The sequence below is a fragment of the Microbacterium sp. ET2 genome (assembly GCF_030347395.1).
Classification (GTDB): domain Bacteria; phylum Actinomycetota; class Actinomycetes; order Actinomycetales; family Microbacteriaceae; genus Microbacterium; species Microbacterium albipurpureum.
Genome location: NZ_CP128170.1, coordinates 2602692 through 2659625 on the forward strand (window position 1 = coordinate 2602692; position 56934 = coordinate 2659625).

Here is a 56934-nt window from a genome sequence, read left to right on the forward strand (position 1 = left end):
GTCGGCTTCAGCATGCTGGCCGCCGGTGTCGTCAGCGTCGCGGGCCTGTCGCTCGCCTTCGCCGGCGACTACCTCTCGGCGTTCGTGCCGATCGCGCCGCCCGTCGCCGCGATCGGGCTCATCGCCGTGCTGGCGCTGGTGAACATGTGGGGCATCCGCGAATCGATGGCGGGCAACATCGTCATGACGATCATCGAGGTGTCGGGTCTCGTGCTCATCGTCGTCGCCGTCGGCCTCATGCTCGGCGGCGGGGGAGGCGACCTCTCGCGCATCGGAGAGTTCCCGGCCGGGGTGAACCCGGCGCTCGCGACCCTCGCCGCGGCGATCATCGCGTATTACTCCTTTGTGGGGTTCGAGACCTCCGCGAACGTGGCCGAAGAGCTGAAGAACCCGTCGCGGTCGTATCCGATCGCTCTCCTCGGCTCGCTCGCGGTCGCCGGCGTCGTCTACGTGCTCGTGGCGATGGCGAGTGCCGCCGCGCTTCCCGCCGACGAGCTCGCCGCGTCATCCGGTCCTCTGCTGGCGGTGTTCGAGGCGACGGGCGTGCCGCTGCCGACGGTGATCTTCAGCATCATCGCGCTCATCGCGATCGCCAACGGCGCGCTCCTGACCTCGATCATGTCGAGCCGTCTCGCGTACGGGATGGCCGACCGCGGCCTGCTTCCCCACGCGCTCGCGCGCGTGCTGCCCGGACGGAAGACCCCGTGGGTCGCCATCGTCGTGACGGCGGCGATCGCCGCGGTGCTCACCCTGCTCGGCGACCTCGCCACCCTCGCCGAGACGGTGGTGCTGCTCCTTCTCGTCGTCTTCATCTCGACCAACGTCGCGGTGCTGGTGCTGCGCCGAGACCGGGTCGAGCACCGGCACTTCCGCGTGTGGACGTGGGTCCCCGTCGCCGGGGTGCTCTCGTGCATCCTGCTGCTCACCCAGCAGAGTGCGCAGGTGTGGCTCTTCGGCGCCATCGCGCTGGCGGTCGGGCTCGTGCTCTACGCGGTGATGCGGGCGATCGGGGCGCGCGCTACGGTCGAGGAGTGACCCGACACACACCGCTCCGGCGCGGTGCGGCCGCCTCCGCCCTCGCCGCCCTCGCCGCCCTCACTCTCGCTCTCGGCGGCTGCGCCGCCGAAGCCACCACCACCTCGGCCGCGGTCGATGCGCCGAGCATGTCGGTGCAGGCATCGCCCGAGGCATCCGTCGTCCCCTCCGTGTCGGCGGTCGATGTCGCGGCGGGTGAGCTCGACGAACCTGTGGACGTCTCCGTCGACCCGGGCGTCGAGGGGGTGGGCGTGACATTCCGCGAGATCACGCTGCAGCCCGGCGCCGGCACGGGCGAGCACTGCCACGCCGGCCAGCTGATCGCGGTGGTGAAGGAGGGCGCGCTCACCCACTACGCCCCCACCCACCCCGACGGGGTGCGCGTCTACGAGACCGGCGAGGCGATCATCGAGGGCGCCGAGTACGTGCACCAGGGCGTCAACGAGGGCGACATCCCCGTCGTGCTGTGGGTGACGTACGTGATCCCCGAGGGGGAGCCGCTGGCCGAGACCGACCTGGCGAACTGCGGCTGAGCGTCAGACGTCGGCGTCCGCCGGGGCCGTGCTCCAGGACAGCGACTCGATGTAGCGCAGCAGCACGCCCTCCCGGAGGGCCCACGGCGAGATCTCGAGCTCGTCGATCTTCAGCATCGACATCGCGGTGTCGAGCACCACGGCGGCCGCGACGATCTGGAACGTGCGGTCGGCGGTGATGCCCGGCAGCTCCTGACGCGCGCTCGCGGGGATGCGGGCGAGCCGCGGGATCCACGACGCCAGTGCGGCGCGGGGGAGCAGCATCCGTTCGCTCCCGGTCCAGCCGGGGACGGGGTACCCGGCGAGCTTCGCCAGCGAGCGGATCGCCTTCGACGACCCCACGACGTGATCGGGCTTGTCGAGCGCGCGGAAGCGGCCGATGACCGGCTCGAGGGTGGCCTTCGCATGCGCGCGCACGCGCTCGACGGCGTCCTCGCCGGGCGGGTCGTCGGGCATGAACTGCACCGTCATGCGTCCCGCTCCCAGAGGGACGGATGCTGCCGCTTCCGGCAGTTCGTCAGACCCGGCCGCGATCTCGAGCGAACCGCCGCCGATGTCGAACAGGAGGATCTGCCCGGCCGACCAGCCGAACCACCGCCGGACGGCGAGGAAGGTGTACCGCGCCTCAGCCTCACCGCCGAGCACCTGAAGGGGCGCGCCGAGCGCGGCCTCGAGGCGTGCGATGACCTCGGGCCCGTTCGTCGCCTCGCGGACGGCGGAGGTGGCGGTCGCCAGCAGCTCCTCGACCTTCTCGTCGGCGGCGACCCGGCGCGCCTCGGCGACGGCGTCGACGAGTGCCGTCACGCCCTCCTCGGTGATCGAGCCGTCGGGGGCGAGGTAGCGCATGAGGCGCAGCACCGTCCGCCGACTGGTCGTACCCAGCGGGCGCCCGCCGGGCTTCACATCGGCGACGAGCAGGTGGACGGTGTTCGAGCCGATGTCGAGGACTCCGAGGCGCACGGCTTCAGGCTAGCGGGCGGTGGTTGGGGGTGCGGCGCGGGCGCTGTGCCGAACTCCTGCAATTCGGGGCGCGGGGCGCCGAAACGGGCCGTTTTCGGCGGTGCGGGGCCGGTTCTGCAGGAGTTACGGACGGGCGGCGCGGCGCACCTCCTCACATTCGCGGCCTTCGGGCCGGATTCGGCCGGGTTCGGCGCGTCGGCGGCCGAATCTGGGGAGTTGTGACGCCGCCGACCCCGCGGCGGCCCGGCAACGGGGCGGCCGGTGGTTACGATGAGCGCCATGTCTGTCGACGAAGCGACCACCGACCTGGCCCTCTCGCTGTACCGGGAGATCGCCCGCGAAGACTGGGCGCGGATGGCTGCGGGCATCCCGCAGCCCCTCAGCGAGACGGAGGTCGTGCAGCTGCGCGGGCTCGGCGACCGGCTCGACATCGCCGAGGTCGCCGAGGTGTACCTGCCGCTGTCGCGCCTGCTCTCGCTGTACGCCCAGGCCACCAAGCGCCTCGGCGCCGAGACGAGCGCGTTCCTCGGCGAGGCCGACACCACCACACCCTTCGTCATCGGCGTCGCCGGGTCGGTCGCGGTGGGCAAGTCGACCATCGCCCGCCTGCTGCGCGAGCTCGTCAGTCGCTGGCCCGGCACGCCGCGCGTCGAGCTCGTCACCACCGACGGCTTCCTCTACCCCAACGCCGAGCTCGAGCGACGCGGGCTCATGGCACGCAAGGGCTTCCCGGAGTCGTACGACCGGCGCGCCCTCGTGGAGTTCCTCACCGACGTCAAGAGCGGGGCGGTCGAGGCGCGCGCGCCGTTCTACTCCCACGTCAAGTACGACATCGTCCCCGACGCGCACGTGACGGTGCGCCGCCCCGACGTCGTGATCGTCGAGGGGTTGAACGTCCTGCAGCCGCCGCCGGCGCCGAATGACGTCGCCGTCAGCGACCTGTTCGACTTCTCCATCTACGTCGATGCCGACGCCTCCGACATCGAGTCGTGGTTCGTGGCGCGCTTCCTCGCCCTGCGGCACGCGGCGTTCAGCGACCCGAACTCGTTCTTCCGCGTCTTCGCCGAGCTGAGTGACGACGAAGCGGTGACCACCGCGCTCGGCTACTGGAACGACATCAACCTTCCGAACCTCGAGGCGAACGTGCTGCCCACACGGCATCGCGCGACGCTCGTGCTGCGCAAGGCCGCCTCGCACGCCGTCGAGAGTGTGCTGCTGCGGAAGCTCTGAGTCAGCGCTTCCGCCCGCTGAGGCGCGGGTTCGCGCCGAAGACGCGCGCGAGCAGCAAGCCCATGCCCACCGCGCCGACCGCGAACGCGATCCGCTCCGACCTCCAGCGCGTGCCGCGATGCAGCCACGTGCCGAGCGCGAGGTTGGACATGCCCCAGGCGACGTTGACGACCGGGGACGACAATCCCTGCCCCGGTGGGTCGGCGAACGGGGTCGGGAACGGCTGACCGCGAAGGCCGCTCACCGTGTGCGGGACGCCGTTCACCAGCGCGGCGCCGCTGAGGGCCAGTCGCATCATTCCACCCAGACTCATCGCTGCTCCCCACGTCGCACTCGGTTGCCTCGAGCCTAGGAAGGGGCGCGCGTGTCGCGGAAGGGGTTGCGCCCGGGAGGGAATCGGCGCACGGGAGGACCCGCCGCGCCGCGGCATCCGCTCCTGTGTCTATCTCCTCCCGTGTGCGGGCGGGGTTGAGACGGCGAGGCGGCGACGGACAGGGTGATTGATGGATGGCGGCGGGCACCCGCGGCTCGCGCGCCACGCCACGCCCGACGATCGGCGCGGGGCGGGCGCTCAGCCTCGCCCACTTACGATGGAGCCCATGTGTGGAATCGTCGGATACGTCGGCCCTCGCCAGAGCCAGGCCATCCTCCTCTCCGGGCTCTCGCGACTGGAATACCGCGGATACGACTCCGCCGGCATCGCCGTCATCGACGGCGGCGGAGATCTGGGCATGCGCAAGCGTGCCGGCAAGCTCGGCATCCTCCGCGACGACCTGGAGTCCCACCCGCTCGCCGACGGCACCACCGGCATCGGGCACACCCGGTGGGCGACCCACGGCGGACCCACCGACGACAACGCCCACCCGCACCTGGCCGATGACGACAGGCTCGCCGTCATCCACAACGGCATCATCGAGAACTACGCCGCCCTGAAGTCCGAGCTCCTCGCCGAGGACTACACCTTCAAGAGCGAGACCGACACCGAGGTCGCCGCCGTGCTCCTCGGTCGCGCGTACCGCGCCCGGGGCGGTGACCTCGTCGCCGCGTTCCGCGATGTCGCCGCGCGCCTGGAGGGTGCGTTCACCCTCCTCGCCATGCACCGCGACCAGCCGGGCCTCGTCGTCGGCGCCCGCCGCAACTCGCCGCTCGTCATCGGGCTCGGCGAGGGGGAGAACTTCCTCGCCTCCGACGTCGCCGCCTTCGTCGAGCACACGCGCGACGCCCTCGCGATCGGACAGGACGAGATCGTCGCCATCACGCCCGAGGGCGTGGAGGTCACCGACTTCGACGGCAACGCGGTCGAGGTCGAGCGGTTCGAAGTGACCTGGGACGCCTCGGCCGCCGACAAGGGCGGCTGGTCGTCGTTCATGGCCAAGGAGGTCTCGGAGGAGCCCGAGGCCGTGGCGAACACGCTGCGCGGTCGCATCCGTGACGGTGTCGTCACCATCCCCGAACTGGACGGGCTCGACGACCTGTTCAGCGGCATCTCGCGCATCATCATCATCGCCTGCGGCACCGCCGCCTATGCCGGGATGACCGGGAAGTACGCCCTCGAGCAGTGGGCGCGGGTGCCGGTCGACGTCGAGCTCGCGCACGAGTTCCGCTACCGCGACCCGGTCCTGACCCCCGACACGCTCGTAGTGTCGATCAGCCAGTCGGGCGAGACCATGGACACCCTCATGGCCGTGAAGTACGCCCGCGAACAGGGCGCGAAGACCGTGTCGATCTGCAACACACAGGGCGCGACGATCCCGCGCGAATCGGACGCGATCGTCTACACCCACGCCGGCCCCGAGGTCGCCGTCGCCTCGACGAAGGCGTTCGTCGCGCAGATCACCGCGCTGTACCTGCTGGCCCTGCACATCGCGGGGCTGCGCGGTACGCTCGGCGCCGCCGAGATCGCCGAGCAGGCGCGCGAGCTCGAAGCGGTGCCCGAGAAGATCGCGCACATCCTCGCCACCGAGCAGGAGCGCATCGAGCAGCTCGCGCACTGGATGGGTGACACCCGCTCGGTGCTCTTCCTCGGCCGGCACGTGGGCTATCCCATCGCCCTTGAGGGTGCGCTGAAGCTCAAGGAGATCTCGTACATCCACGCCGAGGGCTTCGCCGCCGGTGAGCTCAAGCACGGACCCATCGCGCTCATCGAGCCCGGACAGCCCGTCTTCGTCATCGTCCCCTCGCCGCGCGGATCGGCGGTGCTGCACCCGAAGGTCGTCTCGAACATCGAGGAGATCAAGGCCCGCGGCGCGCGAGTGATCGCGATCGCCGAGGAGGGCGATGTCGCGGTGCTGCCCTCCGCCGACGAGGTGCTGCGCATCCCGCTCGCGGGACCGCTCTTCGAGCCGCTTCTGGCCGTCGTGCCGTTGCACATCTTCGCGATGGGCCTCGCCACCGCCAAGGGTCTCGACGTCGACCAGCCGCGCAACCTCGCCAAGTCGGTCACGGTCGAGTAAGGCGCATCGCCTTCTGCCGTCCGCAACTCCTGCAGAATCGGCCGTGCGGGTCTGATCTCAGGGCCTGAGGCGGCCCAGGCCGGCGTTCTGCAGGAGTTCGGGACACGTGCCGGCCGGCAGTGCCCCCGCGCTCGACGCCGCGCCGCCGTTGATAGGGTGACAGCCGCGGGAGAGGAGAGCGGATGATCGCCGGCATCGGCGTCGACCTGGTCGACATCTCCCGCTTCGAAGCCACCCTCGACCGCACGCCGCGCCTTCTCGAGCGTCTCTTCTCCCCGGCCGAGCGGGCGCTGAAGCCCCGGTCGCTCGCCGCCCGCTACGCCGCCAAGGAAGCACTGATCAAGGCGCTCGGCGGCTCGGACGGCGTCTACTGGACCGACATCGAGGTGTGGAACGAGTCGTCGGGCCGCCCCCAGTTCACCCTGTCGGGAAGCACGGCCGATGTGATCGTCGACCGCGGGATCTCGTCGGTGCACCTGTCGATGTCGCACGACGCCGGCTTCGCCGTGGCGTACGTGATCGTCGAGACGAACGAAGGAGTGATCGGATGACGCGACTCCCCGCCGGCAGCATGCGCGAGGCCGTCATCGACGTCGGCGCGATCGCCGACAACGTCCGCCACTTCCGCCGCCTCACCGGCTCGGAGGTCATCGCCGTCGTCAAGGCCGACGGCTACGGTCACGGCGCGGCCCGCGCGGCGACCGCCGCGCTCGACGGTGGCGCGACCCGGCTCGGCGTCGCCGACATCACCGAGGCCCTGGCCCTTCGTCGCGCCGGCATCCGCGCCCCGATCATGGCGTGGCTGCACGCGCCCGGCGCGTCGTTCGCCGAGGCGGCGGCGCACGGCATCGAACTCGGCATCTCGACCCTCGACCAGCTGCAGGCAGCGGCGGCCGCCGCCTCCGGAGAGCGCTCGGTCGCGGTGCACCTCAAGGTCGAGACCGGGCTCTCGCGCAACGGCCTCACCCCGACCGACGCGCGCATCGCCTTCGCCGAGGCCGCGCGCCTCGAGCGGATCGGCAAGCTCCGGGTCATCGGCATCTTCAGCCACCTCTCCAACGCCTCCGCCGACGACGACCGGGCCGCGCTCGGTCGGTTCGAGCAGGCGCTCGGCGCCGCGGCCTCCCTGGGCCTTGCCCCGCCCCTTCGCCATCTCGCGGCCACGCATGCGGCCCTCGCTCTGCCGGAAACCCGTCTCGGCTGCGTGCGCATCGGCATCGGCATCTACGGACTGTCGCCCTTCGCCGACCGCGGGTCGGCCGAGCTCGGCCTCCGCCCCGCCATGACCCTGCGCGCGGCGGTCGCGAACGTGCGGCGCGTGCCCGCCGGCACGGGGGTGTCGTACGGCTACGACTACCGCACGCCCCGCGAGACCACGCTCGCGCTCGTGCCTCTCGGCTACGCCGACGGCGTGCCGCGGCAGGCGTCCGGGAGGGGGCCCGTCTCCATCGGGGGTCGCCGCTACGCCGTCGCCGGGCGCATCGCGATGGACCAGTTCGTCGTCGACGTCGGCGACGCCCCGGTCGCGATCGGCGACGAGGTCGTGCTCTTCGGCGATCCGACGCTCGGCGCTCCCGCCGCCGACGAGTGGGCCGCCGCCGCCGACACCATCAACTACGAGATCGTCACGCGCATCGGCGCGCGCGTCCCCCGCCGGCAGGTGGACGGATGACCGGACTCGACCCCCTCGTCGGAGAACGCGAGGTCTCCTCGTCAGCGGAGATGGAGGCGCTCGGCGAGGAGATGGGACGGATGCTGCGCGCCGGCGACCTGGTCGTCCTCACCGGTGCACTGGGGGCGGGGAAGACCACGCTGACCCGCGGGATCGGCCGCGGGCTCGGGGTGCGGGGGCCCGTGCAGAGTCCCACGTTCGTCCTGGCGCGGACGCACCCGTCGCTCGTGGGCGGAGCGCCGCTCGTGCACGTCGACGCCTACCGCCTCGGCTCGCCGCTCGAACTCGACGACCTCGACCTCGATGTCGAACGGTCGGTGGTGGTCGTGGAGTGGGGGCGCGGGATGGTGGAGGGTCTGCGGGACACCTGGTGGGAGGTAGAGCTCGACCGCGAGCTCGGCGGGCGCGGCGCCGACACGATGTGCGGCGGACCCTCGCGCGCCGTGGAAGAGCTCGACGCCGAGGCCCCGCGCGTCGTGACGGTCACCCGGCGGCCCTGAGGCACCCGGCGTCCCTGAGGCACCCGGCGGCCCTGAGGGCGCGCGGATCGACGGCCTCCGTCACCCGTGCCGCGGAGATACGCGCAGATTCGGTCGGATGCCGCTGAGGCGCCCGTGGGACGGAGGATCGCCGCGGGTGGGGCGAACCGGACCGGACCGGCGCGCCGCGGTGCGGCGCGGCGCGGCGCGGCGCGGTGCGGCGCCATTCAGCGCGCGCCCTGGCCCCCGCGCCGCGGACGGCTCAGCCGCCGAAGAACGCGTTCGCGCGGCGGGTGTAGAGCAGGATGAGGCCGATGATCGCCGGGAGGGCGGAGAAGAAGCCCGTCCAGAACGTCTCGGCGCCACCGATGATGAGCAGCACGGCGCTGACGATGTTCAACACGAACACGATCGTGACGACGAGGCGCGCTCCGGGACTGCCGCGCAGCAGCCCGATGCTCACCGCGATGACGATGACCCCGAGGATGATCGTCAGGATGGCGATCAGCACGAGGTTCAGCAGCGGTCCCTGTCCGAACGCCCCGCCGATGAGGATCAGCGCGCCGCCGAGGATGTTGAAGAAACCCGAGATCCACGCGAGAACGGCGACGATCGTGACGCCGACGGGACGAGACGCGGCCATGGCACTCTCCTTCTGGTTGTGTTCCACACCGGTGCTGCCCACACCGTAGCGCTCCTGCCCCCGCGGGCGCGACGGCTCGCCCGACTACCCTGGAGGGGTGATCCTCGGCATCGACACGTCCCTCGGAACCGCCGTCGCGGTGATCGAACCCGACGGCGTCGTGGTCGCCGTCGCCGACAGTTCGAACCCGCTCGGGCACGCCGAGGCGATCGGCGGTCTCCTGGAGCAGGTGCTCGCCCCGGCGGACGCGATCACGCACGTCGCTGTCGGCATGGGCCCGGGGCCCTTCACCGGGCTACGCGTGGGCATCGCCGCCGCCCGGGCCTTCGCCCTGGGACAACGTGAAGGTCGCGGCATCCCGCTCGTCCCGGTGCCGAGTCACGACGCCGCCGCCCTCAGTTTGCTGCTCGGGGACGCCGTCGCCGGCGCCGACGACACCGCACCCTTCGCCGTGGTCACCGACGCACGCCGGCGCGAGTTCGCGTACTCGGTCTTCGAGGGGACGGATGACGACGGCGTGGCCGTCCGCACCGCCGGACCCCTGCTCGCTCCCCGCGACGAGCTCGACGAGCGGCTGGCCGCGCTCGGCGCGGCGCGGCGGGATGTCACAGCGGTTCCTGCCGCGATGGTCGCGCTCGCGGCATCCCGGGCCCTGGCGGCAGGGCGCGAGCTCGCGACATCCGAACCTCTCTATCTGCGCTCGCCGGACGTGACCCTCCCCGGAGCCCCGAAGAAGGTGACCGCGTGAGCCTTCGCGCCGCGAGCGCCGACGATCTCGGCGCGATCATGGTGCTCGAGCGCGCCGCCTTCGGCGGCGACGCCTGGTCGGACGACGTCATGCGCGCAGAGCTCGCCTCCCCGCACACCTGGTACGTCGTCGCCGAGGAGGACGGGCGCCTGGTCGGGTACGCCGGGCTGCGCGCTCCGGCGGGCTCGAGGGATGCCGACGTGCAGACCATCGCACTCGACGAGACGGTGCGCGGGCGCGGGCTCGGGCGCGAGATCTTCCGGGCGCTGCTCGACGAGGCGGGTCGCCGCGGCGTCAGTGACGTGTTCCTCGACGTGCGGGACGACAACACCCCCGCGCAGAGCCTGTACACCTCCGAAGGGTTCGAGGCGATCGGGCGGCGCCCGAACTACTACCCGGGCGAGGGGGTCGACGCGATCGTGATGCGGCTGCGGCTCGCCGCGCGGGAAGGGGGCGCCGCATGAACCGGCGCGAGCCCCTCGTCCTCGGTATCGAGACGAGCTGCGACGAGACCGGGATCGGGATCGTCCGCGGCCGCACCCTGCTGTCGAACACGATCGCCAGCAGCATGGACGAGCACGCCCGCTACGGCGGGGTCGTGCCCGAGGTCGCCGCCCGTGCGCACCTCGAGGCGCTGCAGCCCGCGATCGAGGCGGCGCTCGCCGAGGCGAACGTGGGCCTCGACGACCTCGACGCCGTCGCCGTGACATCCGGCCCGGGGCTCGCCGGCGCGCTCATGGTCGGGATCGGTGCCGCGAAGGGCCTCGCCGTCTCCCTCGGTAAGCCGCTGTACGCGGTCAATCACCTCGTGGGACACATCGCCGCCGACATCCTCGATCAGGATGCCGGTCCCCTCGAATACCCCACCGTCGCCCTGCTCGTGAGCGGGGGGCACACCTCACTCCTGCTGGTGCGCGACCTCACCGGCGATGTCGAACTGCTCGGCGAGACCGTCGACGACGCTGCCGGCGAGGCGTTCGACAAGGTGGCGCGGGTGCTCGGGCTCCCGTACCCCGGGGGTCCCGAGATCGATCGCGCCGCGGCATCCGGAGACCCCACGGCCATCCCTTTCCCGCGGGGGCTGTCCCGGGCATCCGACATGGCCGCGCACCGCTACGACTTCTCCTTCTCAGGGTTGAAGACCGCGGTCGCCCGGTTCGCCGAGGCGAACCCGGAGATGCTGGCGGATGACGCCGGGCGCGCCGACATCGCCGCATCGTTCCGTGAGGCGGTGGTCGACGTGCTGGTGACGAAGGCGCTCAACGCCTGCCGCGATCACGGTGTGCCGCGCCTGCTCCTGGGCGGCGGGGTGATCGCCAACCGGCGCCTGCGCGAGGTCGCGCTCGCGCGCGCGGCGGCGGCCGGGGTGGCCGTGCGCATCCCGCCGTTCTCGCTGTGCACCGACAACGGCGCGATGATCGCCGCGCTCGCCGCCGAGCTGATCGCCTCCGGGGCCGAGCCCTCGGCCCTGGGGTTCGGGGCGGACTCGACGCTGCCGGTCACCGAGATCCAGGTGGCGGTACTTGAAGCAAGCCCCGGAGGGGCGCGGCCCGAAGCGGGCCCCGGAGGGGCGCGGCCCGAGGGAGCGCGGTCATGAGCACCCCGGAGCCCCCCGCGCCGGGCGCCCCCCGCATCGAGCCCCCGACTGAGGACGTCGCCCCCGTCGGCGAGGAGTCGGTGCTCCCCGGCCACCACCGGGGCGGCTTCCACCGAGCGCCCACGGCGCCCACGGACATCGCCGTCACGGCGACGGGCCCGAGCCCCGACCCCGAACCGCTCGTGCTGTGGGCGCCCCGGGAAGACCCTCCGCCGCGCGCGGCGCTCGCCGCCTGGGCGCTCTTCTTCTCCGTCGTCGGACTGGTGGTCTCGCTCTTCGTGGGGTGGGGGTTCCTTCTCGGCCTCGTCGGTGTGGTGACGGGGATCGTGGCGCTCTTCCGTCCCCTCGAGAGCCGCCGCATGGCCGGATGGGCGATCGCCCTCGGCATCCTCTCCCTCGTCTACAGCGCCGGCTGGCTGTGGTTCGCCGCGACGCAGGCCGAGCTCTTCGCCTGATCCGCGCGCCCCGCCCCGCCCCGCCCGCCTCCACCGCCACCCCTCCGTTTGGGGCGCGTTTCTCCGGTTGGGGCGCGACGATTCCGCCCCGAACGGAATGGGCCGCCCCAAACGCGGCCATGGGCGGGGCGGGCCGGGGTCGGCTCAGGCTGCCGGCACGCGATCGGCGAGGATCGCCACGCGGGCGCCCGCGACGCGCGTGAGGATGAGAGTCGCCTCGCCGTCGCCCCGGAGCTTGAGCTTTGTGCGCAGCGTCGCGGGGTCGACATCCACTCCGCGTTTCTTGATCTCCAGCCGCCCGATGCCGCGCTCGCGGAGGGCGGCGCCGAGCTTGCGGATGTCGGTGGGCAGCGTCTCACGCACCCGGAACGTCGACACGAATGGACTCGTCAGCTCGGTGTCGGAGGTGAGGTAGGCGACGCGGTCGCTCAGCATGCCCGCGCCGAGAGCGCGGGCGATCTCGCCGATGAGGCGGGCGCGGATGACGGCGCCGTCGGGTTCGTGGATGAACGCGCCGAGCGCCCGCACCGGCTCGTCGGGGGAGTCAGCGGGGGCGGTGAGCTCGACCGCGGAGGTGCCGCGGAGCACCAGCGCCGCCCGGCGCACCCCCTCCCGCGCAAGCGCGCCCGACCAGAGCACCAGCTCGATCGTCGACCCGTCGGCGCTCACCCACTGCGCCTCGACATCGTCGGGGATGAGGTCGCGGTCCATGCCCGGCCCGAGCTTGACGCCGGTGGGGTGGCGGGAGGCGAGTCCGAACACCCAGTCGAGCGGCGGCGACCATTCGGAGGACGCGGTGCGGGTCGTGTCGCCGTGGCCGGCGGTACGGCGGGCGGGGTCGAGCCAGAAGGCATCCGGGTTTCCGAGGGCCGTGAGATCGGATGCCGCGGCCTCGGCCGTCGCATGACGCACCGTGACGAGGTCGCCGAACGGGGCGAGGTTATAGGCGGCGATCGCGGCGGTGATCTCGTCGGCGTCGACGGCGGTGACGCGGAGGCCGAGGGCGGCGAAGCCCATCGCGTCGCCGCCGATGCCGCAGCCGAGGTCGGCGACCGAGGTCATCCCCGCAGCGCGGAATCGGTGCGCGTGGTGCGCGGCGACCGACAGGCGGGTCGCCTGCTCCAGGCCCGCGCGGGTGAAGAGCATCCCCGCGGCGAAGGCGTCGAACTTCGCCGTGGCCCGCTCGCGAAGCCGGGCCTGCCCGACGACTGCCGAGACCAGGTCGGGGGAGTGGCCGGCCTTTCGGAGGCGCGAGACCGTGGCGGCGACATCCGCTGCCGTCTTCACAGGCGGCAGATCGTCGAGGAGCCGCAGTCCTTCGGGGGTCAGGAGGGCGGCGAGTTCGGCCTTGTCCACCCGGCAAGCCTAGGTGCGGCGGAGCATCAGATCCCGAAACCCCACCCGACCCCGAACCCCGAAACCCCGCACCGCACCCCTAGGGGAACCCCGAAAGGCTCCGGGGTCATCCCGGATGTCGGGGATGGCACCTGAGGCTGACACTGATGGAGCAAGGCCAAAGGCTTCCAGCGAAAGGGATGGGCGAATGCCTGACATCGAGGACAACTTCAACGACAACTTCTCCGACAACAACGTCGGCGTGGTCGGCAACGACGACAACAACATCGGCAACGTCGCCTCCGGCAACGAGAACTCGGGCAACACCGCCGTCGGCAACGTCGTCGGCAACGAGGACAACTCGGACAACTCCGACAACTCCGACAACTCGGTCAACGACTCGGGCAACATCGCCGTCGACGACTCGGTCAACGACTCGGGCAACATCGACGTCGAGGACTCGGGCAACAGCGCCGAGGACTCCTTCAACGACACCGACGTGGACGTGGACGTGGACGTGGACGCGTCCGACAACTCGGACAACTCGGACAACTCCGACAACTCCGACAACTCGGACAACTCGGTCAACGACTCGTACAACGACGCTTACGAGAACTCGTTCAACGACTACGAGCTGAACGACGACTCGGTCACGGTGGGTGTGCGCCAGTACAACACCAACGTCAACAACGACTACCTCTTCCACGGCGCCGGCGCCGGTGGCGCTGCCGCTGCTGCGGCCGCGGGTGGCTCGTTCATGATCGACAACCGTGCGACGATCGTCGACCAGTCCGCCAACCAGGCGATCAACGCCGACGGCAACGTCACGCAGTTCTTCGGTCAGTCGGCCGTCGTCGCCTCGGGTGACATGTCCACCGCCGCCGGTGACGACGCCACCGTCGACAACTCGGTGACCGAGGTCTCCATCGGCGACATCTCCATCGGCAACGAGTGGAACGAGCTCTCGATCAGCGACTCGTTCAACGACGAGTCGACCACCGAGGTCAACCAGTGGGAGCTCGACATCGACGACTCCTTCAACGACGACTCCACCAACACCATCGTGGACGTCGACGTCGAGGACGCCTTCAACGAGTACGAGTACACCGAGGTCGACACCGACGTGGACTGGGAGAACAGCGGCAACTTCTTCAGCCCCGACGCCGGCACCATCAACGACAACGAGGTTGACCTCTGAGTCTGACTCCGGTTCAGTAACGAACACACCTTGCCCGGCCACCCCTTGGGGAGTGGCCGGGCAAGGCGCGTTTACCGCCGAGGAGGGCGGCAGTACTCGCGCGCCGGAGATTGGCGTAGCGTGTGAGTGGGGATGCACGACCAAGGGGGATGCGTGACGAGTAACACGAACGGCGGCAGCGTCGCGGCGAGCCGAGGGCAGCAGAGTCAGGATGTCGCACTGCCGCCGATGGCGCAGAGCGAGACCGGGAAGAACCTGGTCAGCCTGGTCGACAACATCGGGATCCTGGCGCAATCAGCCGGCCGCAGCGATCTCGCCGACCGGCTGCATCACACCCGTGATCGCCTCGAGGACCCGAACGTCCGCGTCATCGTCGTGGGGGAGTTCAAGAAGGGCAAGAGCAAGCTCATCAACGCCCTCGTGAATGCCCCGGTCTGCCCCGTCGACGACGATGTCGCCACCAGCGTGCCGACCGCCGTGGGGTACTCCGAGACTCCCGGCGCCTGGGTCGTCACGCAAAAGGAGGGCGAGCCCGGTGTCGTCGAGCGGCTGGCGGTTCCCCTCGAGAATCTCGCCGACTACGTGTCCGAGAAGGGCAACCCGCAGAACGAGCAGCAGATCGTCGGCGCCGAGGTGGCGCTGCCCCGTGAGCTCCTGAAGGGCGGCCTGCGCCTCGTCGACTCTCCCGGCGTCGGCGGGCTCGACTCCTCCAACGCGCTGACGACGCTTGCGGCGCTCTCGAGTGCGCACGCGGTGCTCCTGGTGTCCGACGCCTCGCAGGAGTACACCGAGCCCGAGGTGCAGTTCCTCCGCCACGCGATGCGCGTGTCGCCGAACGTGGCCGCCGTCATCGCGAAGACCGACCTCTACCCTCACTGGCGCGAGATCGAGCAGATCGATCGTGGGCATCTCGGCGACGTCGGCGACGTGCCGGTGTTCTCCGTCTCCAGCGACCTGCGTCTCATGGCGGCGCAGATGCAGGACCGGGAGCTCAACGACGAGTCAGGGTTCCCCGCGCTCGTCTCCCACCTGCGCCGCGATGTCCTCGGCCGTGCCGAGGACATCCAGGCCCGGTCAGCCGTCCACGACCTCGTCTCCGTCGTCGACCAGCTCAAGATGTCGCTCAATACGGAACTGAGCGCCATCCTGCACCCTGAAGACACCCCGCGGATGATCGCCCAGCTCGAAGACGCAAAGGCGCGGGCCGAGGAGTTCCGCGGGCGCTCCTCGAAGTGGCAGACCGCGCTGAACGACGGCGTCGCCGACCTCATCTCCGATATGGAGCACGACCTGCGCGACCGGCTCCGCCGGGTGCAGCGCGAGGCCGAGAACGCCATCGACGAGGGCGACCCCGGCCCCATCTGGGATCAGATGACCGAGTGGCTCGATCAGCGCATCTCCGCCGCCGTGTCCGAGACATTCGTCTGGACCGATGAGCGGTCGCGCTGGCTCTGCGAGGAGGTCGCCGATCTCTTCCAGGAGGGCGAGACCGAGATCCCGCTCGTGTACGTCGCCGACACGGCGGGCGTGCTCGACCCGGTCGATCAGATCTCCCATCTCGACCCGGGCACCCTCGGCGCCGCCGAGAAGATCTTCATCGGGGTGCGCGGTTCCTACGGCGGCGTGCTGATGGTCGGACTCGCCACCGGACTCATCGGGCTGTCGCTGATCAACCCGCTCTCCCTCCTCGCCGGCGTCCTCGTGGGGCGTCGCGCATACCGGGAGGACATGGGCAACCGTCTTTCGCGGCGCCGGTTCGAGGCGAAGAACATCGTCCGCAGGCACATCGACGAGGTGATCTTCCAGGTCTCCAAGCAGTTGAAGGACCGCCTTCGGATGGTCCAGCGTGGGGCGCGCGACCACTTCGGCAGCATCGCCGACGAGCTGCACCGCTCGCTGTCGGAGGCGGTCCTCGCCGCCAAGCAGGCCGCCGGCTCGTTCTCGGCGAACCAGGATCAGCGGGTCAAGCAGCTGCAGGCGCAGATCGCCCAGATCGAGACGGTGCGCTCGAAGATCCCCAGCGTGCCCCCCATCAAGCAGCTGGAGACTGTGCGACGGTGACGAGCACGGTTCGCGACGACGCAGCGAAGCTGCTCGCGTCGGCCCTGGAGATCTACGACGAGTCGTCCGCCACCCGGACGGCCCTCGAGGACCTGCACCGGCGGCTGCATGAGCCCTTGCGGCTCGCCCTGGCCGGCATGGTGAAGGCCGGCAAATCCACGCTGCTGAACGCCATCCTCGGCGAGAAGCTGGCGCCGACGGACGCCGGCGAGTGCACGCGGGTGGTGACCTGGTACCGGTACTCCACGACCCCGAGCATCACGCTGCACCCTCACGAGGGGGAGCCGCGTCGGATGCCGATCAAGCGTGAGGCCGGGCGTCTGGTTCTCGAGCTCGACGGCATCGCGGCCGAGGAAGTGGCCTGGATCGATGTCGGCTGGCCGTCGACGGGCCTCCGCTCAATGATCCTCATCGATACCCCCGGGATCGCCTCGCTGTCGACGGACGTCTCGGCACGGTCGACCGCGTTCCTCGTTCCGGAAGCGCGCCCCTCTTCGGCGGACGCGATCATCTACCTGATGAGGCACCTCCACGCGTCGGACCTGAAGTTCCTCGAGTCCTTCCGCGACACGGCGGCGGGGTCATCCGAGACGGTCAACGCGGTGGCTGTGCTCTCGCGTGCCGACGAGATCGGCTCCGGACGCATCGACTCGATGCTCTCGGCGCAGAAGGTGGCGCGGCGGTACGAGAAGGACGGCGATCTGGCCTCCCTGTCTCTGGGCGTGGTGCCCGTCGCGGGCCTCCTCGCCGAGAGTGCCAAGACGCTCCGGGAGAGCGAGTACTCCGCCTTCAAGGAACTGGCAGCCCTGCCCCGCGACGACCGCGAGCGGCTCATGGTCTCCGCCGATCGGTTCGCTCGCCCGTCGGACCTGACGTCCCTCAGTGAGAAGGTGCGCAAAGACCTGTTGGCGCGTTTCGGCATCTTCGGCGTGCGCCTCGCCGTCGCCCTGATCCGTGGTGGAGCGTCGACGTCGACGGATGTCGCTGCCGAGCTGGTCCAGCACAGCGGACTGAACGAGCTCCAGGGATTCGTGCGGGAGCAGTTCCGCACGCGCGGCGCAGACCTGAAAGTCCGTGGAGTCCTCGATGGGCTGGAGCAGACGATCCGTGAGGACCCGCGGGAGGGGACGCAGTCCATCCTCGCCGGTATCGAGCGCATCCGCGCCACTGCTCACACCCTTCGCGAGCTTTCGCTGCTGTCCCAAGCGCGGGCGTCCGGCCTCCCGCTGCGCGCGTCTGATTCGGCGAAAGCCGAGCGGATCATCGGCGGGCAGGGCGTGACCCCGACCGCGCGGCTGGGGCTCGACGACGAGGCGCCCGACGAGACCGTGCGCGAAGAGGCCGACACGCAACTCGCCTACTGGCGCTCCCTCAGCCAATCGCCGTTGACCGAGCGGGCTGCCGTCGAAGTCTGCCGTGTCGTCATCCGCAGCCTCGAGGAGATCGCGTCAGAAGTCCTCGGCCCCGCCCGCGGGGCGGACGTCGACTCGACGGGCCGTCCAGCGCAGCGCGTTGGGGAAGGTGCTGAAGAGCAGAGCGAGGACGGCGAGCCCCGCCTGGGCGATGAAGAGCTGCTCGAGCATGGCTCCGTACTCTCCGGTCCCGACAAACTCTAGGGCGATCAGGTAGACGACTCCCATGACGAGGGTCGTGCCCAACTGCCACCATCGGATGTTGGGCTTGCGTCCGGAGAAGGACACCAGCTGCGCGACCTGGAAGAGCAGGATCGTCACCATAATGCCGAAGACCGACCAGAAGAGGATGTCGGCCGCCGCTTCGTAGGTTGCGTCATCTCGTCCTTCGCTGACGCCGCGGATGACGTCCTGGATGAGCGGCAACTGATCCTCGCGGATGACGAAGTAGAACACAATGGCGACCAGGCCGACGGCGAAGCTCAGGACCCACAGGAACTGCGCCATGCGTACGGTGAAGGGCGGCGGTGCCTTCGCCATCACGGGCGCCGCGGAGGGGTTGACCAGCGCCGGGCGCTCCGGGGCATCGCGCTTCGGCTGGAAGCCGCGTCGCGGGGTGGAGACGACCGGGCCCTGCTGCTGCGGGTCGGGATCGGTGTAGAGCGGAACCGGCTGCTGTTGCTGTGAGCCCGGGGCGAACTTCGCCTGGCTCACGGGAACCTGCACCGGTTGGATGCGGCCGAGAGTCGCGCCGGAGCGCGCCGGCGGTTGCCCGGGGTAGGGCTTGGCACCCTGCGGAGGTCGCTGAGGAGGCTGTTGCCCCTGCGGGCGTTGCTGTCCGAGCGGGCGCTGCTGCCCTTGACCGGGCGCCTGCTGCCCCTGCGGGCGCTGCTGCCCCTGACCGGGCGCCTGCTGACCCTGAGCGCGCTGTTGACCCTGCGGGCGCTGCTGTCCCTGGGGCGCTGACGAAGGCACCTGACCTGCTGGTCGTGGATCGCCGCCGCTCTGCGGAGGAATCTGTCCCTGCATTTGAGCCTCCGGCGTCGGTGCCTGGTTGGGCACCGTATTCGCCGGACGCTGACGGGCCCGGCGCTTCTTCTCCGTCGCCGCGTGCTGGGCGAGGACATCGTCCACGAAAGAATCCTCAGCCGCGCGCCGGCTTGGGGCATCGGCGCGCGGCTGAGGGGGCTTCTGATCGTCGGTCACAGAAGAACCTTACGGGGAGACCGTTACGGCTGGTCGGTCTCCTCGGTGTAGACGACGGCGTCGTCGGAGGCGATGTTGCCGCTGTTGTCGTAGTCGTACGACTCCTCGACCACGACCTCGGTGGTGTCGTTGAACGAGTTGTCGGCCGAGACGTCGGCGTCGACGTTGGTGGACTCGTCGTTGAACGACTCGTCGGCCACGACAGTGACGTCGTTCTCGGTGTTCGTCGACTCGTCGTCGAACGAATCCGTGATGTCGACGTTCGTCTCCTCGTTGCCGATGGCGACATCGCCGACCTCGACGTCGGTCTCGGAGTTGTCGACCGAGGCGTCCTCGCCGGCAGCCGTGGCCTGGTCGCCACTGGCGATGACGGCTTCCTGGTCGAAGATCTGATTGACGTCGCCGTTCGCCCAGATGTTCTGGTTCACCGACTGGTCGACCACTGTCGCCCGGTTGTCGATGTGGAAGTTGTTGGCGATGTTCCAGATCTCCTTCTCGACCGGCGGCTTGGGGCCGGGGCCGGGAGGGTTCGGGTGGGGCGTCGGGTGCACGTCGGGGCGGTCGACGATGATCGGGGCGACAGCCCGAACGTCTTCCGCGGTGCACTCGGCGAGGCCGGCGCTGGCGAGAGCGGCCTCGGGGTTGGCGTCATATTCGGCTGCTGCGTCAGGATCGTTCAGCAAGCTCAAAATGAACTCGATCAGTGCATCGGCGATGGTCGCCAGCGGGGTAGTCATAAGTCGGCTCCTGTCTCTGTGAGACTCTTTACAGAGGCTATGCGGTGGTCTTCGGTCTGAAATCGGGGGTTAGCCCGAAAAGTCTTGGGGGTTCTACGGGGTTGCCCCGATATGCATTCGCTCACCCGGTCGCCCCCAGGGTGACGCGCAGTTTTGCGATGAGGTCCGACCGCGACGAGGCACCCAGGCGTCGCTTGATCTGCGCCATGTGATGCTCGGCCGTTCGCGGTGAGATGAAGATCTCCTTGCCGATCTCTGCATAGGTCTTGCCCTGGAGGACGAGCTCGGCGACCTCGCGTTCGCGTTCGCTCAGAGGGCTCGAGGTCGTCGTCCGGGCGGCTGCCGTGTGCGACTCCGCATCTGCTGAGCGCGGAGCCTCGCGCGGGTGCAGCTCACGGGCGCAGGCGAGAAGGCGCGAACTGACCTTGCGATCCTCCGACCGGCGGGAGCCGTGCCCCGCGAGCCGAGCGCCGTCCCAGGCGAGACCCACCGAGGCGAGCCCTCGCGCAGCCTCTTCGACCGCGTCGGCGTCGACCTGCCCCGCGAGGACGGAAGTCCACACCCGGCCGGCGTGCGACATCTTGGCGGCCAACGGGTTCCGCGACGAGGCGGCCACCAGGGCTCGGGCGTGCGGTGCGAGATCGTCCGGCCGGCTCAGCATGATCCCCCGCTGTATACCCGCCCAGTGCAGGGGGCCGACCACAGCGACGGCTCACCGAGGTCAGCGACGAGAGCCAGACCGCGATCGAAAGCCGCTTGCGTCCAGTGCGTGTCGCCCAGACGTGCTGCCACGATCACCAGCTCACCGAGGGGCAACAGCAGGTACAGGTCGATCTCAGGCCGGGTCGCGCGCGATTTCACCGATTCCCACGTCGCTTCGAGCGTCGGAGTGTCGTCGTAACGGCGGGCAAGGCCCACCGAGATCGCTGCGGCGATGAGGTCGTCGCGCGCTGACAGGCGGGTGCCGGCGGTCGCCGCGGCGAGCAGAGCGCGTGCGTCGGCCGGCTGTTCCCGCTGAAGCGCGACCCACGCATTCCACAGCTGAAGGTGCGGAAGCCAGCGGGCACCTCCCTGTCGCGCGCGCAACGCGTCATCGAGGACGGCGTGCGCCGCGGTGACATCCCCGAGACCGATGGCGACGATGGCGGCCACGACCGCGGGCAGCTCGGTGGTCGGCGACGTATCGTGACCGGCGTTCGCCAGCTCCGATGCCCTCCGAAGATCGTCGAGGGCACTGCGCGAGTGCGAGGCCTGCAGGGAGGCGCGCAGGCCCCGTGCCCACAGCTGCATCGCGACGCCGTTGGCCGATGGCGCCGAGCCGGCCGCGCCCGGGGCATCCGGCGCCGGATCCCCGTTCTGGACGGCCGACCCAGCGCCCGCCGCCGTGACCAGAGCTCTCGTCTTTGCCGCAGGGGAGAGCGGGGGGACGGCGAGGTAACTCTGGTGCGCGAGCGACATCAGTCCGCGGTCGGCCCAGGTGGCCGCAACCGCGTCGGCGAGAAGATCATGGTCAGTCGGTGAGAGGTCCGAACCGCCGCCGCCGTCGCCGGCGACCTCATCGAGAAGGGCCCCCGCGGCATCGACGTCCCCCGCGGCCCACAGCGCATGCGCGTGGGACGCGGCGAAGACGTGTGGGTCGGAGCCGCAGCGGATCGCGTACTCGAAGAGGGTGACGGCCAGCCGCGGATCCCGAACCACCTCGCGGCGAGCGCGGGCGGCGAGGCGGTCGCCTAGGAGCGGGTCGACGATCCCGTCGAGGCTCGTGGCGATGTCGGAACCGGGAATGAGGTCGAGGGTCCCGGCTTCGACGAGATCGACCAGCCGATCGACCGGCACGCTGGCGCGCGCAGTCATCGCAACGACCGGAGCGGGGCGCCCGTTGTGCAGGAGCAGGCCCTCGGCCTGGCCCTCGGCAGAGAGCTCGGCCTGCGCCTCGCGATCGTCGCCCTCGTTGTCACTCAGGCCCAGACTCAGCGACTCGATCCGGCGCCGCAGGCGCGGCGACACCGTGTCGAGACGGTGGCTGATCCGGCGCATCAGGGCGCGCGTCACGTCGGCGTGGGCGTCGTCGTCACCGCAGTCGCGCCCGTCGTAGGCCAGGGCGGCGTGCGCCTGCGCACACTCGAAGACCAGCCAGGCGATACCGCCGGTCATGCCGAGGATGCGCTCCTCGCACTCTCCTGTGGCATCGGGGAGGAGCTCGCGAAGCTCGGCGAGGGTCACTTCGCCGAGGAGGATCGCCGGCGCACTGCGTTCTACCGCGCGGGTCAGCTCGACCAGTTCCGATGGAGCCGGCCAGGAGCGGTACGCGATCACCACGGCCGCATCGGGGCGGTGGGCGCGATCGATCAGCTGCGACAGACGTGCCGGGTCGAGGGTGTGGGCGTCATCGACCAGGAGGGCAACGTCGTCGGGGATGGTGGAGATGCGATCGCGTGCGGACAGCAGCCTGACCGGCCGGTCATCGGCTTCGAGCTGAGAGTGGAGGAAGCGAAGGGCGTCGGTCTTTCCCGAGCCGGAGCCTCCCACGATGGCGGCGCGGACGGGCCGATCCGTCGCGACGACGGCGTGCAACGCGGTCAGTGCGTGAAGGGCGCGGGGCATCATCGAGGCGGTCCGGGTGTCCGACGAGCTGTTCAGCAGAGTCGTCATCGGAGTGCTCACCGATTACTCGGCGATCGGCGGGTCAGCCGTTGCCGATGCTGACGGCGACGACGAAGGCGTCACCGTCCCGCCGGTGTCGCCACCGGTTCCACCGGTGTCCCCTCCGGTTCCACCGGTGTCGCCTCCGGTCCCGCCGGTGTCGCCTCCGGTCCCGCCGGTGTCGCCTCCGGTCCCGCCGGTGTCGCCTCCGGTTCCGCCGGTGTCGCCTCCGGTTCCGCCGGTGTCGCCTCCGGTTCCGCCGGTGTCGCCTCCGGTTCCGCCGGTGTCGCCACCAGTTCCGCCGGTGTCGCCACCGGTCCCGCCGGTGTCCCCACCGGTCCCGCCGGTGTCCCCACCAGTCCCACCGGTGTCGCCACCAGTCCCACCGGTCCCGCCGGTGTCGCCACCAGTCCCACCGGTGTCGCCACCGGTTCCGCCGGTTCCGCCGGTGCCGCCAGTGCTGCCGCCGGTGCCGCCCGTTGGGGTGCTGCTACCACCCCCGCTCGACTGCGAGGGCTTCGGCGATGACGGCTTCCCCGAGGTGGGTGATTGGCTCGCGGCCGGCTTCGCAGCCGGCGGGCGCGTCGCGGCGTTGCGCTCAGCGGCCTGCTTGCGCTGGTTGGTCGCCTTCGGCTTCGACTGGCTCGAGCCACGGTCCTGCTTGGCCTGTGGCTGAGCAGCGGCCATCGGCTCAGACGTCGGAAGTTCGGCGACGGCGGCCGGCGACGGCGTGAGCGGCACGTCGACCCACTCGCGCAGATTCTCGGTGGAAGCGGCGGCGTCGAACGTGCCGGCGCCGAGCCCCCCGGCGCTGGCGAAGACCAGGCCCGTGGCGATGACGAGGGCGCCCGCTCCGGCCGCGGCGACGGCCGGCACGCGCTGGTACCAGCGGCGCGCTGCCTTCTGCTCCGCAGGGGTCTTGGGGTCGAATACCGCGAGGTCGGTCGTGGCGGCAGCCGCCGCATCCGTCGTCGCCAGTGCGCCCGCCGCGCCGGCCGCAGCGCCCACGGGAACGAGCGCGAGCGTCGTGGCCGACTCCTCCGCCGTGGCCGGCACGAGGGCGCGGGCCGCACCCAGGGCGATGGATGACTTGGGGTCGGCGTCGATCGCGATCGGTCGGTCGAGCCGCTCGGACAGGCGCTCGGCCACGAGCGGGATCCGAGAGGAACCGCCGATGAGCAGGATGCTCTCGAGTGCCTCGGGCTCGAGACCGGCCGAGTCCAGACCGTCCTCGAGAGTGTCGATCGTGCGCTCGATCGAGCCGTCGATCATCTCCTCGAACTCCTGGCGCGTGAGGCGCACGCTCGTCGCCCCGGAGGGGAGCAGCACCGGCACGGTGACGTCGGAGTCGAACGACAGGGCTTCCTTGGCCTCGACGCATTCGCGGCGCAGCTGCGCCAGCGCGAGCCGGATGTCGGGGTCGGCGTCATTGAGATCGGCCTCGGCGACACCCGAGGAGCGGAGCACGTGCCGGAAGACGGCGTCGTCGAAGTCGGCGCCGCCGAGGTTGTCGATGCCGACCGGGATGCCCACGGGGGCGAAAGAGCCGTCGGCGCTCTTGCGCAGGATGACGGAGTCGAAGGTGCCGCCGCCGAGGTCGTAGACGGCGAGGGCCTGCCCGGCCTCCATGACCCGGCCCGACTCGTAGTGCCGGGCCGCTGCTTCGGGCTCGGTGATCAGGTGGACGTCCTTGACGCCCAGCTTGTCGAGCGCCGACAGGATGAGGCCGATGCGGTGCGGGCCCCACGCGGTGGGGTGGGTGAGCATCACCGCGGCGGGGCGGGAGCCCTCGCGTTCGACGACGGCGTCGACCACGGCGGACACAGTGTGCGCCCACAGCTTCTCGGCCGGGATCGAGCGTCCGCCGGCAACCACCGGCACATCGTCCCCGATGCTGCGCTTGAATTCGCGCACGAGTCGCTCGGGCTGCGTGATGCCGCGACGTTCGGCGGCGTCGCCGATCAGCAGCTCGCCGTCATCGGCGACGAACACCACCGTGGCGGCGCTGTCGTTGCGGCGACCCAACGGGAACGGTGCCGCGACGATGCTGCCGTCAGGCGCCGTGCGCGCCGTTGCCGCAGCGATCCGCGTCGTTCCGACGTCGATCCCCAGAAAATACGTAGCCCCAGTAGCCAAGTTCTCATCTCCCCCAAGAGAGTCGTTTCCGGAACCTCCCCAGGTTCCAGCCCCAAATCCGACTCTGTCTGCCGCATTGCTCACCATCGAGAGGTCTCGACGTTGAGAGCGGCGTCCCACTTCGGATGATACACACCACTGTGGACCATCTCTAGGGCCGTCGGGCGACCGTTTCCCCGATGGCCACGACCTGCTACTGTGCGCCCTTCGAATCTGGCACTCACGTTGCGGGAGTGCCAACGGTTTGCCTACACTGGATTAGCACTCTCAAGGTGTGGGTGCTAACCAGTCTTCATCTCAAGAAAGAAGAGGTAGACCGTGACGGTTTCCACTCAGGTTTCCATCAAGCCGCTCGAGGACCGCATCGTCATCAAGCAGGTCGAGGCCGAGCAGACCACTTCGAGCGGTCTGGTCATTCCCGACACCGCAAAGGAGAAGCCCCAGGAGGGCGAGGTCGTCGCCGTCGGACCGGGCCGGATCGACGACAACGGCAACCGGATCCCGCTCGATGTCGCCGTCGGCGACCGCGTGATCTACTCCAAGTACGGCGGCACCGAGGTCAAGTTCGGCGCGGACGATTTCCTCGTCCTCTCCGCCCGCGACGTGCTGGCGGTCGTCGTCCGCTGAGTTCGTCCCAGCGACACACTCCACGGGGGTCGGATGCTTCGGCATCCGGCCCCCGTTTCGCGTCTCTCGCGGCGGAGCAGGCCACGGATGAGCGAGCGGCCCGACATCCGTCGCGCCGCGCGCGCGTAGGCTGAGCCGGTGACGCGCGAGACGGCCGAATCAACGGGAAGAATCACCCCAGCCGCGGATCCGACGCGCGAACGCACCCTCGGCGCCGTGTATGCGCTGGCCGCCTACCTGATCTGGGGTTTCCTGCCGCTCTACTTCCTCCTCCTGGAGCCGACGGGCGCGTTCGAGGTCGTCGCGTGGCGCATCCTGCTGTCACTGCTGTTCTGCGCGGTGCTCCTCGCGGTCACGCGCGGCTGGGGGAAGTTCCTCGTCATCCTGCGCACCCGCCGGCTGCTGCTGTGGACGGCGGTCGCCGGCATCCTGATCTACATCAACTGGCAGGTCTTCCTCATCGCCGCCCTCACGGGGCACGTGATCGAGACGAGCCTGGGGTACTTCATCAACCCCATCGTCACTGTGCTGCTGGGCGTCGTGGTGCTGCGGGAGCGCCTGCGGATCACGCAGTGGATCGCGCTCGCGATCGCCGCGATCGCCTGCATCGTCATCGCCGTCGGCTACGGCGCCTTCCCGTGGATCGCGTTGTCGCTGGCGTTCTCCTTTGGCCTCTACGGGCTGGTGAAGAAGCAGATCGGGCCGTCGGTGGACGCGGTGAGCGGTCTGACGCTCGAGACCCTGTGGCTCACCCCCGTCGCGATCGTCGTCCTCGTGAGCGTCGGACTCACCTCGGGCATCACGATGGGGACGGCGGGCATCTGGCACGCCGTGCTGCTGTCGCTGGCGGGCGTCGTGACCGCCACGCCCCTTCTCTTCTTCGCCTCCGGCGCACGGCGCGTTCCGCTCAGCCTCATCGGTCTGCTGCAGTTCGTCGCGCCCATCCTGCAGTTCCTCACCGGGGCGTTCCTCCTGGGCGAGCCGATGCCGCTCGAGCGGTGGATCGGCTTCAGCCTCGTCTGGATCGCCCTGGTCGTGCTGACCGTCGACTCGATCCGTCACGCGCGGCGCGGGGTGTCGGATGTCGGCGCGGTGACCTGAGAGTCACTCCAGCCAGTCGCCCAGCCGGGTGGGCGAGATCCAGGCGTCCTCGCCGGGGAGCAGTTCGTCCCGGTCGATGACGGCGCCGAAGTAGAGCGCACGCGGGTCGGCGACGACGGTCCGGTCGTCGCCGGTCGCGGACAGGCAGCGTGAGACGAAAACGGCGAGTGGCATCACCTCGGGCCCCGCGATCTCGGCGGCGCCGCCGGACGGAGGCTCGTCCACGAGACCGGCGAGCACCGCGGCGACGTCGTCGCCCGCGATCGGCTGCACCTCCGCGTCGGCCACGCGCGCGGCATCCGTCCCGCCGGTGCTCGCCTGCGCGCCGATCTGCGCACCGAACTCGAAGAACTGCGTCGCACGCACGATCGAGAACGGCACCCCCGAGTCGCGCAGAATCGTCTCGCCGTGCGCCTTGGCACGGTAGAAGGGGATCGGCTGAGGATCGCGCTCGGTTCCCACCGCCGACAGGGCGACATGATGGATGACGCCTGCCCGCGCCTCTGCGTCGGCGAGGGTGCGCGTGGCGAGGTCGAAGTGGCGCCACACCGCGTCGGGGTCGTAGGTGCGGGGCTTGGACACATCGATGACGACGGATGACCCGGCGAGGGCGTCGTCCAGACCCGCGCCCGTGACGAGGTCGACCCCGGTGGAGGGGGAGGCCGCACGTGCGTCGTGCCCGGCGGCCCGCAGCCGCGCCATCACCTTGCGTCCGATGAGACCGGTGCCACCGACGACCGTGATGCGTGCCATGGGTGTCATCCTGCACCCTGATGCGCGATTCGCGCCTTCATGTTGCACAGTGCCGCTGGGCCCCCGCGCAAGCGTTACAGATCGTTAACGAACGGCAACATTGACGAGACCGGTTCGCGATTAGGTTTGTCCCACTGGAAGCGGCTTTCCCGAGCCGTTTCGCACCCTTACACAGCAAGGAGCAACATGAGCGTCTTCACTCGCTCGCGCAAGCGCACCGTCCTCGGTGCCGTCGCGCTCGCAGGCGCCAGCGCCCTCGTCCTCGCCGGATGTTCCGGCGGAGGCGGCGACACCGGTGGCGACAGCGCCGAGCCGTCTGCCGCGGCACCCGGCGAAGAACTCGCCCTCACGATCGGAACGGCGCTGCCGCAGACCGGCAACCTCGCCTTCCTCGGCCCGCCGGAAGAAGCCGGTGTCGGCTACGCCGCCTCGCAGATCAACGAGGTGTCGGAGGAGACCGGTCTGACGATCGACGTCGTCTACGGCGACTCGGGTGACACCGACAACAAGGCCTATGAGACCGAGATCCCCCGCCTCCTCGGTGAGGACGTCTCGGCCATCATCGGCGCCGCCTCGTCGGGCACCTCGCTGCAGTTCATCGACCAGGTCGTGGGCGCCGGCGTCATCCAGTTCTCGCCGGCCAACACCTCCGACGCGTTCACCTCGTACGACGACAACGGGCTGTACTTCCGCACCGCCCCCTCCGACGTGCTGCAGGGCGAGGTTCTCGGCAACCTGATCGCCGAGGACGGCAACCAGACCCTCGGCATGATCGTCCTGAACGACTCGTACGGCACCGGTCTCGCCGGTTACGTCACGGAAGCCTTCGAGGCGGCCGGCGGCGAGGTCGTCGCGGCACCGACGTACAACACCGGTGACACGAACTTCGACGCGCAGATCTCCGAGGTGCTCGCCGCCGACCCCGACGCGATCGCCCTGATCACGTTCGAAGAGGTCACGACGATCCTCCCGGGTCTGCTCGGCTCGTTCCCCGCCGACAAGCTGTACTTCGTCGACGGCAACCTGTCCGACTTCAGCGAGGAGCTCGACCCGGGCGCCCTCGCCGGCGCGAAGGGCACCCTGCCCGGTCTGTCGATCGACGCGATCGGCGACTTCACCGGATCGCTCGACGAGTGGGTCGAGGCCGAGGGTCTGCCCGCCCTGACCGAGTACAGCTACGCCGCCGAGTCGTTCGACGCGGTCGTCCTGCTGGCGCTCGCGTCGCTCGCCGCGGGTTCGACCGACCCCGCCGACATCGCCGAGAACCTCATCACCGTGTCCGGTGGCGAGGGCGATGGTGAGACCTGCACCACCTACCAGGAGTGCGCGGAGATCATCCTCGGTGGCGGCACGGCCGACTATGACGGCATCTCGGGTCCGATCACCTTCGACGAGGTCGGCGACCCGACCGAGGCGTCGATCGGCATCTACCAGTACGGCGAGGACAACACCTACTCGGCGTACGAGGGCTGATTCAGCCTGATACGGCAACGGGCCCCGGAGTTCATCGACTCCGGGGCCCGTTCTCGTGCGGCGCGAAGGTGCACTCGTCACGCGCCGGGGTGCACGCGCCGCCCGCGGGGTCGAGCGTCGAGGTGGCGCACGTGGTCGCCGTCGGCGCCTCGGCACGACCAGATGCGTCACGTCGATCTGCGCGCCCGGATTGAGGTGGCGCACTTGGTCGGCTTGCGCGCCTCAACCGCACCATAAGCGCCACCTCGATTGAGGCGGCTGCGCGGCCGGGTTCAGCGCTCGCGCAAAGGTGGCGCGAATGGTCACCTTGCGCGACTCAGCCCGACCACATGCGCCACCTCGATGGGGGCGAGCTGCCTGAGGCGTCCCCCACCCCGCCCGCGTCAGGCGCCGAGCGTGCCGAGGTACAGCTCGGTGACCTTCGGGTCGTTCAGCAGCTCGCGTCCGGTGCCGGTGTAGGCGTCGCGTCCCTGGTCGAGGACGTAGCCGCGGTCGCAGATCTGCAGGCAGCGGCGGGCGTTCTGCTCCACCATGATGCAGGTGACTCCGGCCTTGTTGATCTCGGAGACCCGGATGAACGCCTCGTCCTGCCGCACGGGGGAGAGACCGGCAGACGGCTCGTCGAGCAGCAGCACTTTGGGGTTCATCATCAGCGCACGGCTCATCGCCACCATCTGGCGCTCACCGCCCGAGAGCGACCCGGCGCGCTGCTTCAGCCGCTTGCCGAGCTCGGAGAAGATGCCGGTGACGAACTCCAGGCGCTCCTTGTAGGCGCTGGGACGCTGGTAGAGCCCCATCTGGAGGTTCTCCTCGATGGTGAGGCTGGGGAAGACGTTGTTCGTCTGCGGGATGAACCCGACTCCGCGGGCGACGAGTTTGTTCGCCTTCAAACCCGTGATGTCATCGCCTTCGAGGGTCACGGTGCCCTGCCGGACGTTGACCTGTCCGAAGATGGCCTTCAGGAGCGTGGACTTTCCCGCACCGTTCGGTCCGATGATGCCGATCAGCTCGCCCTGGTGGGCGACGAGCGAGCATCCGTTCAGGATGTTCACGCCGGGAAGGTAGCCCGCGTGCACGTCGTCGACGAAGACGACCGGGGTGCCCGTCGCGGTGGCGCTGCTCATTTCGCGTCCTTCTTGTTCAGTGCTTCTTCCTCGGCCTCGGCCTCAGCTTCGATGTCCGCCGCGGTGATCGCCGGCTCGGTGCCGTCGACGACGGCGATGCGTCCGGTGACGACACCGAGATCGAGCTCCTGGTGCGCGCCGAGGTAGGCGTCGATGACCGCGGGGTTCTTCATGACGGATGCCGGGTCGCCTTCGGCGACGATGCGTCCCTCGGCCATGACGACCACCCAGTCGGCGATGTGCCGGACCATGTGCATGTCGTGCTCGACGAAGAGCACCGTCATCCCCTCGTCCTTGAGATCGAGGATGTGGTCGAGGAGCGACTGCGTCAGCGCGGGGTTCACCCCGGCCATCGGCTCGTCGAGCATCACCAGCGTCGGCTGCGTCATGAGCGCGCGCGCCATCTCGAGGAGCTTGCGCTGGCCGCCCGAGAGGCTCGCAGCGAAGTCCTTCGACTTCGCGTCGAGCTTGAACTTCTTCAGCAGCCCTTCGGCGCGCTTCTCGATCTCGGCATCCTGCTTCCGCCACAGCGGCGGGAAGAGCGAGGCCCAGAACTTCTCGCCGCGCTGCCCGGTGGCGCCGAGCTTCATGTTCTCCATGACGGTGAGGAGGCCGAGGGCCTTCGTCAGCTGGAAGGTGCGGACGAGCCCCATGCGTGAGACGCGGTAGGCGGGGATGCCGGAGAGGTTCTTCCCCTCGAAGCTCCACGTGCCGGTGTTGGGCTTGTCGAAGCCGGTCAGGAGGTTGAACAGCGTGGTCTTGCCGGCACCGTTGGGGCCGATGAGCGCGGTGATCGCGCCGCGCGGGATTTCGAGGTGGTCGACATCGACGGCGTTCACACCGCCGAACGAGCGCTGCACGCCGTCGGCGACGAGGATCGGGTCGACTTTGGCCACCCCCGGCTCGACCTCGCCGACGTGAAGGCCGGTGGACTTCGCGCGCGGCGTGGGGGTTGCCATGGGGTCGACGTCGGACGGCTCGTTGAGCGAGGGGTTATCGGACAAAGGTCAGCTCCTTCTTGTTGCCGAGGATGCCCTGCGGCATGAAGATCACGAGGAGCATGAGCGCGACGCCCACGATGATGAAGCGCAGCGTTCCCGCCTGGATCTGGGACATGAAGGGAAGGATGCCCGCCGACACCAGCGCCGGAAGGACGTTGGAGAGGAACGTCTGGAGCACCCAGAAGATCAGCGATCCGAGGAGCGGGCCGAACACGGTCGCCGCGCCGCCGAGGAGGAGCGCCGTCCACACGAAGAACGTCAGCGAGGTCACGTACACACCGGGGCTGACCGCTGAGGGGAGGGCGTACACGATGCCGCCTGCGGCGGCCAGGATCCCGCCGAGGACGAGGGACTGCATCTTGTAGGCGTAGACGTTCTTGCCGAGCGCGCGCACGGCGTCTTCGTCTTCGCGGATGCCCTTGATCGTGCGGCCCCAGGGGCTGCGGGTGAGCATCCACACCACGAGCACGGCGAACGCGAGCGTGAGAAGCCCCATGATGCGCACCCACCACTGGGTCTCGTTGTAGGTGAAGGGTCCGAAGCCGTACGTGCCGTCGGGGATCGGGTTCGCCCCGCGGAAGCTGGCGTGATACCCGCTGAGCCCGTCGGCGGAGCCCGTGTACTCGTCGAACGCGGTGGTGAGGAAGAGCAGTCGCACCACCTCGGCCGCCGCGATCGTCACGATCGCGAGGTAGTCACCGCGCAGCCGCAGGGTCGGGATACCGAGGATGACGGCGAAGACCGCCGAGGCGACGAGGCCGAGGAGCGCGGCGAGCCACCACTCCAGTCCGAAGGTGAGCACGCCGATCGCGTACCCGTATGCCCCGATCGCCATGAACCCGGCGATACCCATGTTGATGAGGCCGGTGTAGCCGAAGTGCACGGCGAGGCCGAGCGCCGCGAGGGCGTAGCCGATGGTCGCCGGACTCAGGATCGAGGAGGCGGTGTTGGAGAGGATCTGCAGCCAGTCCATTTGCCGGGCCCTAACCTATTCTCTCTCGCCGGCCCAGGATTCCCTGTGGTCGGAACAGCAGGATCACGATGAGGATGAACAGCGCGCTGGCGTACTTGAGGTCCGACGGGATCCACAGGCTCGAGACCTCGACGACGAGACCCACGATGATCGCACCGACGAGGGCGCCGTAGGCGGTGCCGAGGCCGCCGAGGATCACGGCGGCGAACATCAGCAGCAGGATCTGCGCTCCCATGTCCCAGCGGATGCCCGGACGGTAATACGCGTACAGGATGCCGGCGAGACCGGCGAGGGAGCCGGCGAGGATCCAGACCACGCGGACGACGAAGTCCACATCGATCCCGGATGCCGCTGCCAGCGACGGATTGTCCGAGATCGCCCGTGTCGCCTTGCCGATCCGGGAGCGGGTCAGCCACAGCGCGAAGGCGACGATGACGACGATGCAGATCGCGAGAGAGGCGAGGTCGATGACGCTGAGCTCCACGGTGCCGAACAGCGGGATGCGCGGGGCGTTGGATCCCGGGAGCTGGATGGTGCCGCCGCCGATGAAGAACTGGAAGGTGTAGCGCATCGCCAGTGACAGACCGATCGACACGATCATCAGCTGCACGATGCCCACGCGTCTGCGTCGCAGGGGTCGCCACAGCGCCATGTCCATCACGAGGCCGAGGACGGCGCTCAGCACCACCGCGACGGGGAAGCCGAGCCACCACGGCAGCGCCAGGCTCGCCGGCCCCACGAGGACCGCGGCCATCACCGCCCCGAAGGTCACCATCTCGCCGTGGGCGAAGTTGGAGATGCCGGTGGTGCCGTAGACGAGGGAGAGACCGATGGCCGCGAGGGCCAGCATGAGACCGAAGCTCAACCCCTGGATGATGCGCTGGACGAACTGGTCGAAGAAGCCGGTGACGTTTCGCTCACCCTCGCCGATGAAGAAGTTGACCGTCGCGCGGCCACCCTGCCCCATCTCCACTTCCTTGATGTTGGGGGAGTCGTCTTCGGGGTCGACCACCGCGATGCCCTCGGGAAGGGTGGACTCGTCGAGGGTGACGGTATAGGTCTCGCCCCGTTCGGGGACTCCCACGCGCCACTGGCCGTTCTCGTCGGTCTCGACCTCCTGCTCGCCGCCGGGCCCGTCGATCGTGAGGCTCACGCCCTCGAGGGGTTCGCCGTCGAGCTGGACGTTGCCGCTGATGCGGTACGGGTTCTCGGAATCCGTGGCGAAGGCGGGAACGGATGACACGAAGATGCCCATGAGCATCAGGAACAGGGCGATGACCGCGGGGATCGCCCTGCGTCTCTTTCGCTCGACCACAGCGATGGTGGGACTCACAGATCCTCCAGTCCGGCGCCCATGCCGACATCGGGGTGCATCGGCATTGATGAACGGTATGAGCGTAATGTGTCGGGCGTGTTTCACCTACGAACCGACTTGGCATTCGTAAGGCGTGATGATCGAGCATAAGTGACCGATCGGTCGGAATAGGTCGCAGCCTCGCGCGTTTAGAATCAGCACACCCCTTCTCGCGCGCAGGAGCCCCCCAATGGAACACGATCCCTTCGGCTTCGTCGGTCTCACGTATGACGACGTGCTGCTGCTTCCCGGCCACACCGATGTCATCCCGAGCGAGGCGGACACCTCCTCGCGCGTGACCCGACGCATCACGGTGGCCACCCCGCTCCTCTCGAGCGCGATGGACACCGTCACCGAAGCCCGCATGGCGATCGCCATCGCGCGTGAGGGCGGGATCGGCATCATCCATCGCAATCTCTCCATCGAGGAGCAGGCGGCGATGGTGGATCGGGTCAAGCGCAGCGAGTCGGGGATGATCTCCGACCCCATCACCACCACCCCCGACGCCACGATCGAAGAGGTCGACGCGCTGTGCGCGAAGTACCGCATCTCGGGACTGCCGGTCGTCGACGCCGACGGGCAGCTGGTCGGCATCGTCACCAACCGCGACATGCGCTTCGTCTCGGGCTTCGAGCGTCAGACGACGCTGGTGAAGGACGTGATGACGACCGAGGGGCTCATCACCGCGCAGGTCGGGATCGGCGCGAACGACGTCATCGCCCTCTTCGCGAAACACCGCGTGGAGAAGCTGCCGCTCATCGACGACGGCGGCAAGCTCGCCGGGCTCATCACCATCAAGGACTTCGACAAGAGCGAGAAGTACCCCCTCGCGACCAAGGACGAGCAGGGGCGCCTGCGGGTCGGCGCCGCGATCGGTTTCTTCGGCGACGCGTGGCAGCGCGCCGAGGCGCTGCGCGACAAGGGCGTGGACGTGCTCGTGGTCGACACCGCCAACGGCCAGTCGGCCGGGGTCATCGACATCGTGCGGCGCCTCAAGGCCGACCCGTCGTTCGCGGGCGTCGACGTCATCGGCGGCAACGTCGCGACGCGCGAGGGCGCTCAGGCGCTCATCGACGCCGGTGTGGATGCGGTGAAGGTCGGCGTCGGACCGGGGTCGATCTGCACGACCCGTGTGGTCGCGGGCGTCGGCGTGCCGCAGGTGACGGCGATCTACGAGGCATCCCTCGCCGCCCGCGCCGCGGGCGTGCCGATCATCGCCGACGGTGGACTGCAGTACTCGGGCGACATCGCCAAGGCGCTCGTCGCCGGAGCCGACACCGTCATGCTCGGGTCGCTCCTCGCCGGTACCGACGAGTCGCCGGGCGAGATCGTCTTCCAGAGCGGGAAGCAGTTCAAGCAGTACCGCGGCATGGGGTCGCTCGGGGCGCTGCAGACGCGGGGCAAGAAGACGTCCTACTCCAAGGACCGCTACTTCCAGGCCGATGTGCCGAACGACGACAAGCTCATCCCCGAGGGGATCGAGGGGCAGGTCCCGTACCGGGGTCCGGTGTCGGCGGTCGCGTACCAGCTCGTCGGGGGCCTGCGGCAGTCGATGTTCTACGTCGGCGCACGCACGATCGACGAGCTCAAGGCCAAGGGCAAGTTCGTGCGCATCACCTCGGCGGGGCTGAAGGAGTCGCACCCCCACGACGTGCAGATCGTCGTGGAAGCGCCCAACTACAAGCGCTGAGCCCGCGCGGGGCGCGCCCCGGGCCGCCTCGCGCGGCGCGCCGCTGCGCCCGGTCCGTCCGCCACAGAATCGCGTCTTCTCCGCAAAATCTCGCCGGGATTCTGTGGAGAAGACGTCATTCTGTGAGCAACGCGAGAGGATGCCACGACGCGCTTCCTGCACAGGCGCGCGTGGCGCGCATTTACTCACAGTTCTCCGCGAACGGGGCCGGGACCGCCGCTCCACTCGCCAGGCTCGCAGGCATGAATCTTGCTCACTGGCTCGGGGCGCGAGGCGGGATAGCCCATCGCATCGACGCCTTGCGTGCGGGCTTCACCGTCGCGGCGCTGCGGAACTTCGTACGCACGGGCGGCGCCGTCCTCATCCGCCGCGCGTGGCTCGCGCTTCCCTCCAGCGATCCGCTGCTCGTCGCGGCGGCCAGAGCCGGGAGCAGGCTGACCTGCGTCACACTCGCGCGTCGCCGGACATGGTGGATGCTCGACGAGCCGGATCGCCTACACCTCCATCGGCTGCCTGGGTCGGGGGCGGCGGTCGGTGGCTTCGATGCGGTGACCCACTGGACTCGACCGATGCTCCCCGCCAGCCACGCACTCATCGCCCACGTCGAGGATGCGCTGCTCCATATCGCCCAGTGCCTCCCGTCCGAGTCGGCGCTCGCCGTCTGGGAGTCGGCCGTGCGCGTGGAGAAGCTCGCGCCGGAGTACCTGCGCTCGCTCGCGTGGACCTCGACCGCGGCGCGCGAACTGGCCGAGGCCGTCACGGGCCTGTCGGACTCCGGTCTCGAGACGCTCATTGTCACCCCGCTCCGCCGCTGGGGTGTGCACATCCGTCAGCAGGTGTGGCTCGCGGGCCGACCCGTCGACATCCTCATGGGGGAGAGGCTCGTCATCCAGATCGACGGATGGCAGTTCCACTCCTCCGCCGCGCAGCGCGCGAAGGACATCGCCCACGACGCCGAACTGCGCCTGCGCGGGTACACCGTGCTCAGGTTCGGCTACGCGCAGGTCGTCCACGACCGTGAGGCGGTGCTCCGCGTCATCCGCCGGGCCATCGCCGCCCGCCTCCACCTCGCCGCCTGAGCGCCCGAGACTCTCCTGCGACGGGAGACGCGCCGAGATCCCCTCAGCGCGGAGCGCTCGCCCGCTCCCACCCCCACCGCTACCCTGGCGGGGTGATCAGGGGGAAGGTTCATCCCGAGGCGACGGTCGGCGCGACGCGCCTTGCCGCGTTCACCGATGGCGTGTTCGCCATCGCGGCGACCCTCCTCGTGCTCGACCTCACCACCCACGCGTTCGGCACGATTCAGAGCAACGACGAGATGTGGGGCGCGCTGGCGGCGATGGGTCCCCAGTTCTTCAACTTCGCCCTCAGCTTCCTGCTCCTGTGTCTGCTCTGGATGACCCACGTCGAGCAGTTCGAGTGGATCGTCCGGGTCGACGGCGTCATGATCTGGCTGAACAACATCCGGCTGCTCTTCATCGTCGTCGTGCCCTTCGCCACCGGCCTGACGACCGAGTACTCGACCTACACGGCCGGACGCGTCCTCATGCCGATCACCTTCTTCCTGGCGATCCTCACCAGCTGGCTGCAGTGGTCCTGGGCCGTGCGTCGCCGCGCCGACCTCATGCCCGACCTCCCCGAGGGCGACGCCCGCGCCTACGGCCGGGGCGCCCTCAGCGCGGTGATCATCTCGGTCGTCGTCGTGATCGTCTCGCCTTGGATCGGCTCGGCGGCGTTCCTGCTTTTCGTCTTCGACGGACTGCTCACCCGACTGCTGCGGGGACGCTGACCTCCCCGTCGACCGCGTCCACCGAGTCCACGCTCGCCGAGCTCTCGCTCCGCCCGGCGGGAAGGAGCAGCGCGGCGAGGGTCGCGACCCCCAGCACGGCTGCGCCGAGGAAGACGGCCGGTCGCGCGGCGGCCACGTACTCGCCCGGAACCAGCGCGCCGCCCGCCCCGACGAAGATCGCCGTCATCACCGCCGTGCCGAGCGCGACGCCGAGCTCGCGCACCGTGGAGTTGACCCCCGACGCCTTGGCGTGGTCGACGAGTCCGAGGGTGGCGAGCAGGGCCGTCGCCGACGGCGCGAAGACGAGCCCCATGCCGACCCCCGCCATGATGAAGGGCGCCACGAGCGCCGCGTAGGGAACATCGGATGACATCACCGCGGCGATCCACGCCAGCGCACCGCCCTGCAGGGCGAGCCCGACCACCAGCAGCGCCCGCGTGCCGACGCGCGGCGCGATGACGCCGGCGAGGGGAGCGATGAACATCGGGGCGAGGGTCCAGGGTGTCGTCTGCAGCGCCGCTTCGAGCGGCGTCGACCCCTGCTCGACCTGCAGGAACTGGATGAGGAGGAATACCGCGCCGAACGTGCCGAAGCTGAAGGCGAACCCGACGAGGTTGGTGATCGAGAACGAGCGGTCGCGGAAGAGTCGGAGCGGGACGAGCGGCGCCGCGGTGCGCGCCTGCCATAGGACGAAGGCCAGGAGCAGGATGCCGCCGAGGGCGAGTTCGCCGATGACGCCGACCGTGTCCCACCCGTCGTCGTTGGCGCGGACGATCGCGTGCACCAGGGCCAGCACGCCGCCGGCGGCCAGCAGCGCGCCGGGGATGTCGATGCGCGCGCGCACGCCGAAGTCGTTCGGGAGCACGAGGAGGGCGAGGGGGACGGCGATGAGGGCGACCGGGACGTTGATCCAGAAGATCGCCTGCCACGTCCAGCCCTCCATGGTCGCTCCGCCGACGAGCGGTCCGACCGCGACGCCGAGCCCCGACACCCCGCCCCAGATGCCGATCGCCAGCGGCCGGCGTGCGGGTGTGACCGCGCCGCTGAGGAGGGCGAGCGAGAGGGGCAGCACGCCCGCCCCGCCGAGGCCCTGCAGTGCGCGCGCGGCGATCAGCTGACCGGGGTCGGTGCTGAGGGCGGCGAGCACAGAGCCGAGACCGAAGACGCCGATGCCGATCGCGAACACGGTCCGGCGACCGAACCGATCCCCGAGGGCGGCCGCGACGAGGATCGCGCCGGCGAAGACCAGTGTGTACGCGTTGACGAACCACTGCAGCTCCTCGACGCTCGCCCCCATCTCGCGGCTCAGCACGGGGAGGGCATTGGTCATCACGAGGTTGTCGAGCGTCGCCATGAACATCGGCAGGGATGCCGCGGCGAGGACGAGGGCGAAGGGGCGGCGTGGCGGCGAGATGGGCATCGGGACTCCTTGGTTGTAATCGGATGATTACTTACTGGAGCACAATGTAGTAATCGACTGATAACATGTCAACATGGCCCCCTCACCGTCGACGTCGACCGCCTCTCCCGCCGACGCGGCGAGTGCCGCCCCCGCTCGGCGGATGAGCTCCGACGAGCGTCGCGAGCAGATCATCGCCGCGGCGATCGCGATGTTCGGCGCCCGCGGCTACGAGGGAACGACCACTGACGACGTCGCCCGGGCCGCCGGCGTCAGCCAGCCGTACGTGGTGCGCCTGTTCGGCTCGAAGGAGAGCCTGTTCCTCGCCGCTCTCTCGGCGTCATCCGATGCCCTGATGGCTGCCTTCCGTGAGGCGCTCGCCGACGACGCATCCGATCTCGAGCTCCCGCAGCGCATCGGCGACGCCTACGTGCAGCTGGTGAGCGTGCGGGGGCTGCACCAGACCCTGTCGCATGCCTGGCTGCTGGGCAGTCATCCGGTCATCGGACCCGCTGCCCGCGATATCTTCGCCGACGTGTGGCAGTTCTTCCGCGAGGAGGTCGGCTTCTCCGCCGAGGAGGCCAGCTCGTTCCTCGCGCAGGGGATGCTCATCAACGTCATGATCGGGATGCGACTGGTCGACGACTATGACACCGACCCGCGCATCACGGAGTTGATGCAGACGTGCTTCCCCTCCAAGCTCCCGCAGATCCTCGACATCGCTCCGCGCGCCGACGAACCCTGGTGACAGGCGCGGGCCGGGCGTATCGTCGCTCGCATGTGTCGGAACATCCACACCCTCCACAACTTCGAGCCCGCAGCCTCGTCGGACGAGGTGCACGCCGCAGCCCTCCAGTACGTGCGGAAGATCGCCGGGACGACCAAGCCCTCGAAGGCCAACCAGGAGGCCTTCGACCGCGCCGTCGCCGAGATCGCCCATGTCACGCAGCACCTGCTCGACGACCTCGTCACCACGGCACCGCCGAAGAACCGCGAGGAGGAGGCTGCTAAGGCCCGCGCCCGCGCCGTGGCGTCGGGGCGCTACCAGGTCGCCTGAGAACCCCCGCGGCCGCGTCAGACCCGGCGGGTAGGCTGGGACGGTGACCATGGAGATGGAGATCGGCCGCGCCAAGCGCGCTCGCCGCGCCTACACGTTCGACGACATCGCCGTCGTGCCCTCCCGGCGCACGAGGAACCCCGAGGATGTCTCCACGGCGTGGTCGATCGACGCATACCAGTTCGACATCCCGGTGCTCGGTGCCCCCATGGATTCCGTCGTCAGCCCGCGCACCGCCATCATGCTCGGCCAGCTCGGCGGACTCGGTGTGCTCGACCTCGAGGGTCTCTGGACCCGCTACGACGACCCCGAGCCGCTCCTCGCCGAGATCGCGAGCCTTCCTGATGCCGCAGCCACCCGCCGCATGCAGGAGCTCTACTCCGAGCCGATCAAGCCCGAGCTCGTCCGCGACCGGCTCGCCGAGATCCGCGCCGGCGGCGTGACCGTCGCAGGTTCTCTCACCCCACAGCGCACGGCCGAACTCTACGAGACCGTCGTCGCGGCGGGGGTCGACCTCTTCGTCATCCGCGGCACCACCGTGTCGGCCGAGCACGTCTCGAGCGTGGCCGAGCCGCTGAACCTGAAGAAGTTCATCTACGACCTCGACGTGCCTGTCATCGTCGGCGGCGCCGCGACCTACACCGCCGCACTCCACCTCATGCGCACCGGCGCCGCGGGGGTGCTCGTCGGCTTCGGCGGGGGAGCGGCTTCGACGACGCGCGCGACCCTCGGCATCCACGCGCCGATGGCGACGGCGGTCGCCGACGTCGCCGGCGCGCGACGCGACTACCTGGACGAGTCGGGCGGACGCTATGTGCACGTCATCGCCGACGGCGGTGTCGGCACCTCCGGCGACATCGTCAAGGCTCTCGCGATGGGCGCTGACGCGGTGATGCTCGGCGTCGCGCTCGCACGCGCGACCGATGCGCCCGGCGGCGGGTTCCACTGGGGCCCCGAGGCCCACCACGCCAAGCTGCCGCGCGGTCGCCGCGTGAAGGTCGACCAGGTCACCACGCTCGAGTCGATCCTCTACGGGCCGGCGCCGGTCGCCGACGGCACCGCGAATCTCATCGGGGCGCTGAAGAAGTCCATGGCGACGACCGGCTACTCCGACCTCAAGGAGTTCCAGCGCGTGGAGGTCGTCGTCGCGCCCTACCCGCAGTGATGACCCAGCCCGCCTCGCCGCCCCAGCCGGCTGCGCCGCAGGAGTTCCCGCCGACCCTCCGCGAGGTGATGATCCGCCCGCAGTGGATCGCGCTCCTGGCGCTCTCACTCGTGGTCGCGGGCCTGTTCGCGTGGCTCGGCCAGTGGCAGCTCGGGCGCGCGATCGACACGGCGCCGCTTCCGCCCGGGGCGACCGAGCAGGTGCGCCCGCTCGACGAGGTGAGCCAGCCCGGCGAGTACCTTCCCGAGCCCTTCGTCGGGCAGCGGGTGAGCGTGACCGGTTCGTGGGTGCCCGGAGACTTCATCGTCGTCTCGTCGCGGTTCAACGAGGGGGTCGAGGGGTTCTGGGTGACGGGCCAGTTGCGCGTCGCCGACACCGCCTCACCCACGTCGATCGCCGTCGCAGTGGGGTGGGCGCCGACACAGGATGCCGCGGACGCGGCCGCCGAGCGACTGAACACCGATGCCGGGGCTGCACCGATCGCGATCGAGGGGCGGCTCATCTCCGACGAGGGGGCGGTGCCGCCGCCGTCGGGCGCAGACCCGCAGACCCTGATACGGATGTCGCCGGCCGCCCTGCTCTCCCGATGGAGCGACACCGCGGGACTGGACGTGTATCGGTCGTACATCGTCGCCGAGGTGCCGCAGGGGGGTCTCGACGAGATCGTCTCGGCGCCGCCCGAGGCGGGGTCGGCGGTGAACTGGCTGAACATCTTCTACGCCGCCGAGTGGGTCATCTTCGCGGGGTTCGCGTTCTACCTCTGGTATCGCCTCGCCAAAGACGCGTGGGAGCGAGAGGTCGAAGACCTCGAAGACGCTGCCGGCGAGACATCCTGAATCGGCGCTCCGGCACGGCCGGTAGACTCGGAGGCATGCCGCGTGCCCCGAAACTCGCCTCATTTCCGGCGATCCGCGGAGCGCTGACCTTCTACCAGATCTGCTCGATCATCACCGGTGTCGGCCTGCTCCTGCTCGTCGCGGAGATGATCCTGAAGTACACCCCGCTGCACATCGAACTGTTCGCGGGAGGCTCTGGCGGGTTCCTCTGGTTCGCGCCCGTCATCGCCGGCGCCGACTGCCTGTGGTGGTCGCTGTTCCTCCCGGCGACCAACGGCTGCGAGATGATCTCCACCGGCGACGGGTTCAACATCTCGCTGTTCATCCTCGTCGCGCACGGCTGGTTCTACGTCGTCTACCTCTTCGCCTGCTTCCGCATCTGGAGCCTCATGCGGTGGCCGTTCCTGCGCTTCATCACCCTCGCCCTGGGCGGCGTCGTGCCGCTGCTGTCGTTCTTCATGGAGGCGCGGGTGGCCCGCGAGGTCCGCCGTTACCTCGCCGAGCGCGAGGCCGCTGCCGCGGCATCCGACTCTCCCACCGTCCCCGCTTCGGAAGGTACCCGGTGACCGAACAGACCGAGACGTCCCAGCGTCCCGTCCTCGTCGTCGACTTCGGCGCGCAGTACGCGCAGCTGATCGCCCGACGCGTGCGCGAGGCGGGGGTGTACAGCGAGATCGTGCCGCACACCGCCACGCCCGACGAGATCGCCGCGCGCGAGCCCGTCGGCATCATCCTCTCCGGCGGGCCCTCGTCGGTCTACGAGGACGGCGCTCCGGCCCTCGACCCGGGCGTCCTCGAGCTCGGGGTCCCGACCCTGGGCATCTGCTACGGCTTCCAGGCCATGGCGAAGGCCCTCGGCGGGGAGGTCGCGCACACCGGACTTCGCGAGTACGGTGCGACCGACGCCACGATCGTGACCGAGGGGACGCTGCTGGAGGGCCAGCCCCCCGAGCAGAACGTCTGGATGAGCCACGGCGACCAGGTCGCCAAGGCCCCCGACGGTTTCGACGTGCTCGCCCGCACCGCCGCAACCCCCGTCGCCGCGTTCGCGAACGATGCCCGTCGGCTGTACGGCGTGCAGTGGCATCCCGAGGTCAAGCACACCGACCACGGTCAGGCGGTGCTCGAGAACTTCCTGCACAAGGCTGCGGGGCTCCCCGCCGACTGGAACAGCGGAAACGTCATCGCCGAGCAGGTCGAGAAGATCCGCGCCCAGGTCGGCGGAGCCCGCGTCATCTCGGCCCTGTCAGGCGGGGTCGACTCGGCTGTGTCGACGGCGCTCGTCCACCGCGCGGTCGGCGATCAGCTCACCGCGATCTTCGTCGACCACGGGCTGCTGCGGAAGGGCGAGCGCGAGCAGGTCGAGAACGACTACGTCGCCTCTACGGGCGTGCGCCTGGTCACCGTCGACGCGCGCGAGCAGTTCCTCACCGCGCTCGAGGGGGTCTCCGACCCGGAGCAGAAGCGCAAGATCATCGGGCGCGAGTTCATCCGCGCGTTCGAGGGGGCGGAGCGAGACCTCGTCGCCGAGGCGGCGGCCGACGGCGAGCCGATCCGATTCCTCGTGCAGGGGACGCTCTACCCCGACGTCGTCGAGTCCGGCGGTGGCACGGGGGCGGCGAACATCAAGTCGCACCACAACGTCGGGGGTCTTCCCGAAGACCTGCAGTTCGAGCTCGTCGAGCCGCTGCGCACCCTCTTCAAGGACGAGGTCCGCGCGATCGGGCGCGAGCTCGGCCTCCCGGAGGCGATCGTGGCGCGCCAGCCCTTTCCGGGGCCCGGCCTCGGCATCCGGATCGTCGGTGAGGTCACCGCTGACCGTCTCGAGATTCTGCGTGATGCCGACGCCATCGCGCGGGCCGAGCTGACCAAGGCGGGCCTGGACGGCGAGATCTGGCAGTGCCCCGTGGTGCTCCTGGCCGACGTGCGCTCGGTCGGCGTGCAGGGGGATGGCCGCACCTACGGTCATCCGATCGTCCTGCGCCCCGTGTCGTCGGAAGATGCGATGACGGCCGACTGGACGCGCCTTCCCTACGACGTGCTGTCGAAGATCTCCAACCGCATCACCAACGAGGTCCGCGAGGTCAACCGGGTGGTGCTCGACGTCACGTCCAAGCCCCCCGGCACCATCGAGTGGGAGTGACCGCGAGGGGCGGTGGCGGCGTGAGGCGGGCTGGCGGCGCGCGGGAGGTCATCGACGCGCCGGAGGATGGATGTCGGCGGAGTAACCTCTGCTGAGCGGATCTCCTCCCGCGTGCCGCGACGTGAGGAGGGGAAGATAGAACCGTGACCGTCTTCCCCGACGCCGAGTACGTCATCCTCTCCAGCCGCCTGATCCCCGACCGGGACGGCGGATACACCCTCGCGACCCTGGCGCGGGCGCGCCAGATGGCCGCCGCCGGCGTGCACGGCGGCCGGGGGCCGCTCCTCCTCACGGTCGACCCCGGCACCCCCGAGGAGCATGCGCATCACCGCGCCGTCTTCGACGGACGCGATCTCATCGTCGGCGCCGACCGCATGCGGAACCTCTTCGACGAGGCGATCGGAGCGGATGGCGGCGCCGCCGCGTGGCTGCTCGATGCGGCGCATCCCGGCGATGCCGATCCGGCCCTGCAGTATCGGCCGGCGCCCGCCGAGCGCCCCGCCCTGTCGCTGCCGGTGATTCCCGATGACCCCGACTGGCACATCACGACAGCCCCGATCGCCGTGCACGGCCCCGATGGGCGGGTGCGCGGCATCGTCCCGGGGTTCGGCGCGCTCTACCGCGCGTGGCTCGACCACGTGGTGGCCGGGCTTCGGGCGGATGACCCGGCGCGGCCGGTCATCGTCGTGTGCGAGTCGCGACAGCTCGGCGAGTTGCTCGCGGGGTGGGACGACCCTGACGTGCGGCTGCTGCATCCGATCCACACCGTGCACATGGAGCCGCCTTACACGCCCGACGCCGAGACGAACGCCCTGTGGGAGCGGTGGTTCAGCGTCGCCGAGAGGTTCGACGCGGTGCTCTGGCCGACCGCCGCGCAGCGCGACGCGATCCAGAAGCGGTTCGGCGCCTCGAACGTGCACATCGTCGTGCCGAACGCGGTGCCCGCCGCGTCGGCGGTCGCGCCGCTCGCCGGCCGCGACCCGCACCAGGTCGTGATGCTCAACCGGCTGGCGTTCCAGAAGCGGGTCGATCACGCCGTGAGGGCATTCGCGGGTGTCATCCGGGTGCTTCCGGAGGCGCGGCTCGACATCTACGGTGACGGGCCGCTGCGCGGCGAGGTGCAGGCTCTCATCGACGAGCTCGGTGTCGGTTCGCACGTCGTGCTGCGAGGACCCACGGATGACCCGGGGCGGGTGCTCGACCACGCCGCCGTCTTCCTCTCCACCTCCCGGCATGAGGGGCAGGGGCTCTCGCTCGCGGAGGCGCTCGTGCGGGGGTGCCCGGTCGTCGCGTACGACGCGCCCTTCGGGCCGGCCGAGGCGCTCGCCGGGGGCGGCGGACTGCTCGTGCCGAACGGCGACGTCGAGGCGATGACGCAGGCGCTGGTGCGCGTGCTCACCGACCTCGACCTGCGGCACCGGCTGTCGGTGGAGGCGGTGGAGGCGGCGCGGCGAATCGAGCCCGAGCACGTGATGGCGGCGTTGGCCGGCGCGGTCCGCGACGTGCTGGCTCGTCCGTCCCGGCGCTCTGCCCTGAGCTGATCCGCCGAGGGCCGCGCAGGCGGCCGCGGCCGTGGCATCCGTCGCACGATGAGTCCATGTCAGATCAACCACGCCCTCCGGCGTTCGGGCCCGAGGCCCGACGCGAACTGTTCCATCACCGGGTGCTCGTGCTCGACGGCGCGCTCGACGACGACAACGGCACGCTGCTCACCACCCAGCTGCTGACCCTCGCGGCGGAGGACGAGACCGCCGACATCGCCCTGTGGATCCACTCGCCCGGCGGCTCGGTGCCGGCGATGCTCGCCATCCGCGACGTGATGAGGTTGATCCCCAACGACGTCGCGACCCTCGCCTTCGGCATGGCCGCCAGCGCCGGACAGTTCCTGCTGTCGGCCGGGACGAAGGGGAAGCGCCGCGCGCTCCCGCACGCGCGGGTGCTGATGCACCAGGGTTCGGCCGGCATCGGCGGGTCGGCTGTCGAGGTGGAGATGCAGGCCGACGACCTCCGCCACACCCGCGACACCGTCCTCGCACTCATCGCCGCCGACACCGGGCAGCCGGTGGACCGGATCTTCGACGACTCCCTCCACGACCGCTGGTACACCGCCACTGAGGCGCAGGTGTACGGCTTCATCGACGGCATCGTCGACGGGTTCGACCAGGTCGTGCCGCGCCCGCGGCGGCCGGCCGGTCTCAGCGTCGGCGCAACGGAGGCGGCGGCGTGAGCGGGTACACGATCCCGAACGTGGTCGCGCAGCATCCGCGGGGAGACCGCATCATGGATGTCTACTCCCATCTGCTTGCTGAGCGCGTGGTCTACCTCGGCACCGGGATCGACGCGGGCGTGGCGAATGCGCTCATCGCCCAGCTCCTGCACCTGGACGCTGACAGTCCCGAGCGCGACATCCAGCTCTACATCAACTGCGAGGGCGGCGATCCGGCGGCGATGCTGGCGATCTACGACACGATGCAGCACGTGCGGCCGGATGTCGCGACGACCGTGGTCGGGCAGGCGATCGGCGTCGGGGCGGTGCTGCTGGCGACCGGCGCCGCGGGCAAACGCGCCGTGCTCCCTCACGCGCGTGTGGTGCTGCACCAGCCGGCCGGGCAGGGGCGCGGCGCCATCCCCGACCTCATCCTCCAGGCCGACGAACTCGTGCGGGTGCGGGGAGAGGTGGAGGAGATCCTGGCGAGGCACTCCGGCGTCGACGCGGCGAAGCTCCGCATCGACACCGACCGCGACCGGGTGTTCACCGCCGCTGCGGCCGTGGAGTACGGCCTCGCCGACACGGTTCTCACGCGGGCGTAGCCGCCGCGTGTCCCTAACTCCTGCATTTCAGGCCGCCAGGCGCCGCATTCCGGTCGCTGAGCTGCCCTCGGCGCCGAAGTGCAGGAGTTAGGGACACGTCTGCGCCCGCACCCACCCCCGCGAATCTGAGGAGTTACGCCGTAGCCGCCGCGTGCACCGCCGCGACGGCTACGGCAGGCCGGCCGCGCCAGGGCGCGCCGTGGCCGGGGAGGATCCACTCCGCGTCGAGCCCCACGAGTCGGTCGAGCGAGGCGAGCGCCTCGACCGGCTCGTCGGTGAAGGGCGCCGGCTGAGGCCCGACCTCGCCGGTGAGCACCGAGCGGGTGGTGAGGGCGTCGCCGACGAACGCCGCCCGCACCGACGGGACGTAGACCGCGACGCTGCCGGGCGAGTGCCCGGGAAGGGCGATGATCTGCGGATCACCGGGGAGGGGCAGGACCTGTCCGTCGGAGACCTCGGCGACCTCGGTGAGGTGCCGAGTACGCGCCCCGCCCTTGCGAGCGGCGTAGAGGAAGAACCCCGCCACAGCACCGATGCGCTTCCGGCCCATCGCCGTCGGCGGCTTCGGGCCGCCCTTCGCCCGCTCCGCATCGGCGGCGTGGATGTACACGGGCACGCCGTGCTCGCGCCGAAGGCGCTCGGCGAAGCCGAGGTGGTCGCTGTCGCCGTGGGTGAGGATGACCCCGCGGACGTCGCTGAGCTGGCGTCCCATCGCACGCAGCTCGCGGATGAGGTCGCGCCAGTGCCCGGGCAGTCCGGCGTCGATGAGGGTGATGCCGTCGGCGGTCTCGACGAGATACGCCGCGACGATGTCGTTGCCGATGCGGTGGAGCTGGGGAGCGAGTCGCATTGCCGTCTTCTCTCTGCGTGAGTATGATGGCTACGATACATAGCCTTGATGGCTAACGTCAATAGCTGTCCGTTATTCCCCGGAGGACGACGATGCCCACCCCCGAGCGCACCACCCTCCCCGAGATCGTCGCCACCGCTCGCGATCTGCTCGAGAACAACGGCGTCGCGGGTGTCACGATGCAGGCGGTGGCCGAGCGCGTGGGGGTGCGCGCTCCCTCCCTCTACAAGCGGGTGGAGGGCCGCGACGAACTCCTCCGCCTGGTGGCCGAAGATGCGGCATCCGATCTCTCCCGCCGCTTCGCCGCGACCGACGGAACCGTCACCGAGCTCGCCCACGCCTACCGGTCCTTCGCGCGCGCGAATCCGATGAGCTTCCGCCTGCTGCTCGACTCCGACGCTGCGGCGGGGGCGTTCCGCGATGTCGCCGACCCCATCATCGCGGCGACGAGGAGTCTCGATGCTGCGCGCGTGGTCACGGCGTGGGCAACCGGTTTCCTCACCATGGAGCTGGCCGGGGCCTTCCGCCTCGGCGGTGACCTCGATGAGGCCTATGCGTTCGGGCTCGACACCATCGTGGCCGGGCTCGATCGGGCGGCCTGATCTACCGCTCGGCGGTCGGCCACACCTTCCCCGCCCACGGGTCGTAGTCGGCGACGAGGTCCTCCTGCGGGGGGCGCTCGCCCTCGGCGACGTGCTGCAGGTTCACCCGCACCCGGTACCAGAGGGAGGATGACCCGCGCATGCCGTCGATCATGACGTCAGCCGGATGCAGCTGAGCGGCGACCTCGGAGTGGTGCGCCTTCCACGTCTCCAGCGCCTCGAGCGCTTCGGGCTTGGTCTTCGTGCGGGCGACCTCGATGAGCGGCATCGTCGATTGCCGACGCCCCGAGCCGTCGCCTCCGCGGGGCGGCTTCTCGGCCGGGCCGAGGCTCTTCGGCCAGCCGCAGCAGTCCGTCGAGCGACCCGACGGCGTCGTCGATGCCCGCGTGCGGATCGCCGATCTCGGCGTAGCGCGTGATCATCGTGGGCACGGTGAAGGCCTCGGGGAGGGAGGTGCGCACCTCCTCCCACGACAGCGGGGCCGACACGCGGGCGTCGGGGCGGGGTCTCACCGAGTACGCCGAGGCGACCGTGCGGTCCTTGGCGTTCTGGTTGAAGTCGACGAAGACGCTCTCGCCCCGCTCCTCCTTCCACCACCGTGCCGTGGCGAGCCCGGGTGCGCGGTTCTCGACCTCGCGGGCGAGGGTCTCGGCGGCGAGGCGCACCTGCTTGTAGTCCCACTCCGGGGCGATGCGGACGAGGATGTGCAGGCCCCGCGACCCGCTCGTCTTCGGCCAGCCCACGAGCTCCACGTCGTCGAGCACCTCGCGGGCGACGGAGGCGACGTCGACGATCTGCGACCACTCGACGCCGGGCATCGGGTCGAGGTCGATCCGCAGCTCGTCGGGGTGGTCGAGATCTTCGGCGCGCACCGGGTGAGGGTTCAGGTCGAGGCATCCGAGGTTCACGATCCACGCGAGCCCGGCCGCGTCGCGGATGACGGCCTCCTCGGCGGACGTGCCCGACGCGTAGTGCAGGGTGGCGGTGTCGATGAAGGCGGGGTGGTTCTCGGGCACGCGCTTCTGGAAGAACGGCTCGGCGTCGATGCCGCGGGGGAAACGTTTGAGGACCATCGGGCGGCCGCCCGCCCCGCGGAGCGCTCCGTCGGCGACGGCGAGGTAGTACTCGACGAGGTCGAGCTTGGTGATGCCGGGCTCGGGGAAGACGACCTTGTCGGGGCTGGAGATCCGCACCTCCTCGCCGTCGACGTCGAGGATCGCGGGCGGTGTCTTCGCGGCCATGCGGCCCACCGTACCTGCGGGAAGCTCAGGCGGCGAGGGCGAACGCGCCGCGCGTGCTCCTGGTAGGGACGCTCGCGACGCTCCGCAGATCGTCGGCGACCCCGAGTGTCAGGTCGATGAGCGTGGTGTCGAGCGCGCCGGCGATGGCGGCGATCATCTCGCTCGAGGGCTCTTTGCGACCGCGCTCGACCTCGGAGAGGTACTGCGGGGACACCCCCGCGCGGTCGGCGGTGTCGGTGAGGCGCTCGCCGCGCTCGTGACGCAGGCGCCGCAGGCGCTCGCCGAGGGCGTCGCGCCAGAGCGGCTCGGGCGGGAGATGGTCGGTCATGAAGCGAGGCTAAAGAGCGGATGCCGCGCTGCGCCACGCGTTCTGCTCACAGCAGAACGGCCGGCCCGGAGAACCGGGCCGGCCGTTCGAGACGCGTGAGGTTACTCGCTGCCGCGCAGGATCGCGAGGATGCGGAGGATCTCGATGTAGAGCCAGACGACGGTGACCATGATGCCGAAGGCGCTCAGCCAGCCGTACTGACGCGGGGCGCCGTTGCGCACGCCCTGCTGCACCTGGTCGAAGTCGAGCACCAGCGAGTAGGCGGCCATCAGGACGACGACGATGCCGATGATCACTCCGAGCGGGATGCCGAAGATCTGCACGTCGCTGCGAAGGCCGAACGCGCTGTCGGTCGCGCCGAACAGCATCATGCCGACGTTGACGAGCGAAAAGACCAGGTAGCCGACCATGGCGATCAGGAAGATCTTGGTCGCCCGGGCCGACGCTCGGATCTTGCCGCTGGCGAAGAGGGCGAGGGTCACGCCGACGACCACGAGGGTCGCGAGGGTCGCCTGCAGGACAATTCCCGGCCACTGCACCTCGAAGAAGGCCGAGATGCCGCCGATGAACAGTCCCTCGGCCGCCGCGTACGCGAAGATCAGAGCGGGGCGGACCTTCTTGCGCGAGGTGAAGATGATCACCAGCGCCAGGACGAAGCCGGCGAGACCCCCGACGATCATCGGCAGCGCCGAGACGCTGTCGGTCGGGGTCAGGCCGCCGAGCGTCCAGACCCAGCCGACGGCGGCGGTGACGAGAAGGATCGCGAAGAGCGACACCGTCTTGACGACGGTGTCCTCGATCGTCATCCGTCCGGTCTCGACCGAACCGGCGGGCGGACCGGCGAAGGCGCCCTCGAGCTGCGCCTGGGCAGCGAGATCGGCGCTGCCGCGCGAGGCCGAGCCTGCGGCGGCGGCGGGCGGCGGAGTCAGGCTTGCTGCACGCGCACCGCCCGGGTATGACTGCACGGCGCGAGGGTCCTGAAACGCCGGGTTGTTGAATGCGGGGTTGTTGAGGGCCACTGCTCTCACACTCCAAAGTATTCGGGCCACAGCGGTGTGCTGTGAATCAACGATATCGGACCGATTCCGATTCCCGGCAGATGGGCCCCTGTGAAGCGACTATGAGCAGAGAGGAGCGTCTAGCCTGAAGGCGTGCGCCGCCCCCTCGTCATCGGCCATCGGGGTGCCCCCGGCTATCGCCCCGAGCACTCGCGCTCCTCGTACACCCTCGCCCTCGAGATGGGCGTCGACGCGGTGGAGCCCGACGTCGTGCTCTCCAAGGACGGCGTGCTCGTCGTGCGTCACGAGAACGAGATCTCGGGAACGACGGATGTCGCGACGCGACCCGAATTCGCCGATCGCCGCACCACGAAAGAGATCGACGGGGTCGCCCTCACGGGATGGTTCACCGAGGACTTCACCTGGCAGGAGCTCGCCACGCTCACCTGCCGCGAGCGCCTGCCGGAGGTCCGCCCCGCAAGCGCGACCTTCGACGGTCGGCAGCCGGTGCTGCGCCTCGTCGACGTACTCGACCTCGTGCGGGATGCGTCGCTCGCCCAGGGGCGCGAGATCGGCGTCGTGCTCGAGATCAAACACGCCACTTACATGGCCTCGCTCGGCTTCGACCTCGCCGCCATCGTGCATGACGAGCTCCGCGCTACCGGGTGGGCGGCCGGGGAATGGCCGCTCATCGTAGAGTCGTTCGAGTCGAGCATCCTCTTCGCCCTGCAGGATAGAGGGCTTCCCGCCCGCTATGTCTACCTCCTCGAGGCAGCGGGGAAGCCCTTCGACCTCGTCGCGGCCCACGGCGTCGACGCGCCGACCTACGCGTCGATCGCCGCACCGGCAGGCTTGGACGCCCTGGTGGGACGCGTCGACGGCATCAGCGTGGACAAGCGGATGCTCCTCGCCCCCGACCGCCTGGGCCGGGCCACGGACCGTTCGCGGATCATCGCCGACGCGCACGCGCGCGGCCTCCAGGTCTTCACCTGGACCTGCCGCCCCGAGAACCCGTTCCTCCTCAAGGAGTTCCGGCGACCCGGCGGCAAGGCGGCGTTCGGCGACTACGAGGCGGAGTGGACGCTGATCCGAGACGGGGTGACCGGGGGGGACGGCGTCGACGGCGTCTTCGTCGACCACGCCGACCTCGGCGTCCGGCTCTTCCAGGCCCCTACTTCTTCGGGTCGTGGCCCCAGTTCATGAGCGAGTAACGCCACGGTGTGTCGGTGACGTCGCCGCTCGGACGCTGCGAGGAATGCCGCGAGACATACCCGGTGACCTTCTTCATGTGCGCATAGTCGCTGTCGGTGAGGTCGGCCTTCTTCTTTTGGAGGATCTTCACGATGCGCCGGCCCGAGGCGTGTCCGGTCGACTCCCCTCCGTCGTCCTTCTGCCCGACATCCTTCGACTCGTCGGTGTCGAGCCAGGTCTCCAACTCACTCGCCGTCATGTTCACGGCGTCATCGAAGTCATCCGCGATGCTCTTCTGCTCGTCCTTGTCCATGCCGAGATTGTGAGCCGGGGGCGACCGGGAATGAACCCCTTGCATCCCGCGCTGGCACATGCAAGCCCGAACCGGTTCCTGAAAGCCTCATGCCAAGGTGCGTATACGCCCGGCGTAGACTTTTGGTTTCACCGACGGGCCTTCTCGAGCCCGTCGAACGGAGGTCAAGTGGCCGGAAATGCGACCACCCGGTTCGGCAACGTGTCGTTGCTGTCGGTGGCGAGCGTGCTGCCGAGCAGGGTGACCACCTCCGACGACATCGAGGACCGCCTTTCCGCCGCGCTGGCCCGACTCCGCCTGCGTCCCGGACTGCTCCGCCGTGTGGCCGGTGTCAACGAGCGGCGCAATTGGGCGGAGGGCGAGTCATCGGATGACGCCACCATCGCCGCCGGTGCGAAAGCCCTCGCCGATGCGGGTGTCGCGCCGGGGGAGGTGGGCCTTCTCATCAACACCTCGGTGACCCGCAAGCACCTCGAGCCCTCGGTGGCGGTGCGCCTGCACCACGGCCTCGGCCTTCCCACCTCGGCGATCAACTTCGACATCGCCAACGCCTGCCTCGGGTTCGTCAACGGCATGAGCCTCGCCGCCGGCATGATCGAGTCGGGCCAGATCCGCTACGCCATCGTCGTCAACGGCGAGGACGCCGACGAGATCCAGGTCAACACCATCAATCGCCTGGTGAATTCCAACGCCGACCGGGACGGATTCATGAGCGAGTTCGCCTCGCTCACCCTCGGATCGGGCTCGGCGGCGGCCGTCCTCGGCCGCGCCGACGAGCATCCCGAGGGCCACCGGCTGCTCGGCGGAGTGACCCGCGCGGCCACCCAGTTCCATGAGCTCTGCGTCGGCAGTGTCGACGGCATGTTCACCGACGCGAAGGCACTCCTCAAGGGCGGCCTGAACCTCGTCGTGTCGGCGTGGAAAGAAGCGGCACCCGAATGGAAGTGGTCGGGCATGGACCGCTACATCACCCACCAGGTCTCCTCGGTGCACACCGGCGCGATCGTGAAGGCGGCGAAGCTCGACCCCGAGCGTGTACCGGTCACCTACGACCGCTACGGCAACGTCGGGCCCGCGTCGATTCCGATCACCCTCGCCGAGCAGCAGTCGTCGCTGGGGCGCGGCGACCGGGTGCTCCTCATGGGCGTCGGCTCAGGGCTGAACACCGCGATGATGGAACTGGCCTGGTGACGGACCGGTGACCTCGCCGGCAGCGCTGCCCCCCGAAGGCCTTCCCGGACTCGATCCCCGGTTCTCACGCCTCCTCGCCGTTCCCGGCCGGGGCGTGGACGAGCGGATGACGCGCACCTGGCACGTCCTGGACACCGGCCCCGAACTCGAAGCGCTCGGCGTGACGCCGCGAGGGACGATCCTCGCCGTGCACGGCAACCCGACCTGGTCGTACCTCTGGCGAAGTGTCGTCGCAGGCTCGTTCGCGGCCGCGGAGGCGGGTGAGCCCGCGTGGCGGGTCGTCGCCGTCGACCAGCTCGACATGGGCTTCTCCGAGCGCACCGACGTGCCGCGCCCGCTCGCGCAGCGCGTGCGCGACCTCGCCGCGCTCACCGACACCCTCGAGCTCACCGGCCCGGTCGTCACCCTCGGGCATGACTGGGGCGGAGTCATCTCGCTCGGGTGGGCGATCGACCACCCGGAGCTGCTTGCCGGGGTCTTGCTCCTCAACACCGCCGTGCACCATCCCGAGGGGGTGCCGATCCCCGCGCCACTGCGCGTCGCGGGAGCGCGCGGCATGCTCGCCGCGTCGACGGTGCAGACGACGGCGTTCCTCGACACCACCCTCGCGCTGGCCTCCCCGGCGCTGAGCCCCGAGGTGAAGGCGGCGTTCCGCGCGCCGTACGGCACCGCCGAGCGCCGCCGCGCCATCGGCGGATTCGTCGCCGACATCCCCGTCGACTCCCGCCATGAGAGCTTCGCCGAGCTGCAGCGGATCGCCGACGGCGTCAGCGGCCTGACGGTGCCCGCCCTGATGCTCTGGGGGCCTCGCGATCCGATCTTCGGCGACCGGTACCTCGACGACCTCGTCGACCGGATGCCGGGGGCCCACGTCCACCGTTTCGAAGGCGCCGGGCACCTCATCGCCGAGGATCGCGACTACGCCGGCGCGGTGCTCGCCTGGCTCGCCGAACCCCACAGATTCGCGCCAGACTCACACTTCTCCGGCGGAGAGGTGGGGAGTTCGCGCGATTCTGTGAACTTGGCGGAGGGCTCGGGTGCGGGCGCGACGAGTGTGGAAGCGCAGAGTGCCGCGGGCGGCGGGGTGGAGGCGCAGGGCGCCGGTGGCGCCGCCGGCGAGGCGGACGCCGCGGACTGGACGCCCCTCTGGGAGCGCCTCGACGCGCGTCGCGACGACGACGCGACCGCCGTCATCGAGATGGGCGCGACCGGCGCCACCCGCCGGGTGAGCTGGCGGGTGCTGGATGACCGCGTCCGCGCCCTCGCCGCGGGACTCGCCGCCCTCGGCGTGCGGCCGGGCGACCGCGTCTCCCTCCTCGTGCCTCCGGGCCCGAGCCTGACGGCGATCACCTACGCGTGCCTCCGCATCGGGGCGGTCGTCGTCGTCGCCGACGCCGGACTCGGTTTGAAGGGACTCACCCGCGCGGTGCGCGGCGCCTGGCCCGACGTCGTCATCGGGGAACTCCCCGGCCTCGCCGCTGCGCGTGTGCTCGGCTGGCCCGGCGTCCGCATCTCCGTGCCGACCCTGCCATCTGTGACCGCCCGCGCCCTCGGCATCCGGCACAGCCTCGCCGACGTCACGCGCGCCGGCGCCGCCGCCGACCTCCCGCCGAGCCCCGGCCCGGACGACGCCGCCGCAATCCTCTTCACCTCCGGCTCGACCGGCCCGGCGAAGGGCGTCGCCTATACGCACCGGCAGCTCTCGGCTCTCCGCGACATCCTCGCCACTCACTTCGACGTGTCGCCGGACACCGGCCTCGTCACCGGCTTCGCCCCCTTCGCCCTCCTGGGGCCGGCGCTCGGGACGCTGTCGGTGACCCCCGACATGGACGTCTCGGCGCCCCGCACCCTCACCGCGACCGCGGTCGCCGCGGCGGTGCGCGCATCGCAGGCGCGCATCGTGTTCCTCTCACCGGCGGCGATCCTCAACGTCGTCGCCACTGCCGACGCCCTCACCGCCGAAGACCGCGCGGCGCTCGGCGGCGTCGAGACGTTCCTCTCCACGGGCGCACCGATCAGCGAGGCCCTCCTCGCTGCCGCCGCGCGCATCATGCCGAACGCGACAGCGCACACCCCGTACGGCATGACCGAGTGCCTCCTCGTCACCGACATCACCCTCGACGGGATCCGCGCGGCAGCTGACGCCCCCGATGCCGGGGTCTGCGTCGGGACGCCGATCGGCGCCAACCGCGTCCGCATCAGCGCCCTCGACGCCGAAGGTCGCGCCGCCGGCACGCCGACCGAGAGCCCCGGCGTGCTCGGCGAGATCCTCGTCTCGGCCCCGCACCTGAAGGACCACTACGACCGCCTCTGGCTCACCGACCGCGAGGCCGCCCGCGAGACGCCTGACGATGGTGCGCGCTGGCACCGCACCGGCGACGTCGGACACCTCGACGCCGATGGGCGCCTCTGGGTCGAGGGGCGCGTGCCGCACGTCTTGGTCACCGCAGACGGACCGCTCGCCCCGGTCGGGCCGGAGCAGCAGGTCGAGCGTGTCGACGGCGTGCGCCGGGCGGCTGTGGTCGGGGTGGGCCCGCACGGACTTCGCCAGGCCGTCGCGGTGATCGAGACCGATCCGGGCGCGAAGAACCCGGGCCTGGCGACCCCCGAGCTCGCCGCCCGCATCCGTGCCGCGACCGACACGCCGCTGGTGGCTGTGCTCGCCGTGCCGGCGCTTCCCACCGACATCCGTCACAACTCCAAGATCGACCGCAGCCGCCTGTCGGGCTGGGCCGAGCGCCTCCTCGCCGGCGAGAGGCCGACGGCGCCGTGAGGGTCCTGGTCACCGGGGCCTCCGGCTTCCTCGGCGGTGCCGTGGCGGCCGACCTCGTCGCCGCAGGACACGAGGTGCGCACCCTCCAGCGCCGCCCGTCCGGTGTCGCTGGAGCCGACGACATCCTGGGCTCGGTGACGAACGCGGATGCCGCGGCACGCGCGCTCGACGGCGTAGAGGGCGTCATCCACCTCGCCGCCAAGGTGTCGCTCGCGGGCGACCCGCGCGAGTTCGAGGCGGTGAACGTCGGCGGCACCCGCACGATCCTCGACGAGGCCGAACGTGCCGGGGTGTCACGGTTCGTCTTCGTCTCGTCGCCGTCGGTCGCCCACGCCGGAACGGCGCTCGCCGGGGTCGGGGCCGAGCCCGCGTCGCCCGAGCACGCGCGGGGCGACTACGCCCGCACCAAGGCCATGGCCGAGCTCCTCGCCCTCTCGCGAGACACGGCTCGGATGCCGGTGGTGGCGATCCGGCCGCACCTGGTGTGGGGGCCGGGCGACCCGCAGCTGGTGGAACGCATCGTCGCGCGAGCGCGCGCCGGGCGGCTGCCGCTGCTGAACGGCGGCACCGCACTGATCGACTCCACCTACGTCGACAACGCCGCGACGGGTATCACCGCCGCCCTCGCCCGCGCCGAGCACGCGCACGGGCGCGCGTTCGTGCTGACCAACGGCGAGCCGCGCGCGGTCGGGGATCTGCTCGCCGGCATCTGCCTCGCCGCGGGCGTCGCGCCGCCGCGCTGGAGCATTCCGGCCGGCGTCGCGCGCGCCGCCGGTTCGCTCGTCGAACGGATCTGGGCGGTGCGGCCCGGTGAGGACGAGCCCCCGATGACCCGGTTCCTCGCCGAGCAGCTGTCCACCGCGCACTGGTTCGACCAGCGCGAGACCCGCGAGGCCCTCGCCTGGGCGCCCGCGGTCTCGATCGACGAGGGCCTCGCTCGCCTCGCCGATCACTACGGCGTCGCGCGCCGAAGCTAGGCCGCGAGCGGCACCCGCAGCGCGAGCGACTCGATCGCGAGGCGGTACTCGTCGATCATCCGCTCGCGCGACAGACGCGGCCGTGCCGCGAGCGCCAGGCGCCGGAAGGCCGGCCGCGCGGCGAGCACCCGGTCCCAGGCCCCGGCGATCTCGGTCGGGTCATGCGCGGTCACGACCCCGAACCCTTCGACGACACGGGCGGCGTCACCGACTGCGGTCGTGACGGGGGTCGCGCCCGAGGACGCGCCCTCGATGAGGCACAGCGGCGACGCCTCGCCGAAGGCGCTGGTGAGCGCGACGATGTCGGCGATGCGGTGGAGGGCCGGCATGTCGTCGCGAATCCCCAGCAGCTGGATTCGAGCGGATGCCGCGACCCCGGCCTCCGCGAACGCGGCACGCAGCGCAGGGTTCGCCGCCGACATCCCGGCCCCGCACATCAGGTAGTGCGTATCGGGTCGCCGCCGGGAGTGCGCGGCGACCGCGCGGAGGAAGAGTCCGGGGTTCTTCATCGCGTCGAACCGTGCGGCGAAGAGCACCACGGGTGCGTCGGCGGGGATTCCGAGTGATCGCCGGATCGCCGCGCGCTCGCGGGCCGTCCCCGGCCGGAACCGCTCCGTGTCGATGCCGTTCGTCACCACCTG

53 protein-coding genes and 1 pseudogene (2 of these 54 running past the window's edge) are annotated in these 56934 nt (G+C 70.4%); 34 read left to right on the top strand and 20 right to left on the bottom strand.

Annotation, left to right across the window (positions count from 1 at the left end):
• Together QSU92_RS12675 and QSU92_RS12680 are read left to right on the top strand one after the other, a co-directional pair.
• Positions 1-1035, top strand: partial view of an APC family permease gene (locus tag QSU92_RS12675; RefSeq protein WP_422880378.1) — the 3' portion only. The gene continues 330 nt to the left of window position 1, outside the view; 1035 of the gene's 1365 nt are visible here — the last part of the coding sequence; its start codon lies beyond the left edge, outside the window; its stop codon occupies positions 1033-1035.
• A complete protein-coding gene (locus tag QSU92_RS12680) occupies positions 1032-1568 on the top strand; it encodes a cupin domain-containing protein (RefSeq protein WP_289262416.1) in 537 nt (178 codons plus the stop codon). The genes QSU92_RS12675 and QSU92_RS12680 overlap by 4 nt, the downstream gene beginning before the upstream one ends.
• Before the next feature lie 3 nt (positions 1569-1571).
• Here QSU92_RS12680 and QSU92_RS12685 read toward each other — a convergent pair whose 3' ends face one another.
• Entirely contained in the window at positions 1572-2528 is a 957-nt protein-coding gene (locus tag QSU92_RS12685; protein WP_289262418.1) for a Ppx/GppA phosphatase family protein, read from the bottom strand.
• A gap of 279 nt (positions 2529-2807) precedes the next feature.
• Here QSU92_RS12685 and coaA point away from each other — a divergent pair, with 279 nt between their 5' ends.
• Positions 2808-3758, top strand: coding sequence for a type I pantothenate kinase (gene coaA / locus QSU92_RS12690; RefSeq protein ID WP_289262420.1), 951 nt, complete (start codon positions 2808-2810; stop codon positions 3756-3758).
• Between the two features lies 1 nt (position 3759).
• On the opposite strand, the gene QSU92_RS12695 is transcribed toward coaA, so the two are convergent.
• On the bottom strand, positions 3760-4071 hold the full coding sequence (locus QSU92_RS12695) for a hypothetical protein (protein ID WP_289262422.1): 312 nt from the start codon (positions 4069-4071) through the stop codon (positions 3760-3762).
• 286 nt (positions 4072-4357) lie between these two features.
• On the opposite strand from QSU92_RS12695, the gene glmS reads away from it, so the two are divergent.
• From glmS to tsaE, 4 genes are all read left to right on the top strand, one after another.
• Positions 4358-6211, top strand: coding sequence for a glutamine--fructose-6-phosphate transaminase (isomerizing) (glmS, locus tag QSU92_RS12700; RefSeq protein WP_289262424.1), 1854 nt, complete (start codon positions 4358-4360; stop codon positions 6209-6211).
• Between the two features lie 182 nt (positions 6212-6393).
• Positions 6394-6762, top strand: a complete 369-nt coding sequence (locus QSU92_RS12705) for a holo-ACP synthase (protein ID WP_289262426.1) — start codon at positions 6394-6396, stop codon at positions 6760-6762.
• A complete protein-coding gene (gene alr, locus QSU92_RS12710; RefSeq protein WP_289262428.1) occupies positions 6759-7883 on the top strand; it encodes an alanine racemase in 1125 nt (374 codons plus the stop codon). Before QSU92_RS12705 ends, alr begins: the two co-directional genes overlap by 4 nt.
• Complete coding sequence (gene tsaE / locus QSU92_RS12715; protein ID WP_289262430.1) at positions 7880-8383, top strand: tRNA (adenosine(37)-N6)-threonylcarbamoyltransferase complex ATPase subunit type 1 TsaE; 504 nt, start codon at positions 7880-7882, stop codon at positions 8381-8383. Before alr ends, tsaE begins: the two co-directional genes overlap by 4 nt.
• Positions 8384-8624: 241 nt before the next feature.
• Here tsaE and QSU92_RS12720 read toward each other — a convergent pair whose 3' ends face one another.
• Positions 8625-9005 (bottom strand): hypothetical protein, encoded by a 381-nt coding sequence (locus QSU92_RS12720; RefSeq protein WP_289262432.1) that lies wholly within the window; start codon positions 9003-9005, stop codon positions 8625-8627.
• A 97-nt stretch (positions 9006-9102) separates the two neighbouring features.
• Between QSU92_RS12720 and tsaB the strand changes: the two genes are divergently transcribed.
• Genes tsaB through QSU92_RS12740 form a run of 4 tightly spaced genes read left to right on the top strand, consistent with a single transcriptional unit; the run spans position 9103 to position 11805 of the window.
• Complete coding sequence (gene tsaB, locus QSU92_RS12725) at positions 9103-9753, top strand: tRNA (adenosine(37)-N6)-threonylcarbamoyltransferase complex dimerization subunit type 1 TsaB (protein WP_289262434.1); 651 nt, start codon at positions 9103-9105, stop codon at positions 9751-9753.
• Positions 9750-10217, top strand: coding sequence for a ribosomal protein S18-alanine N-acetyltransferase (gene rimI, locus QSU92_RS12730; protein ID WP_289262436.1), 468 nt, complete (start codon positions 9750-9752; stop codon positions 10215-10217). The genes tsaB and rimI overlap by 4 nt, the downstream gene beginning before the upstream one ends.
• Positions 10214-11350, top strand: a complete 1137-nt coding sequence (gene tsaD, locus QSU92_RS12735) for a tRNA (adenosine(37)-N6)-threonylcarbamoyltransferase complex transferase subunit TsaD (protein ID WP_289262438.1) — start codon at positions 10214-10216, stop codon at positions 11348-11350. Before rimI ends, tsaD begins: the two co-directional genes overlap by 4 nt.
• The gene (locus QSU92_RS12740; RefSeq protein WP_289262441.1) at positions 11347-11805 is read left to right on the top strand and encodes a hypothetical protein; all 459 of its coding nucleotides are present in this window, start codon (positions 11347-11349) and stop codon (positions 11803-11805) included. Before tsaD ends, QSU92_RS12740 begins: the two co-directional genes overlap by 4 nt.
• A 144-nt stretch (positions 11806-11949) precedes the next feature.
• Here QSU92_RS12740 and QSU92_RS12745 read toward each other — a convergent pair whose 3' ends face one another.
• Entirely contained in the window at positions 11950-13161 is a 1212-nt protein-coding gene (locus QSU92_RS12745) for a class I SAM-dependent methyltransferase (protein WP_289262443.1), read from the bottom strand.
• A gap of 187 nt (positions 13162-13348) precedes the next feature.
• Here QSU92_RS12745 and QSU92_RS12750 point away from each other — a divergent pair, with 187 nt between their 5' ends.
• The 3 genes from QSU92_RS12750 to QSU92_RS12760 all read left to right on the top strand — a co-directional run bounded on the left by QSU92_RS12750 (position 13349) and on the right by QSU92_RS12760 (position 18015).
• Positions 13349-14338, top strand: a complete 990-nt coding sequence (locus QSU92_RS12750) for a hypothetical protein (RefSeq protein WP_289262446.1) — start codon at positions 13349-13351, stop codon at positions 14336-14338.
• Between the two features lie 153 nt (positions 14339-14491).
• Positions 14492-16399, top strand: coding sequence for a dynamin family protein (locus QSU92_RS12755; protein WP_289262448.1), 1908 nt, complete (start codon positions 14492-14494; stop codon positions 16397-16399).
• Positions 16396-18015: a dynamin family protein gene (locus QSU92_RS12760; RefSeq protein ID WP_289262450.1), complete on the top strand. Its 1620-nt coding sequence runs from the start codon at positions 16396-16398 to the stop codon at positions 18013-18015. The genes QSU92_RS12755 and QSU92_RS12760 overlap by 4 nt, the downstream gene beginning before the upstream one ends.
• 1025 nt (positions 18016-19040) lie before the next feature.
• On the opposite strand, the gene QSU92_RS12765 is transcribed toward QSU92_RS12760, so the two are convergent.
• From QSU92_RS12765 to QSU92_RS12780, 4 genes are all read right to left on the bottom strand, one after another.
• Complete coding sequence (locus QSU92_RS12765) at positions 19041-19754, bottom strand: IniB N-terminal domain-containing protein (protein ID WP_289262452.1); 714 nt, start codon at positions 19752-19754, stop codon at positions 19041-19043.
• Positions 19755-19875: 121 nt separating this feature from the next.
• Positions 19876-20415, bottom strand: a complete 540-nt coding sequence (locus QSU92_RS12770) for a helix-turn-helix transcriptional regulator (RefSeq protein ID WP_289262455.1) — start codon at positions 20413-20415, stop codon at positions 19876-19878.
• Positions 20409-22406, bottom strand: coding sequence for an ATP-binding protein (locus QSU92_RS12775; protein WP_289262457.1), 1998 nt, complete (start codon positions 22404-22406; stop codon positions 20409-20411). The genes QSU92_RS12770 and QSU92_RS12775 overlap by 7 nt, the downstream gene beginning before the upstream one ends.
• Positions 22407-22421: 15 nt before the next feature.
• Positions 22422-24533, bottom strand: coding sequence for an Hsp70 family protein (locus tag QSU92_RS12780; RefSeq protein ID WP_289262459.1), 2112 nt, complete (start codon positions 24531-24533; stop codon positions 22422-22424).
• A gap of 318 nt (positions 24534-24851) precedes the next feature.
• On the opposite strand from QSU92_RS12780, the gene groES reads away from it, so the two are divergent.
• Both groES and rarD read left to right on the top strand, forming a co-directional pair.
• Positions 24852-25160, top strand: a complete 309-nt coding sequence (groES, locus tag QSU92_RS12785; protein WP_289262461.1) for a co-chaperone GroES — start codon at positions 24852-24854, stop codon at positions 25158-25160.
• Between the two features lie 171 nt (positions 25161-25331).
• Complete coding sequence (rarD, locus tag QSU92_RS12790) at positions 25332-26261, top strand: EamA family transporter RarD (protein WP_289265900.1); 930 nt, start codon at positions 25332-25334, stop codon at positions 26259-26261.
• 3 nt (positions 26262-26264) lie between these two features.
• On the opposite strand, the gene QSU92_RS12795 is transcribed toward rarD, so the two are convergent.
• Entirely contained in the window at positions 26265-27014 is a 750-nt protein-coding gene (locus tag QSU92_RS12795; RefSeq protein ID WP_289262463.1) for an SDR family oxidoreductase, read from the bottom strand.
• 186 nt (positions 27015-27200) lie between these two features.
• Between QSU92_RS12795 and QSU92_RS12800 the strand changes: the two genes are divergently transcribed.
• On the top strand, positions 27201-28487 hold the full coding sequence (locus QSU92_RS12800; RefSeq protein WP_289262465.1) for an ABC transporter substrate-binding protein: 1287 nt from the start codon (positions 27201-27203) through the stop codon (positions 28485-28487).
• A gap of 383 nt (positions 28488-28870) precedes the next feature.
• Here the strand turns inward: QSU92_RS12800 and QSU92_RS12805 are convergent, their stop codons facing one another.
• Genes QSU92_RS12805 through QSU92_RS12820 form a run of 4 tightly spaced genes read right to left on the bottom strand, consistent with a single transcriptional unit; the run spans position 28871 to position 32918 of the window.
• Entirely contained in the window at positions 28871-29611 is a 741-nt protein-coding gene (locus tag QSU92_RS12805) for an ABC transporter ATP-binding protein (protein WP_289262467.1), read from the bottom strand.
• Positions 29608-30570 (bottom strand): ABC transporter ATP-binding protein, encoded by a 963-nt coding sequence (locus tag QSU92_RS12810; protein ID WP_289265901.1) that lies wholly within the window; start codon positions 30568-30570, stop codon positions 29608-29610. The genes QSU92_RS12805 and QSU92_RS12810 overlap by 4 nt, the downstream gene beginning before the upstream one ends.
• Positions 30571-30604: 34 nt before the next feature.
• Complete coding sequence (locus QSU92_RS12815) at positions 30605-31585, bottom strand: branched-chain amino acid ABC transporter permease (protein WP_289262469.1); 981 nt, start codon at positions 31583-31585, stop codon at positions 30605-30607.
• A gap of 10 nt (positions 31586-31595) precedes the next feature.
• Positions 31596-32918, bottom strand: coding sequence for a branched-chain amino acid ABC transporter permease (locus QSU92_RS12820; protein ID WP_422880379.1), 1323 nt, complete (start codon positions 32916-32918; stop codon positions 31596-31598).
• 211 nt (positions 32919-33129) lie between these two features.
• Between QSU92_RS12820 and guaB the strand changes: the two genes are divergently transcribed.
• The 3 genes from guaB to QSU92_RS12835 all read left to right on the top strand — a co-directional run bounded on the left by guaB (position 33130) and on the right by QSU92_RS12835 (position 36418).
• Entirely contained in the window at positions 33130-34629 is a 1500-nt protein-coding gene (gene guaB / locus QSU92_RS12825) for an IMP dehydrogenase (RefSeq protein ID WP_289262471.1), read from the top strand.
• Between the two features lie 242 nt (positions 34630-34871).
• The gene (locus tag QSU92_RS12830; protein WP_289262473.1) at positions 34872-35708 is read left to right on the top strand and encodes an endonuclease domain-containing protein; all 837 of its coding nucleotides are present in this window, start codon (positions 34872-34874) and stop codon (positions 35706-35708) included.
• A 92-nt stretch (positions 35709-35800) separates the two neighbouring features.
• The gene (locus QSU92_RS12835) at positions 35801-36418 is read left to right on the top strand and encodes a TMEM175 family protein (protein ID WP_289262475.1); all 618 of its coding nucleotides are present in this window, start codon (positions 35801-35803) and stop codon (positions 36416-36418) included.
• On the opposite strand, the gene QSU92_RS12840 is transcribed toward QSU92_RS12835, so the two are convergent.
• Positions 36393-37838, bottom strand: a complete 1446-nt coding sequence (locus QSU92_RS12840) for a DHA2 family efflux MFS transporter permease subunit (protein ID WP_289262477.1) — start codon at positions 37836-37838, stop codon at positions 36393-36395. The genes QSU92_RS12835 and QSU92_RS12840 overlap by 26 nt on opposite strands.
• Before the next feature lie 73 nt (positions 37839-37911).
• Here QSU92_RS12840 and QSU92_RS12845 point away from each other — a divergent pair, with 73 nt between their 5' ends.
• The 9 genes from QSU92_RS12845 to QSU92_RS12885 all read left to right on the top strand — a co-directional run bounded on the left by QSU92_RS12845 (position 37912) and on the right by QSU92_RS12885 (position 45829).
• Entirely contained in the window at positions 37912-38565 is a 654-nt protein-coding gene (locus QSU92_RS12845) for a TetR/AcrR family transcriptional regulator (protein WP_289262479.1), read from the top strand.
• Positions 38566-38595: 30 nt separating this feature from the next.
• Positions 38596-38874: a DUF2277 domain-containing protein gene (locus QSU92_RS12850; protein WP_141937201.1), complete on the top strand. Its 279-nt coding sequence runs from the start codon at positions 38596-38598 to the stop codon at positions 38872-38874.
• 49 nt (positions 38875-38923) lie between these two features.
• A complete protein-coding gene (locus QSU92_RS12855) occupies positions 38924-40039 on the top strand; it encodes a GuaB3 family IMP dehydrogenase-related protein (protein ID WP_289265903.1) in 1116 nt (371 codons plus the stop codon).
• Positions 40039-40875 carry an SURF1 family protein gene (locus QSU92_RS12860; RefSeq protein WP_422880380.1) on the top strand — a complete coding sequence of 279 codons (837 nt, stop codon included), beginning with the start codon at positions 40039-40041 and terminating at the stop codon, positions 40873-40875. The genes QSU92_RS12855 and QSU92_RS12860 overlap by 1 nt, the downstream gene beginning before the upstream one ends.
• Before the next feature lie 35 nt (positions 40876-40910).
• Positions 40911-41441, top strand: a complete 531-nt coding sequence (locus tag QSU92_RS12865) for a DUF3817 domain-containing protein (protein ID WP_289262483.1) — start codon at positions 40911-40913, stop codon at positions 41439-41441.
• Entirely contained in the window at positions 41438-43018 is a 1581-nt protein-coding gene (gene guaA / locus QSU92_RS12870) for a glutamine-hydrolyzing GMP synthase (RefSeq protein WP_289262485.1), read from the top strand. Before QSU92_RS12865 ends, guaA begins: the two co-directional genes overlap by 4 nt.
• 143 nt (positions 43019-43161) lie before the next feature.
• A complete protein-coding gene (locus QSU92_RS12875) occupies positions 43162-44559 on the top strand; it encodes a glycosyltransferase (RefSeq protein ID WP_289262487.1) in 1398 nt (465 codons plus the stop codon).
• 56 nt (positions 44560-44615) lie between these two features.
• Positions 44616-45245, top strand: coding sequence for a ClpP family protease (locus QSU92_RS12880; protein ID WP_289262489.1), 630 nt, complete (start codon positions 44616-44618; stop codon positions 45243-45245).
• Positions 45242-45829 (top strand): ClpP family protease, encoded by a 588-nt coding sequence (locus tag QSU92_RS12885; RefSeq protein ID WP_289262492.1) that lies wholly within the window; start codon positions 45242-45244, stop codon positions 45827-45829. The genes QSU92_RS12880 and QSU92_RS12885 overlap by 4 nt, the downstream gene beginning before the upstream one ends.
• 133 nt (positions 45830-45962) lie before the next feature.
• Here the strand turns inward: QSU92_RS12885 and QSU92_RS12890 are convergent, their stop codons facing one another.
• Entirely contained in the window at positions 45963-46679 is a 717-nt protein-coding gene (locus QSU92_RS12890; protein ID WP_289262494.1) for an MBL fold metallo-hydrolase, read from the bottom strand.
• Positions 46680-46771: 92 nt separating this feature from the next.
• Here QSU92_RS12890 and QSU92_RS12895 point away from each other — a divergent pair, with 92 nt between their 5' ends.
• Entirely contained in the window at positions 46772-47281 is a 510-nt protein-coding gene (locus QSU92_RS12895) for a TetR/AcrR family transcriptional regulator (protein ID WP_289262496.1), read from the top strand.
• Position 47282: 1 nt separating this feature from the next.
• Here QSU92_RS12895 and ligD read toward each other — a convergent pair.
• The 3 genes and pseudogenes from ligD to QSU92_RS12910 form a co-directional block, all read right to left on the bottom strand.
• Positions 47283-48522: pseudogene (ligD, locus tag QSU92_RS12900) on the bottom strand (non-homologous end-joining DNA ligase).
• A 25-nt stretch (positions 48523-48547) separates the two neighbouring features.
• A complete protein-coding gene (locus tag QSU92_RS12905) occupies positions 48548-48850 on the bottom strand; it encodes a helix-turn-helix domain-containing protein (RefSeq protein ID WP_289262498.1) in 303 nt (100 codons plus the stop codon).
• A gap of 101 nt (positions 48851-48951) precedes the next feature.
• Positions 48952-49869: a Bax inhibitor-1/YccA family protein gene (locus QSU92_RS12910; protein ID WP_289265905.1), complete on the bottom strand. Its 918-nt coding sequence runs from the start codon at positions 49867-49869 to the stop codon at positions 48952-48954.
• Between the two features lie 132 nt (positions 49870-50001).
• Between QSU92_RS12910 and QSU92_RS12915 the strand changes: the two genes are divergently transcribed.
• Complete coding sequence (locus QSU92_RS12915) at positions 50002-51051, top strand: glycerophosphodiester phosphodiesterase family protein (protein WP_289262500.1); 1050 nt, start codon at positions 50002-50004, stop codon at positions 51049-51051.
• On the opposite strand, the gene QSU92_RS12920 is transcribed toward QSU92_RS12915, so the two are convergent.
• Positions 51020-51352 carry a DUF3140 domain-containing protein gene (locus tag QSU92_RS12920; protein WP_289262502.1) on the bottom strand — a complete coding sequence of 111 codons (333 nt, stop codon included), beginning with the start codon at positions 51350-51352 and terminating at the stop codon, positions 51020-51022. The genes QSU92_RS12915 and QSU92_RS12920 overlap by 32 nt on opposite strands.
• A gap of 168 nt (positions 51353-51520) precedes the next feature.
• Between QSU92_RS12920 and QSU92_RS12925 the strand changes: the two genes are divergently transcribed.
• Genes QSU92_RS12925 through QSU92_RS12935 form a run of 3 tightly spaced genes read left to right on the top strand, consistent with a single transcriptional unit; the run spans position 51521 to position 56293 of the window.
• Complete coding sequence (locus QSU92_RS12925; RefSeq protein WP_289262504.1) at positions 51521-52543, top strand: 3-oxoacyl-ACP synthase III; 1023 nt, start codon at positions 51521-51523, stop codon at positions 52541-52543.
• 7 nt (positions 52544-52550) lie between these two features.
• Positions 52551-55316 (top strand): alpha/beta fold hydrolase, encoded by a 2766-nt coding sequence (locus tag QSU92_RS12930; protein ID WP_289262506.1) that lies wholly within the window; start codon positions 52551-52553, stop codon positions 55314-55316.
• Positions 55313-56293, top strand: a complete 981-nt coding sequence (locus tag QSU92_RS12935; protein ID WP_289262509.1) for an NAD-dependent epimerase/dehydratase family protein — start codon at positions 55313-55315, stop codon at positions 56291-56293. The genes QSU92_RS12930 and QSU92_RS12935 overlap by 4 nt, the downstream gene beginning before the upstream one ends.
• On the opposite strand, the gene QSU92_RS12940 is transcribed toward QSU92_RS12935, so the two are convergent.
• Positions 56290-56934 carry the 3' portion of a glycosyltransferase gene (locus QSU92_RS12940; protein WP_289262511.1) on the bottom strand. It continues 549 nt past the right edge of the window, so only the last 645 of its 1194 coding nucleotides appear in the window; the start codon falls outside the window, past its right edge; the stop codon is at positions 56290-56292. The two genes, QSU92_RS12935 and QSU92_RS12940, sit on opposite strands and share 4 nt — an antisense overlap.

What these genes read in the sequence shown, in the direction of transcription:
- coaA (WP_289262420.1), top strand. Translation starts at nt 2,808, where the DNA reads ATGTCTGTCGACGAAGCGACCACCGACCTGGCCCTCTCGCTGTACCGG.
- QSU92_RS12695 (WP_289262422.1), bottom strand. Translation starts at nt 4,071, where the DNA reads ATGAGTCTGGGTGGAATGATGCGACTGGCCCTCAGCGGCGCCGCGCTG.
- glmS (WP_289262424.1), top strand. Translation starts at nt 4,358, where the DNA reads ATGTGTGGAATCGTCGGATACGTCGGCCCTCGCCAGAGCCAGGCCATC.
- QSU92_RS12705 (WP_289262426.1), top strand. Translation starts at nt 6,394, where the DNA reads ATGATCGCCGGCATCGGCGTCGACCTGGTCGACATCTCCCGCTTCGAA.
- alr (WP_289262428.1), top strand. Translation starts at nt 6,759, where the DNA reads ATGACGCGACTCCCCGCCGGCAGCATGCGCGAGGCCGTCATCGACGTC.
- tsaE (WP_289262430.1), top strand. Translation starts at nt 7,880, where the DNA reads ATGACCGGACTCGACCCCCTCGTCGGAGAACGCGAGGTCTCCTCGTCA.
- QSU92_RS12720 (WP_289262432.1), bottom strand. Translation starts at nt 9,005, where the DNA reads ATGGCCGCGTCTCGTCCCGTCGGCGTCACGATCGTCGCCGTTCTCGCG.
- tsaD (WP_289262438.1), top strand. Translation starts at nt 10,214, where the DNA reads ATGAACCGGCGCGAGCCCCTCGTCCTCGGTATCGAGACGAGCTGCGAC.
- QSU92_RS12740 (WP_289262441.1), top strand. Translation starts at nt 11,347, where the DNA reads ATGAGCACCCCGGAGCCCCCCGCGCCGGGCGCCCCCCGCATCGAGCCC.
- QSU92_RS12750 (WP_289262446.1), top strand. Translation starts at nt 13,349, where the DNA reads ATGCCTGACATCGAGGACAACTTCAACGACAACTTCTCCGACAACAAC.
- QSU92_RS12765 (WP_289262452.1), bottom strand. Translation starts at nt 19,754, where the DNA reads ATGACTACCCCGCTGGCGACCATCGCCGATGCACTGATCGAGTTCATT.
- QSU92_RS12770 (WP_289262455.1), bottom strand. Translation starts at nt 20,415, where the DNA reads ATGCTGAGCCGGCCGGACGATCTCGCACCGCACGCCCGAGCCCTGGTG.
- QSU92_RS12775 (WP_289262457.1), bottom strand. Translation starts at nt 22,406, where the DNA reads ATGACGACTCTGCTGAACAGCTCGTCGGACACCCGGACCGCCTCGATG.
- QSU92_RS12795 (WP_289262463.1), bottom strand. Translation starts at nt 27,014, where the DNA reads ATGGCACGCATCACGGTCGTCGGTGGCACCGGTCTCATCGGACGCAAG.
- QSU92_RS12800 (WP_289262465.1), top strand. Translation starts at nt 27,201, where the DNA reads ATGAGCGTCTTCACTCGCTCGCGCAAGCGCACCGTCCTCGGTGCCGTC.
- QSU92_RS12805 (WP_289262467.1), bottom strand. Translation starts at nt 29,611, where the DNA reads ATGAGCAGCGCCACCGCGACGGGCACCCCGGTCGTCTTCGTCGACGAC.
- QSU92_RS12810 (WP_289265901.1), bottom strand. Translation starts at nt 30,570, where the DNA reads ATGGCAACCCCCACGCCGCGCGCGAAGTCCACCGGCCTTCACGTCGGC.
- QSU92_RS12815 (WP_289262469.1), bottom strand. Translation starts at nt 31,585, where the DNA reads ATGGACTGGCTGCAGATCCTCTCCAACACCGCCTCCTCGATCCTGAGT.
- guaB (WP_289262471.1), top strand. Translation starts at nt 33,130, where the DNA reads ATGGAACACGATCCCTTCGGCTTCGTCGGTCTCACGTATGACGACGTG.
- QSU92_RS12830 (WP_289262473.1), top strand. Translation starts at nt 34,872, where the DNA reads ATGAATCTTGCTCACTGGCTCGGGGCGCGAGGCGGGATAGCCCATCGC.
- QSU92_RS12840 (WP_289262477.1), bottom strand. Translation starts at nt 37,838, where the DNA reads ATGCCCATCTCGCCGCCACGCCGCCCCTTCGCCCTCGTCCTCGCCGCG.
- QSU92_RS12845 (WP_289262479.1), top strand. Translation starts at nt 37,912, where the DNA reads ATGGCCCCCTCACCGTCGACGTCGACCGCCTCTCCCGCCGACGCGGCG.
- QSU92_RS12850 (WP_141937201.1), top strand. Translation starts at nt 38,596, where the DNA reads ATGTGTCGGAACATCCACACCCTCCACAACTTCGAGCCCGCAGCCTCG.
- QSU92_RS12855 (WP_289265903.1), top strand. Translation starts at nt 38,924, where the DNA reads ATGGAGATGGAGATCGGCCGCGCCAAGCGCGCTCGCCGCGCCTACACG.
- QSU92_RS12860 (WP_422880380.1), top strand. Translation starts at nt 40,039, where the DNA reads ATGACCCAGCCCGCCTCGCCGCCCCAGCCGGCTGCGCCGCAGGAGTTC.
- QSU92_RS12865 (WP_289262483.1), top strand. Translation starts at nt 40,911, where the DNA reads ATGCCGCGTGCCCCGAAACTCGCCTCATTTCCGGCGATCCGCGGAGCG.
- QSU92_RS12880 (WP_289262489.1), top strand. Translation starts at nt 44,616, where the DNA reads ATGTCAGATCAACCACGCCCTCCGGCGTTCGGGCCCGAGGCCCGACGC.
- QSU92_RS12890 (WP_289262494.1), bottom strand. Translation starts at nt 46,679, where the DNA reads ATGCGACTCGCTCCCCAGCTCCACCGCATCGGCAACGACATCGTCGCG.
- QSU92_RS12895 (WP_289262496.1), top strand. Translation starts at nt 46,772, where the DNA reads ATGCCCACCCCCGAGCGCACCACCCTCCCCGAGATCGTCGCCACCGCT.
- QSU92_RS12905 (WP_289262498.1), bottom strand. Translation starts at nt 48,850, where the DNA reads ATGACCGACCATCTCCCGCCCGAGCCGCTCTGGCGCGACGCCCTCGGC.
- QSU92_RS12920 (WP_289262502.1), bottom strand. Translation starts at nt 51,352, where the DNA reads ATGGACAAGGACGAGCAGAAGAGCATCGCGGATGACTTCGATGACGCC.